The sequence below is a fragment of the Candidatus Paceibacterota bacterium genome, assembly GCA_035452965.1.
Taxonomy (GTDB): domain Bacteria; phylum Verrucomicrobiota; class Verrucomicrobiia; order Limisphaerales; family UBA8199; genus UBA8199.
The window spans coordinates 111,523-169,193 of the sequence record DAOTCE010000005.1 but is presented as its reverse complement, the minus strand read 5'-3'; the positions used below and the strand labels follow the sequence as shown (position 1 = coordinate 169,193).

Annotated in this window: 43 protein-coding genes; 19 read left to right on the top strand and 24 right to left on the bottom strand. The window is 61.1% G+C overall.

The features are described from left to right. Window positions 1-313: 313 nt before the first annotated feature. The 7 genes from P5205_06995 to P5205_06965 all read right to left on the bottom strand — a co-directional run bounded on the left by P5205_06995 (window position 314) and on the right by P5205_06965 (window position 10,717). Complete coding sequence (locus P5205_06995; GenBank protein ID HSA10104.1) at window positions 314-1,060, bottom strand: RNA polymerase sigma factor; 747 nt, start codon at window positions 1,058-1,060, stop codon at window positions 314-316. 26 nt (window positions 1,061-1,086) lie between these two features. Further along, entirely contained in the window at window positions 1,087-4,242 is a 3,156-nt protein-coding gene (locus P5205_06990; GenBank protein HSA10103.1) for an AsmA-like C-terminal region-containing protein, read from the bottom strand. Window positions 4,243-4,244: 2 nt separating this feature from the next. Continuing rightward, window positions 4,245-6,041 carry a DUF4340 domain-containing protein gene (locus P5205_06985; protein HSA10102.1) on the bottom strand — a complete coding sequence of 599 codons (1,797 nt, stop codon included), beginning with the start codon at window positions 6,039-6,041 and terminating at the stop codon, window positions 4,245-4,247. A 9-nt stretch (window positions 6,042-6,050) separates the two neighbouring features. Further along, the gene (locus tag P5205_06980; GenBank protein ID HSA10101.1) at window positions 6,051-7,538 is read right to left on the bottom strand and encodes a Gldg family protein; all 1,488 of its coding nucleotides are present in this window, start codon (window positions 7,536-7,538) and stop codon (window positions 6,051-6,053) included. Window position 7,539: 1 nt separating this feature from the next. Continuing rightward, entirely contained in the window at window positions 7,540-8,289 is a 750-nt protein-coding gene (locus P5205_06975; protein ID HSA10100.1) for an ABC transporter permease, read from the bottom strand. Further along, on the bottom strand, window positions 8,289-9,248 hold the full coding sequence (locus P5205_06970) for an ATP-binding cassette domain-containing protein (GenBank protein ID HSA10099.1): 960 nt from the start codon (window positions 9,246-9,248) through the stop codon (window positions 8,289-8,291). Before P5205_06970 ends, P5205_06975 begins: the two co-directional genes overlap by 1 nt. A gap of 62 nt (window positions 9,249-9,310) precedes the next feature. Further along, complete coding sequence (locus tag P5205_06965; protein HSA10098.1) at window positions 9,311-10,717, bottom strand: trypsin-like peptidase domain-containing protein; 1,407 nt, start codon at window positions 10,715-10,717, stop codon at window positions 9,311-9,313. Between the two features lie 77 nt (window positions 10,718-10,794). Between P5205_06965 and P5205_06960 the strand changes: the two genes are divergently transcribed. The 5 genes from P5205_06960 (at window position 10,795) to P5205_06940 (ending at window position 15,573) form a co-directional block, all read left to right on the top strand. Then, entirely contained in the window at window positions 10,795-12,288 is a 1,494-nt protein-coding gene (locus P5205_06960; GenBank protein HSA10097.1) for a DUF2851 family protein, read from the top strand. 43 nt (window positions 12,289-12,331) lie between these two features. After that, the gene (locus P5205_06955) at window positions 12,332-12,982 is read left to right on the top strand and encodes an HAD family phosphatase (protein ID HSA10096.1); all 651 of its coding nucleotides are present in this window, start codon (window positions 12,332-12,334) and stop codon (window positions 12,980-12,982) included. A 238-nt stretch (window positions 12,983-13,220) separates the two neighbouring features. After that, on the top strand, window positions 13,221-14,129 hold the full coding sequence (locus P5205_06950) for an SEL1-like repeat protein (GenBank protein HSA10095.1): 909 nt from the start codon (window positions 13,221-13,223) through the stop codon (window positions 14,127-14,129). Between the two features lie 391 nt (window positions 14,130-14,520). Next, entirely contained in the window at window positions 14,521-14,982 is a 462-nt protein-coding gene (locus tag P5205_06945; protein ID HSA10094.1) for a hypothetical protein, read from the top strand. A gap of 105 nt (window positions 14,983-15,087) precedes the next feature. Beyond that, window positions 15,088-15,573, top strand: a complete 486-nt coding sequence (locus P5205_06940) for a PTS sugar transporter subunit IIA (GenBank protein ID HSA10093.1) — start codon at window positions 15,088-15,090, stop codon at window positions 15,571-15,573. A gap of 20 nt (window positions 15,574-15,593) precedes the next feature. On the opposite strand, the gene P5205_06935 is transcribed toward P5205_06940, so the two are convergent. Genes P5205_06935 through hemL form a run of 4 tightly spaced genes read right to left on the bottom strand, consistent with a single transcriptional unit; the run spans window position 15,594 to window position 18,645 of the window. Beyond that, the gene (locus tag P5205_06935; protein ID HSA10092.1) at window positions 15,594-16,058 is read right to left on the bottom strand and encodes a tRNA (cytidine(34)-2'-O)-methyltransferase; all 465 of its coding nucleotides are present in this window, start codon (window positions 16,056-16,058) and stop codon (window positions 15,594-15,596) included. A gap of 3 nt (window positions 16,059-16,061) precedes the next feature. Beyond that, on the bottom strand, window positions 16,062-16,907 hold the full coding sequence (truA, locus tag P5205_06930; protein ID HSA10091.1) for a tRNA pseudouridine(38-40) synthase TruA: 846 nt from the start codon (window positions 16,905-16,907) through the stop codon (window positions 16,062-16,064). A 6-nt stretch (window positions 16,908-16,913) separates the two neighbouring features. Then, on the bottom strand, window positions 16,914-17,327 hold the full coding sequence (ruvX, locus tag P5205_06925) for a Holliday junction resolvase RuvX (GenBank protein HSA10090.1): 414 nt from the start codon (window positions 17,325-17,327) through the stop codon (window positions 16,914-16,916). A gap of 31 nt (window positions 17,328-17,358) precedes the next feature. Beyond that, the gene (hemL, locus tag P5205_06920) at window positions 17,359-18,645 is read right to left on the bottom strand and encodes a glutamate-1-semialdehyde 2,1-aminomutase (protein ID HSA10089.1); all 1,287 of its coding nucleotides are present in this window, start codon (window positions 18,643-18,645) and stop codon (window positions 17,359-17,361) included. Window positions 18,646-19,163: 518 nt separating this feature from the next. Between hemL and P5205_06915 the strand changes: the two genes are divergently transcribed. From P5205_06915 to P5205_06890, 6 genes are all read left to right on the top strand, one after another. Further along, the gene (locus tag P5205_06915; GenBank protein ID HSA10088.1) at window positions 19,164-19,715 is read left to right on the top strand and encodes a sigma-70 family RNA polymerase sigma factor; all 552 of its coding nucleotides are present in this window, start codon (window positions 19,164-19,166) and stop codon (window positions 19,713-19,715) included. Further along, the gene (locus P5205_06910) at window positions 19,645-20,019 is read left to right on the top strand and encodes a hypothetical protein (protein ID HSA10087.1); all 375 of its coding nucleotides are present in this window, start codon (window positions 19,645-19,647) and stop codon (window positions 20,017-20,019) included. Before P5205_06915 ends, P5205_06910 begins: the two co-directional genes overlap by 71 nt. Beyond that, window positions 20,016-24,347, top strand: a complete 4,332-nt coding sequence (locus P5205_06905) for a DUF2723 domain-containing protein (GenBank protein ID HSA10086.1) — start codon at window positions 20,016-20,018, stop codon at window positions 24,345-24,347. Before P5205_06910 ends, P5205_06905 begins: the two co-directional genes overlap by 4 nt. 164 nt (window positions 24,348-24,511) lie before the next feature. Further along, window positions 24,512-25,087, top strand: a complete 576-nt coding sequence (grpE, locus tag P5205_06900) for a nucleotide exchange factor GrpE (protein ID HSA10085.1) — start codon at window positions 24,512-24,514, stop codon at window positions 25,085-25,087. A gap of 3 nt (window positions 25,088-25,090) precedes the next feature. Beyond that, complete coding sequence (dnaJ, locus tag P5205_06895) at window positions 25,091-26,215, top strand: molecular chaperone DnaJ (GenBank protein HSA10084.1); 1,125 nt, start codon at window positions 25,091-25,093, stop codon at window positions 26,213-26,215. 64 nt (window positions 26,216-26,279) lie between these two features. After that, a complete protein-coding gene (locus P5205_06890) occupies window positions 26,280-27,035 on the top strand; it encodes an RsmE family RNA methyltransferase (GenBank protein HSA10083.1) in 756 nt (251 codons plus the stop codon). Between the two features lie 54 nt (window positions 27,036-27,089). On the opposite strand, the gene P5205_06885 is transcribed toward P5205_06890, so the two are convergent. Then, the gene (locus tag P5205_06885; GenBank protein ID HSA10082.1) at window positions 27,090-28,028 is read right to left on the bottom strand and encodes an SAM-dependent methyltransferase; all 939 of its coding nucleotides are present in this window, start codon (window positions 28,026-28,028) and stop codon (window positions 27,090-27,092) included. Window positions 28,029-28,338: 310 nt separating this feature from the next. Between P5205_06885 and P5205_06880 the strand changes: the two genes are divergently transcribed. The 7 genes from P5205_06880 to P5205_06850 all read left to right on the top strand — a co-directional run bounded on the left by P5205_06880 (window position 28,339) and on the right by P5205_06850 (window position 34,374). After that, window positions 28,339-29,433 carry a type IV pilus twitching motility protein PilT gene (locus tag P5205_06880; GenBank protein HSA10081.1) on the top strand — a complete coding sequence of 365 codons (1,095 nt, stop codon included), beginning with the start codon at window positions 28,339-28,341 and terminating at the stop codon, window positions 29,431-29,433. A 3-nt stretch (window positions 29,434-29,436) separates the two neighbouring features. Then, complete coding sequence (locus P5205_06875) at window positions 29,437-30,642, top strand: PilT/PilU family type 4a pilus ATPase (protein HSA10080.1); 1,206 nt, start codon at window positions 29,437-29,439, stop codon at window positions 30,640-30,642. A 3-nt stretch (window positions 30,643-30,645) separates the two neighbouring features. Next, window positions 30,646-31,122: a hypothetical protein gene (locus P5205_06870; protein HSA10079.1), complete on the top strand. Its 477-nt coding sequence runs from the start codon at window positions 30,646-30,648 to the stop codon at window positions 31,120-31,122. A 165-nt stretch (window positions 31,123-31,287) separates the two neighbouring features. Further along, entirely contained in the window at window positions 31,288-32,031 is a 744-nt protein-coding gene (locus P5205_06865) for a TlyA family RNA methyltransferase (protein HSA10078.1), read from the top strand. Further along, window positions 32,015-32,899 carry an NAD(+)/NADH kinase gene (locus P5205_06860; protein ID HSA10077.1) on the top strand — a complete coding sequence of 295 codons (885 nt, stop codon included), beginning with the start codon at window positions 32,015-32,017 and terminating at the stop codon, window positions 32,897-32,899. Before P5205_06865 ends, P5205_06860 begins: the two co-directional genes overlap by 17 nt. Further along, the gene (locus P5205_06855; protein ID HSA10076.1) at window positions 32,896-33,930 is read left to right on the top strand and encodes a LacI family DNA-binding transcriptional regulator; all 1,035 of its coding nucleotides are present in this window, start codon (window positions 32,896-32,898) and stop codon (window positions 33,928-33,930) included. The genes P5205_06860 and P5205_06855 overlap by 4 nt, the downstream gene beginning before the upstream one ends. Before the next feature lie 21 nt (window positions 33,931-33,951). Next, window positions 33,952-34,374, top strand: a complete 423-nt coding sequence (locus P5205_06850; protein HSA10075.1) for a hypothetical protein — start codon at window positions 33,952-33,954, stop codon at window positions 34,372-34,374. Between the two features lie 83 nt (window positions 34,375-34,457). Here the strand turns inward: P5205_06850 and acnA are convergent, their stop codons facing one another. From acnA to P5205_06815, 7 genes are all read right to left on the bottom strand, one after another. Then, entirely contained in the window at window positions 34,458-37,178 is a 2,721-nt protein-coding gene (gene acnA, locus P5205_06845) for an aconitate hydratase AcnA (protein HSA10074.1), read from the bottom strand. 133 nt (window positions 37,179-37,311) lie between these two features. Then, window positions 37,312-37,869 (bottom strand): acyloxyacyl hydrolase, encoded by a 558-nt coding sequence (locus P5205_06840; protein HSA10073.1) that lies wholly within the window; start codon window positions 37,867-37,869, stop codon window positions 37,312-37,314. Window positions 37,870-37,986: 117 nt separating this feature from the next. After that, window positions 37,987-38,613: a response regulator transcription factor gene (locus P5205_06835; GenBank protein HSA10072.1), complete on the bottom strand. Its 627-nt coding sequence runs from the start codon at window positions 38,611-38,613 to the stop codon at window positions 37,987-37,989. 23 nt (window positions 38,614-38,636) lie between these two features. Continuing rightward, window positions 38,637-41,669 (bottom strand): two-component regulator propeller domain-containing protein, encoded by a 3,033-nt coding sequence (locus P5205_06830; protein ID HSA10071.1) that lies wholly within the window; start codon window positions 41,667-41,669, stop codon window positions 38,637-38,639. Window positions 41,670-41,701: 32 nt separating this feature from the next. Continuing rightward, entirely contained in the window at window positions 41,702-42,535 is an 834-nt protein-coding gene (locus tag P5205_06825; protein HSA10070.1) for an NIPSNAP family protein, read from the bottom strand. 770 nt (window positions 42,536-43,305) lie between these two features. After that, window positions 43,306-45,426: a tetratricopeptide repeat protein gene (locus tag P5205_06820; protein HSA10069.1), complete on the bottom strand. Its 2,121-nt coding sequence runs from the start codon at window positions 45,424-45,426 to the stop codon at window positions 43,306-43,308. Window positions 45,427-45,661: 235 nt separating this feature from the next. Further along, on the bottom strand, window positions 45,662-47,275 hold the full coding sequence (locus tag P5205_06815; GenBank protein HSA10068.1) for an AMP-binding protein: 1,614 nt from the start codon (window positions 47,273-47,275) through the stop codon (window positions 45,662-45,664). Between the two features lie 133 nt (window positions 47,276-47,408). Between P5205_06815 and P5205_06810 the strand changes: the two genes are divergently transcribed. Next, window positions 47,409-48,800, top strand: coding sequence for a Gfo/Idh/MocA family oxidoreductase (locus P5205_06810; GenBank protein HSA10067.1), 1,392 nt, complete (start codon window positions 47,409-47,411; stop codon window positions 48,798-48,800). Window positions 48,801-48,848: 48 nt separating this feature from the next. Here P5205_06810 and P5205_06805 read toward each other — a convergent pair whose 3' ends face one another. The 5 genes from P5205_06805 to P5205_06785 form a co-directional block, all read right to left on the bottom strand. Then, window positions 48,849-50,177 carry a Gfo/Idh/MocA family oxidoreductase gene (locus P5205_06805; protein HSA10066.1) on the bottom strand — a complete coding sequence of 443 codons (1,329 nt, stop codon included), beginning with the start codon at window positions 50,175-50,177 and terminating at the stop codon, window positions 48,849-48,851. 179 nt (window positions 50,178-50,356) lie between these two features. Beyond that, the gene (locus tag P5205_06800) at window positions 50,357-51,733 is read right to left on the bottom strand and encodes an O-antigen ligase family protein (GenBank protein ID HSA10065.1); all 1,377 of its coding nucleotides are present in this window, start codon (window positions 51,731-51,733) and stop codon (window positions 50,357-50,359) included. A 321-nt stretch (window positions 51,734-52,054) separates the two neighbouring features. Next, window positions 52,055-52,777: a PEP-CTERM sorting domain-containing protein gene (locus tag P5205_06795; protein ID HSA10064.1), complete on the bottom strand. Its 723-nt coding sequence runs from the start codon at window positions 52,775-52,777 to the stop codon at window positions 52,055-52,057. A 246-nt stretch (window positions 52,778-53,023) separates the two neighbouring features. Then, window positions 53,024-54,310: a nucleotide sugar dehydrogenase gene (locus P5205_06790; GenBank protein ID HSA10063.1), complete on the bottom strand. Its 1,287-nt coding sequence runs from the start codon at window positions 54,308-54,310 to the stop codon at window positions 53,024-53,026. A gap of 248 nt (window positions 54,311-54,558) precedes the next feature. Further along, window positions 54,559-57,671: MBG domain-containing protein (locus tag P5205_06785; protein ID HSA10062.1), on the bottom strand; the 3,113-nt coding region annotated here is incomplete at its 5' end.

The window sequence follows — 57,671 nt, the reverse complement described above, 5'->3', positions numbered from 1 at the left end:
CTCAGTTCATTGCAGGAACGCCGACATTCCTGTCGGCCCGGCCCAGGGTTGACCAGGGGGCCGACAGGAATGTCGGCGCTCCACCCCGCCCATGGCGTAAGTGAACCAGCCACAATGGGTTAGGCGAATGAACCTACGGTGTGGATACGGTGTGGATACGGTGTGGATACGGTGTGGATACGGTGCGTATACGGAGCGGGTCCCTATGGATCACGGCTTCCGCGACCGCCGCTGATCAGAAACACCCGGTGCCGTGGTGGAACTGAGATTTAACCGAATGGCCGGGGATTCATTATGCCCCAAAAAGGGCTACTTACGGGCCGAAAGCCGAGAACAAGTGGCGGACTTCCTCTTCGACTTCCTCCCGGGAGGAGACGGTATGGGCGACCTCGTCGCGCAGGATTTCGCGGTAGCGGGCGCGCAGCCGATGGATGGCCATCTTTACGGCGGACTCGGTGAGATTCAAACGGGCCGCTATCTCCCCGTATGGCAGCGCCGACTCGTCGCGGACAAGGCAGCTCTGCAGATACTCGAAGAGCTTCGCCCGGCCGGAAGCAACATACTCCTCCCGCAGTTGTGACATGGCCCTCTCCAGCAAGGTCATGGCCCACTGGCGGTCATACAGCACGTCGGGCTGGACGTTGAGGGAGGGGTCCGCGGCGAAGCGGGACTCGGCGAATTCCTGGTCAATAGGAACCACCGGCGCGAAGCCGCCTCGCTTCTGCGCGTGCTCACGGTCCCATTCGTTGGCGACGAAGCGCTTGAGAGCCATCAGCAGAAATGTGCGGAACTTGCCTTTCTCCCGGGCCGCCGCCTGGAGGTAGTCTTTCTGCAACAGCCGGGCGAAGAACCCTTGGGTCAGGTCTTGCGCGTCGTGCGGCCGCCGGCCCTGCCGCCGCAGATACGCATAAAGTGGATACCAGTAGGTCCGGCAAAGCGTTTCGAGGGCGGCCACCGATTGCGGCGAATCCTTCTCGCGCGCCGAAAGCACCACCGACCAGTGGGTGGTAACGAACCAGGCGTCCGAGGCGGGAGTTGGCGTTGGGGTGGCGAGGCTCATGCCGGCAGGGGGAAGCGGTGCCTGAATCAGTTGTCTTTGGGCGAGTAAAGCGGGAGTGCGTTGGTGCGGCTGGAGCCCAGGTCCTCCGGCAGAAGTCCCCTCAAGGTGCGGAGGGGATGAAACGGGAACTGGAAGGGCAAAAGCACAACTTTGGGAAGGAGATAGACCGGCTCGCCCTTAGGCTCGCCCAATGTGCCCGTAACCTTGTATTCGAACAGCTTGGCTACCGGCCATAGCATGGTACTGAAGGCCGGGCCGACGAGCCACGTGTCACGCAGGAGGTCGGCTTCGGCGCGGGCGCTGATTTGACCCTCGAAGTCCAACGTGCCGCGATATTGCAGGCGCATCCCGGTCGAACGGATTTCCAGGTCGTTGGAGCGGATGATTCCGTTCGTGATGGTGAAAGTGCAGGTGCCCGCGCTGGCCCGGCTGCTGCCCAGGCCCGGGGTTATGCCATTAAGCACGCTCGAAAAGATGCCGAAGAGCGGGACGTCCCAGATCAGGCCGTCCCGCAATGCCAAGTTACCGTGACCATCCCAGGTGCGCAGGGTGGATGTATCGGCGTGTGAGACCGTCAGCCTGCCATTGAGGGTGCCGTCCAGGTGGTTAGTCGTGAGGAACAGATCTGTCACCAGCGGTTGCAGGGAGGTATCTGTCGTGGCGATGTCGAACCGATAGTCCGTTTCATGCCGGGGGTGAAAATCAAAGTGGGCAAAGCCATTAGCGCTGCCGCCGTAGAGCGCCAGGTGGACGTTGGTTAAGGTCAAGTGCTGTCCCAGCCAATGGACGTGCCCCTCGATCTGCGGCACACGGAACCGCCACCACTCAAACTGGTTGCCTTTCAGATTAAAATGCAGATCGGCATCATCCTCTCCGTGCATCGGAATGGTGCCCTGGACATGGGCAAGCGGGGGATCCCGGAACCTGTACGGCTCGATCGCGCGGGCGACGTGAGGACCGATGGCGCGTGCGATGACCATTGGCTCGACCGTGCTGACGCCGTTGGTCAGATACACTTTCTGGGCCACAAAGTCCGCCGCGACACCGTCGGCACTGAGGCGCTGCGCTCCGCGCTGGAGGCGCGCGTCTGCGAATAGCAGGAGGCGATTGGTATATTGGAGGGCGGCCTGGAATCCGTCAGCAGCTTCGCCGCGGAAGGTGAAGTTAGTAAGCGCAACCCGGCCCCGAATGCCCGTCCGTTCAGGTTCGCGCCATCGTCCCCGAATCTCCGCATCAATCACGGGCGGTTGTTCTGAGGCAAAGTAATCGAGGGCGCGCTGCTGGCGCGGCTGCAACAGCGGACGCAGATCGAGCACGTTAATGGTGCTGTGGAGGCGGAAGTAGTAATCCCTGGTGCGATCATCGGCCTCGTGCTCAAGCTCCAGCCGGCCTTCGGGCCGGGTGAGGGTCAAATCTGGCAGCCGCCAGACCATGTTGGAATACAAGAGGTGCGATTGGGCAGTGGAGACTGGGACGTTGCGGTAGGCGCCACCGTGCTTGACTGTGAATTCGCCCTGCAACCATAGTGTGGGCTGCACTTCGCCGCGCCAGTCAGGTGCGCGGTTCGTCCATGCGGGGACGACCAGCGACACCTCCCCTTTCAGCTCGGGCGGACTCTTCCAGTAATAGGGCGCCAGCCAGCGGCGGGCGCCTTCAGTGAGCACTGGAGACAACTTGTGCGGATCAATGTCCGAGGAAAGGTCTAGGTGCAACTTGCGCGTTGCGACATCCAGTTTGGCGCGGGCATCCAATTGTCGCCCAGCTAATGCCGTGTGCAAATTGGTTATGGTCAGTGTGGGCGCGCGCCACTGCCCGCCGCAGGCCACCTCGTCCACTTCAACTCCGGACGCCTCGAGCCCGGCAAGATGCCAACGCCAATCCAGCGCGTAGGGCTGGAGGTTTGCCCACCAGGCCCAGGAATCATCGGCGCGAGGTGGCACGTCGTACACGGGCTCAGCGAGGCGGGCTTCGATCCGCAAATCCCGCGCGGAGCCCCACTTGCTGCTCGGCTGGGCACACTTCAGCGTTCCTGCACCCGAAAGCGGTATGGGATTGGTCAGAGAGTGAATCCACGTCGCGTGGAGCTGTGCGTTGGTAGCGCTGCCCCAGCGAGTTTGGGTGTGGCTTGTCGAGAGCGTCAGGTCAGCGTTCACCAGGTTCGTCTGCCCCTCCATGGAAGCCATCTGAACAGCGAGCTGCACGTTGACGGCGCTCCCCCACTGGCTGCCAACTTGCTCGGCGCAGAGGCTCAGTTCCGCATTCCCCAGGTTGGTCAAGGCTTCGAACGAAGCGAGGTGCGCCGTAAGCTGCAGGTTCGTTGCCGCCCCCCAGCGTGTTTGAGCCTCCCCAGCCGCCAGGTTCAGCTCCGCGGCAGACAGGCCGTTGGTGTTGGCAGGGAAGAGCCGCGCATTGAGCTGGCCCCGGTTAAGGGAGCACCAAGGCGTTTCAGCACTGGTGCTGCTCAGCACCACGTGGACGGCAAAACTGGTCAGGTCACGCGCGTCCCCCTGGACATTGAGCCTTAAGTCCGGTGGGGTGGAAAAGTGGATTTGCTCCAAGGCATCCGCGACCTGTCGCAAACGGTCCCGCCACATCGTAACGGGCGCCGCCTGCTTCGCTTCGAACAACTTCCATTCGCCAACCGCCGAAGCGTTGGAAACCGTGCCTGACAACTGAATATGAGCACCGGCAAAGGTCGCCGTGAAATGGTCGAGTGCCCATTCATCGCCAGGAAGAAGACGCAGGCCGGACTGGATATTGTCCACGGTCAAGTGTCGAGGCGACTGATTGGTGTCCGCGATGGGCCACACTAACCGGCCCCGATGCAGCATGAGTGAATCAACCTGCAATTGAAGCCGCATGAGGGCCATGTAACTAAGGCGCACCTGCACCTCCGCGAGCATGAGTTGGGGACTTAAGGACTCGCCCGTTTGCCCGAAGCGGACATTCTCCGCAACAATGCCCTGATACCAACGCAGACGCAGTCGGGAGAACTGGAGATCAACACCACGCCCGCGCAGTTCCTCGAGCAGCGGGCGCTTGGCAAATTCAGGCAGCCCCACCTGGTTCAGGTAAACCAAGACGCTGAGCAGGGCGAGGACGATCAGCCAAACAGTGATGCGGAAGCGTCGAAAACAAACTCGACACGTCCGCCAAAAGCGGCCTTTCTGGCGGGTCGCCATACTTATGGATTGGGCGGCACCGACAGGTAACGCTGCACGTAAGCGTAAAGCCACGCGGGAAGTTCAAATATCCAAAGTTCGCCATCCAGCGTGGTGGCAGCGCAGGGCGCGTTAGCATTAGCCTCGTTGCCGAATGTAACGAGGGCCTTCTGGCCGTTCTTGAGTTCGAGCGTGATCTGGTGGCTCTTGTCTGCAAGGCCGAAGCGGACCCGGTCCTGCTCCCCTCGGGCCAGCCAAGCCGCCGCGGTCAACTGGCATAGCCCGCTCACGGTTTCCTCTACCGCCAGGTCGTTGATGGTTCCCTGGGAATTGCTGGCCAGCGACCAGCTATGCGGGCCGTTCCTGACGAGTTGGCGGGTCCGGCCTTGCTGTGTAATGAGAAGGCCGCTCACGTCGTTCGTGGAGAAGCTCCAAATCCGGCGTTCGCGCATCTGCCATCCGGCCGCAGGCAAGCGCTGGAAGTCGGAGAGCTTTACGGCATAAACGAAGCTCTCATCCGCGCGGCGCGCGAAGACTTTGTCGGCCTGGTTGGTCCCGAAACCCAACTCGGCCAGCAACGCGTTGGCTGGACCATCCGGTGTGTTGGTCGCCGCCGCCCTCAAGAAGTACTGCCGCGCCGGTGACGCCAGCCCGTAGGCAGGCAAGTCCGGAGCAATCACCACATCCTTGGTGAATTCCACGATTCGCATCGCACCCAAGCCCGAGAGCAACTCCTTCACCAAGCCGGCATCGGCGGGAAGGCCTTGGGGCAGCACCTGCCACTGGCCGTTGGTCTGCTGCCGCAAGGAAAAAGCTTCCTGCCCGCGCACATCAACGGCCGCCACCGGCACAGTCAGCGTGATCAGGAACGGATCGCGAAAGTCGTTGACCGACGCGTACCACGGTGCCAGCAGGTCTTTGGGGACGGCGACTATGGCATTAAGGCCAAACCGGCGCCCATAAACCAGTCGGGTATCGTTGGTGGGGCTCTTGCCGAACTGAAGCCGGGCAACAGTGTGGGTGCCCTGCCCAAGCGCCACCTCAAGTCCGGGCGGTTGCAGCCCATACGTCTCTGGATCAGTCTTGGGATCGTCGGAAATGAACTGGCGCACCCGGACGCTCTCGATCATCTGCAGGGCCTCCTCGACTTTGGCGTTGTTGGCACGCGCCTGGAGGGGATACGTCATGCGCCATACCCCGTTCGTAGTATCACGCCGCATTTCCAAAACCTTCAATCCGTTGGTTACCGCCAGCCAATCCAACGCAAGACCATGCAATTCAACCAACGCGGTATTCCGCCAGTCGTCGGCGGTGCGGGGCAGGTTCTTGAGGAATGTAGCGTCCACCACGTAAATCCCTTCCACTCCGAGAACCTGCAGGAACACCTGATCACCCGGAGCTGTCTTCGCCCCCACTCGCAGCCGGTAGGTGTAACCGGGCTGTTCAATAACGACGAAGGCCTGCGGAGCGGCGAAGCCATACTCCTCGTCAGTGTTGGGTCGGCCTTGAAGTTCGCGCGCGGTGATGTAGGCGACCGGTGCCAATCGCCCAAGCTCCATCAGAAGCTGTTCGATGCTGACTCCCTGAGCTGGATATACCAAAGGGGCGGTGAGCTGCCAGGTCCCGTTGGTGCGCTCGGCCCGAAGTTCCAGGCTGGCAGCGGGCCGCACCTGCACGCTGCGGACCGCTGCGACTTGCAGCCTTGGCAGGACTTTTTCGGGCCCGCCACCCGCCTCTTGCAGAAACTTCTGGTGGACGAGGATGAAAGCAAACAGCGCCACCGCCACGAGAATCCATCGCCAAGTGTTTCGGGGATTCATGCGCGGTGATTATCTGCGGCGCCGCAGCCAGACCAAACCGCCCAGCGCGAGCGCTGAGCCCGGCAATACACCGAGCAGCACCCACTGGGCCTGACGCAATTGCGCCTTGGTCATGACAATCTTATACTGCGTGATAGGACGCGGCCCCAGACCCGCGAGCAACTGCGTGCGCTCCAGCAGCCAGTTGACAGCGTTGCCGGCGAAATCGCGATTGGCCGCCGATTCGATTTGCAGGTTTCCCAGGAACACGGAATCGCCAACGATGACCATGCGGGTTGAGCCATGCTCGGTGATGACGTCCCTGAGCGTCTCCTTCTCAACGGCAACCAGCAACGGAAAAGGAGCTTTGTGGATCGAGTCGCCGGATGCCAGAGCCCGGGGACCCGTAAAAGCAACCTCGTCCACGCGCGGCGCATCGGCAGCGTCGGCCTGCAGCTTCAACCGGCCTACGGCACGGGGCCAGCTCAGATGCAGCCGTGAGTGCTGGAGGGAATTCACGAGGGGATGCTCGCCAAACCGGCTGACGATGACATCTGTTCCCCTAATGGTGTTATCCGGATCAGTAACGACATTGTGGCCCACATCCACACCCCACTTCGCCAGGACCTGTTCAAGACCAGTGTCCTTGCGGACCGCGCCGAAATTGAACAGGGCCAGCAATCGGCCTCCCTGATTGAGGTAGCGCTCAATTTTCACCAACTCAGCATCGGGAATCCCATCTCTTGGACCGGCGATCACCAGCAGATTGCAGTCCCCCGGCACGGCGTTGGTTCCGAGCAACGATAGCGCCACAGGCTTGATGCAGTTCTGCTCCAGGATAGACGCGAATTTCAGATATCCGCTCACTTCATCACCGCTGTCCATTTGATGTTCGCCATGGCCCTGGAGGAAATAGGCCTTGAGCGGCTTGGGACTCGTCACATCGAGCAGGGCGGCAGTGAAAGCAACCTCGCCCATGAAGGCCGCTGGTTTGCGGCGAAACTTCAGCTCCTTTGCACGGGACTCCTGATCCTCCACTCGCTCGATCACATAACGGGCCAATCCATTGCCGTCCACCACTTTCACCTTCCCCCCGCAATCGAAGATGACAAGGTTCTTGTCCGTCGGCGCCGCCAGGCTGTAATTCAACTTGGTCTTCTGCGCCAGGCCCGGGTCACGCACATAATCCACCGTTTGGACGGTGAGCTTCGGATTCACCAGCCGATATTCGGCGAGCAGTTCAGCCACCGTGCTGTAAAGCGCGTCGTCGTCCTCAGTGTCGTAATAGAGGGTCACCTTTACCTGGTTGGTGAGCGAGCGCAGCAGGCTGACTGTGCGCGGGGAGAGCTCGATTTTCGTGCGGGTGCTCAAGTGGAAACGGAGAAAATATTCCTGGCTGATATAGTTTATCATTACCACCACCGCGAGGACGACCAGCGCCAGGACGAGAACGTGGAGGCCGATGCCCCACTTCAGATAGGGCGAGAAGCTGGGCCGTGGATGAAGGTCGGTCGCCATGCTATTTCCAGCGACGGCTTTCAACGACCCGCAACGTCAGGAAAAGGAAGAAGACTGTCAGGCTCGCCAGCAGCATTACCGGCCGGGTATCCACGATGCCCCGCGCAAAGTCATGCATCTGTTCAAACAGCGCGAAGCACCCCAGTACCTGCCCCTGCCAACTCTCCGACGCCGGGAGCTGGCTGGCCAGGTAGCCCAGCAGAAACAGGCTCGCGCCGAATACCAGACTGAGCATCGCCGCGATGCCCTGGCTACGGGTTAGCGCCGAGGCAAAGCAGCCCAGCGAGATGAACACCCCTCCAAGCAACAGCAAGCCCAGGAACATCCCCGAGGCCACCCCAGCATCCAGCGCTGCCGCATCGCTGGTATAATGCCGCACCAGCAGCAGGCAGCCCAGCAACGGCAACCACATCACCGCGTAGAAAAGCAACGCCGCGGTGAATTTGGCCATCACCACCTGGAAATCGCTGACCGGCGCGGTCATTAGCGTTTCGTAAGTGCCGGAGAACTTCTCCAGCGCAAACAGCCGCATGGTGATGACCGGCGTCGTCAGCAGCAGGATCAGCCAGAAAAACGGAGTGATGTAGAACAGCTCGGTCACCGGCATCGGCGACGGCTTCTGCAGCTTGGCGAAGATAACAATAAAGCTATAGCCCATCATGAACAGCGCCGCGGCGATGATGACATAGCCCCCCAGGGACAGAAAGAAGCCTGCCAGCTCCCGCCGGACGAGGGTTCCATAGGCCCGCATTAGACCTCCTCCTCTTCGGGCCGCGTCACGCTCACATAGATGTCTTCCAGGGAGTGCCGGTTGCGAGTCAGCTCGCGCAACGGCCAGCCGCGACCGCGCACCAGCGCGAAGATCTGCGGGCGCAAGTCCATGCCGTCCCGCGGCGTCAACGCACAGCGAAAATACTCGCCTTCGGCCGGTGAGACGTCGAACTGCTCCACCTCGGCCATTTGCGCCCAACACTCCCGCAACTCGGCCGGCGGCGCGGCGATCTCCGCGATCACCTGGCTGCGGCTGCTCATAAGTTTCTGCAGATTCTCCGGCGTGTCGGCCGCCAGGATTCTCCCGTCGTACATAATCACCACCCGATGGCAGGTCATTTCCACCTCAGGCAGGATATGGGTGGAAATCAGCACTGTGTGGGTGCCCCCCAGCCCCTTGATGAGCTGGCGCACGGTACGAATTTGGTTTGGGTCCAGGCCCAGCGTGGGCTCGTCGAGGATAATCAACTCCGGTTCGTGCACCAGGGCATCCGCCAGGCCGACGCGCTGACGGAATCCCTTGGAGAGCTGGCCGATGATCCGGCGGCTCACTTCGGCGAGGCCGCATTGCTCCATGACCTCATCCACGCGCTCACGCGATCTTCTGCGGCTAAGGCCTTTCAGCCGGGCCCGAAATTTCAGGTATTCCCGCACGCGCATGTCCTGGTGCAGCGGGTTATTCTCCGGCATGTAACCGATCCTGCGGCGCACTTCGTCCGATTGCTCGAAGACATCCAGCCCCGCCACCCGCACGGTGCCCGAGGTCGCCGGCAGATAGCAGGAGAGTATGCGCATGGTCGTGCTCTTCCCTGCCCCGTTCGGACCCAACAACCCGACAATCTCGCCCCGGCTGACCGTGAAAGATATATCCGATACTGCGGTATTGCCCGCGTAGCGTTTGGTCAGGTTGGCAACTTCGATCATCAGATCATCGCTCATTCTATTCAGCGCGCCAAAAAGTCTAGTTGAAGGGCGCCTGCCGGGGCCAATAAATTCTCAGCCTAGCGCCTTGCCAATTCCACCGCCCCCTGGCGCAGGATGTTGAAATTGCCCATGCGCTGCGGCACCGCGATTTCGACCTGGACCCGATCGCCTTTCTTCTTGGCGTAAAGCAGCTTCGCGGCGGCGCAAAGATCTGCCGGCGATTGCCCGTCCAAGGCCGTCACCAGAATGCCCCGCTGCAGTCCGGCCGCCGCGGCCGGGCTGTCCTCCTGCACCCCCGCGATGAAGTACGCATCAGATGCTCCCACGCCGTAGCGGGCCTCCTGCTGCGGGGTCAATTCCACGAGATCCAGCCCTGTCAGGTCGCGGATCAGCTCTGCGTTGAACACGGACTTCTCCGTCACCAACTGCACCGCAATCTCCTTGGGCGCCCCACCACGACGAATGGCCAGGGTTACCTTGGACCCCGGCCCGGCAGCCAGCAGGTCGGCGAAATCAATGAAGCTCTTGGGCGTCTTGCCGTTTACCTGCAAGATGGCATCACCCACTCTCAAGCCGGCCTTGCCGGCCGGGCTCTGCGACTGCACGCTGGTGATCACCAATGGCGTCGTTCCCACCTTCACCCGAGCGCCAAACCAATACGCCTTCACGAACTCGGTCGGAAAGATGTCGGACAGCGCCTCCAGCACGCGCCGGATGGGAATGGCAAAACCGATTCCCTGCGCCCGCTGGCCATGGACTTCGCCCAGGACGGCAACGTTGATGCCAATCAATTCGCCGCGCAGATTGACGAGCGGCCCGCCGCTGTTGCCTACATTGATCGGGGCGTCAGTCTGCAGCCAGTTCGGGATGTCTAACGGCTGGCCCTCCTTGGGCAGCACGCGGCTCTTCGAGCTGAGTATGCCCCGGCTGACCGAACCGCCGAGCCCGAAGGGGTTGCCCAGCGCCAGCACTGTTTCCCCCAGCAGTAAGTCATCCTCGCGTGCGAACTGGATCGCTCTGAACTTCTCTCCCGCCTGGCCGTTTAACCGGAGCAATGCCACGTCGGTCTTCGGATCGCTCGCGACCACCGTGGCGGTGTAGGCGTTGGTGCCGGTGCAGAACTTCACGGTGATCTTGTCCGCTCGCCGCACGACGTGATCATTGGTCAGCAAATAGCCCTCCTCATCAATGATGACCCCCGAGCCAAGACTGTACATGGAATTGGGCGGCTGGCGCCGGTGATACGGGTCCCAGAACTGGCGGAAGAACTCCTCGAATGGGTCGCGGACATGGATGATCGTCTCCGTGGCGATGTTCACCACGCTAGGCAACACCTTCTCGACCGCGGCCACGACGGCATCGCGACGGACATCCGTCAGCGCTGTTTGCCCCTGGGCGCCCGTCGCCCATCCCAACAGGCACCCTGCCAGCAACCACATCGGCATCTGGCTTCGTCGTTCGTGTCTATCCACTATCATCATCATAACAACAGTCAAACCCGGCTTTGGATGCATTCAATCTTCTTTCCGGACGCGGCACGCGCCGTATCCGAGGCTTGACTTTGCATCCGCAACGGCGCAAAAGCAATGCCAAGGTGCCTCCGGTTCAGGCCAGCTTTTACGCCCAGTGGCGCGTGCGATGCGGGGTGATCCCCGTTCTGCGCGACAACCGCGACTCGCCGCCCGAACGCCTCCTGCAAACCATCTGGCAGCACCAGCGCCTGGTCCGCGAGCAACTCAAAACACTAGACGACGAACCTGTTCAAATCCTTCATCCCGGCTTCCGCAGCGTCGAAGGCGGGCCGGATTTCCGCGGCGCGCTCGTGCAGATAGGCGCCGCGCCGCCGCAAACCGGCGACGTGGAGGTCGACCTCCGCTCCAGCGGCTGGCGCGCTCACGGGCATGACCGCAACCCTGCCTTTCGGAATGTGATCCTGCATGTGGTTTGGGAAAGCGAACAGTCAGCCGCCGGCGCACCCCCCACGCTGGCCCTGCGGCAGGCCCTCGACGCGCCGCTCGGTGAGCTGAGCTTGTGGCTCGGCGGCGAAGCGGCGCAGGAACTGCCGGAGGAGTTGCGCGGTGAATGTTGCGCCCCGTTGCGCACCCTGCAGCAGCCACAATTGCTGGACCTGCTCCACCAGGCGGCACACGTCCGCTTGCAGAGCAAGGCCGCCCAGTTCCAGGCCCGCGCCCGGTGCGCCGGTTGGGAGCAAGCGCTCTGGGAAGGACTTTTCCGCGGCCTGGGTTACAAACACAACGTCTGGGCGATGCAGCGCCTGGCCGAACTCCGCCCGCGCTGGCATACGCCGGGCATTCAACTGCCTGCCTTGCAGGCGCGCCTGCTCGGCATCAGCGGACTGTTGCCCACCGAACTGACCCGCTCGCAAACGGGCACCGACCACTTCATCCGTGGGGTCTGGGACCAGTGGTGGCGCGAGCGCGACGAATTTGCCGACTGCATCCTGCCGCGCTCGCTCTGGCGCTTGTACGGCTCGCGCCCCACCAATCATCCGCAACGCCGCGTCGCCCTGGCCGCGCGCTGGTCAATGGACGCCAATCTCGCGGCGAAGCTGGAAAGCTGGTGCGCACGCGAGGTGCCGGATTCGGCCCTGGCCGGCTCGCTGCTCGACACTTTGCAGGTCGAGCCGAACGACTTCTGGTCCTGGCATTACACACTCCGTTCACCCAGGCTCAAGAAGGCTCAGCCGCTGCTGGGCGCTGCGCGCGTAACGGATTTGGCGGTCAACGTCGTCCTGCCCTGGCTTTGGATTCGCGCCGCTGAGGGGAAGAATACCGTGGTACAGCGCACGCTCGAACACCGCTATCTCGCCTGGCCGCCGGCCGAGGACAACTCCACCCTTCGCCTCGCCCGCCAACGCCTGCTCGGCACCACCTCCCCGCGCGCCCTGCCCGGCGCCGCCGCGCAGCAGGGCCTGATCCAAATGGTGCGCGACTTCTGCGATCACTCCAACGCCATCTGCGATCGCTGCAAGCTCCCCGACCTGGTGCGCGATTGGACCATCCAGCTCGGCCCAGGCCCCACACCCATGCTTTGAGCGTGCCTTGCCCGCGGGCGTCCAGTATCGTCCGCGACCTCGTATGCAACAAGTCCAGGCTGTTATCTTCGACATGGACGGCGTAATCGTGGACAGCGAGCCGCTCCACGAACGCGCGTTCCTCGACGTGGCGCGGGAAATCGGCTACGGCGACAAGCTCGCTATCAACTTTGCCGACTACATCGGGCGGTCCGACCAGGAGTTTTGGGTGGACTTCGTCGCCCGGCAAAAGGCACCGCAGTCGCCGGAAGACCTGCTCGTTCGGAAACGGCAAGTCATGATCGAGATTATCCGCCGCGAGCAGCCGGTGTTTGACGGCGTAACGAAGCTGCTCGAACAACTCGCCGCCCGGTACACGCTGGCGTTGGCATCTGGCTCCGAAGGGCCGGTAGTTGAGGAGGTCCTGAAACTCAAGCAACTGGGCCGCTTCTTCTCCGCGGTTGTTACCTGCCTGGATGTCCTGGTCGGCAAACCGGCTCCGGACATTTTCCTCCGCGCAGCCGAGCTACTCAAAATGCCGCCACAAGCCTGCTGCGTCATCGAGGACTCCAAGCCCGGGATTGCCGCAGGCCTCGCCGCGGGCATGACGGTGATTGCCATCGCCAATACCCACCCAGCCGGCGAATTACGCCACGCTACCCACGTCGTTAACACTTATGCGGAAATCGAGCGCCTGTTGCTCAATTCCCAGTGAACTGAGACGAAGTCAGCGGTTTCACAAGACCGGGGCCCCCCAACCCACACATTCGCGGTGGTTCCGCGCCGCCAGGCTGAATATGAGCGGAACACAAGCGGGTGTTTCCCTGTTTATACACGCTTCCTCCGCGCCGGCCGCGGGCCCAACGGAAGCCCGGGTTGCCGGAGCTGCGAATGCTGCCCAAGACGCCCGGCGGCATTGACAGCGCCAACCTCATGCCTAACTTACGGGCAGGATGAAGAAGCAAGTGCTCGCGGTCGCCGGCTGCCTGGTCCTGAACCTCGGGATCGCGGCCCAGGCCACCAACGGCGGTCCCGCGGCAAACGGCTTGAACAGCCAGATGCTTCGCGAGCAGAAGCACTTTGTGGAGTGCCTTGCCTCGGTTTACAGTCCAGCCTGGTGGTTCAGCTATAATGGCGCGCTCTACTTCCAGCCCAGGAATGAGACCCAAGCCCAGCACTTGGAAGCCATGAAAGCAGCCAGGTCACAGTATGTGGCCCTGACCAATCAGGAAACAAGGCATGCCCTCGCTGCCAGGCTCATCGCCGCGTGCGGCATTGGCGAGACCTGGCAGAAAAAGCTGCTCCTGCCTTTCTCCACCACGAACCAGAATTTCACCCCGACTCTGAACAGGCCCCTGCGCGTCGTCCCCGCTTACAAGGTGCTACGGTGCGACACCAACGGCGACGCGCTAATCCAGGACAATCAATCCACCATGTTCGTGATGAACTTCGGCCGCGGGGCATCCGATGGCTCGGGCACGAATGCCCTCTTGGTCAGGGAAGGCCTCAAAACCTTCTCGTCGGGCGGCGTGTTTGAGACCGTCAACGCTTACGAAAACGTGTCTCTCAACAAGGAGGAAACGACCGTGCTGGAGCGCGTCGCGGCGGCCTGTCGGAACCTGGTCACGTCGCTAAGTCAGCCACCGGCGGACTCCGCAGCCAAAGCCGAATTCGAGGCGCGCAAAGCCCGGGCCACTGACAGCAACCCGTACATGCAATATCTCCTGGCCAAGGCGTATTTGGAGGGCAAAGGCACCGGCAAGGACGAAAAGCTGGGCATGGAATGGATGCGCCGCGCGGCCAGCAGCGGCTCAGGCGATGCGATCGCCTTCCTAAAGGCGCTCGAACACCGGGCGCCGTAGACTTCGCCTCCCTTTCGACCTGCGGGAAACAACCCGACACCCGCGTCCGCACTACTGCGGATTGACGGTCCCAGCGGATGGTTCGACACTGTAAGAGCGCGGGTTGGGCACGGTTAATCGCGGCCTTTCGGTGCGCGACTGGCCCCCAAAGGCAGACATGAAGATACCGAAATCGAACCAAGCAGTCATCTCGAGGCGGCGAGGAGCCGCTAAACTCAATATGAGCCGAGACATTCCCCTGGCCCTGGCGGCTTTTTGCAGTCCTATGGTGTGCACATTTCTGCTCTGCAGCCCGCCAGCTGCCCGAGCAGCCGAGGCTCTCCCTACTGACCAATCGAATGGCGAACCGGCACAAGTCCGGACACACTCCAATGAGCCTCAAGGCCACCAGATGCGGCGTTACCAGGCATTTGCCCGCCAGGCACAACTGGCCCCCATCACCGTGACGAGCGAAACCACACTTGAGGTAGGCGGCACCGTTAAGACTGACATCACTCGTTTCCCTCAGCTCTCCGCCCGGGAAACAGAGATCCTGGCCGGCAAGTTCGAAGTGCCCGCAGGTGTCATTGCCGAGGTGGCGCGGAGTCTTTCCGACAACCCACAGCCACGCGCAGCGCAACTCGCGCACGAGCTTCGCACCGCTGTAGTGGACTACAGGTTCCTGCAAAGCGAGTGGGGCCGATACCGCCCGCCGCTCGAGGGACAGCAGGTCAAAACCGCGGCGCTCGACGCTCTGGAAAGCGGCGACATCGCCAAAGCCTGGACCCTGTATGACGCGCTTGACAAACCGCAAGCGCCCGCCGTCTCCCGACCGGCGCCACCGGGCAATCTCCGCATCGTCACCGGCCCATAAACAAGCCCGGACCCTCTCAACCGACCGCGGTCAACGCGTCACCACCGCAGTGCGAGCGAACATTTGCTTCTGTTTCCGCACTGGCCGACGTAATATTGGCCGCTTATGACAAGTCCCAATTCGGTCGTCCTTAGCAATTTGCTGTCGCCGGCCACCATTAACCTGGACCTGCAAAGTCCGGACCGTGACTCCGTGCTCAGCGAGTTGGTGGACCAGATTCCGCAGCTCGCCAAACGGCCCGAGGCCCGCCAGACACTGTTGCGCGCCCTCCGCGAGCGCGAGCAACTGCACAGTACCGGCATAGGCGATGGTATCGCCCTCCCCCACGCGCGCAACGCGCTGGTAGGCCTGACGGATCAGCCGATGGTGGCCTTTGGCCGGCACCCGCGGGGTATCCCCTACGACGCCATTGACAGCGTTCCCGCGCGGCTGTTCTTCTTGCTGGTCGCCCCCACGGTCACCCAGCACCTGACAATCCTAGCCCGCCTTACCCGCCTGCTTCGCGATGCCAGACTGCGGCAAGCCCTGTTAGCTGCCGACCAGCCAGAACAAGTGATGGCGCTGATCCGGGATGCTGAAGCGAAGCTCTGAGGAGGCAGCCTGAGCCCCAGTCAGACCTCACCCTTGAATCCCTGCTGGCGCAAGGCCTCAAACAACACCAGCGCCACGCAATTGGAGAGGTTCAGCGACCGGGCCTGGGTGTGAAACATGGGAATGCGCAACCAGCCGCTGAGGTTTTCCTGCAGGAGTCTCTTCGGCAGACCGGCGGTCTCCCGACCGAAGACGAGGTAGTCATCCGACGCGAAGCTGGCTTCCGTGTAGAGCCGCGGCCCGTCTGACTCAATAAACCACAGCCGCGCCCCCTGTGGTAGTGTCTGTTGAAAGGCCGCCCAGCTCTGCCATCGCCGCCACTGGACTTGCCGCCAGTAATCCATGCCGGCGCGCCGAAGTTGCGCGTCGTCCAGCTTGAATCCGAACGGCTCGATCAGATGCAGCGCGCTTCTGGTGGCCGCGCACAGCCGCGCCACATTGCCCGTGTTAGGCGGGATTTCCGGTTCGAGCAGAACGATCTGCATGGATCAAGTGGCAGCCGACCCAACGAGGCTCTGGCCACCTGCTTGTTCGGAGCCCGGTGCCCTGGACTTGCCGGCCGCCCCTCTCCCCTGTCCTTTCCGATACAACACCTTCCAAAGCACCAGCCCATGCGCCGGTGCGGTCATGCCCGCCACCCGCCGATCCCGCCTGGCAAGCATCCGGCGCACCTCATCCGCCGCGAATTTGCCCAATCCCGCTTGCACCAGCGTTCCGACGATGCCGCGGCACATTTTGTAAAGAAATCCGTCGCCCTCGATGACAATGGTCAGGCGCTGCCCCTGCCGTTTGAGTTCGCACCGCGTCAGGGTGCGGACGGTGGAGGCCTTCTTGTAACCAGGATTTGCGGCGAAAGACTGAAAGTCGTGGCGGCCCACAAACACCGCCGCCGCGGCTCGGATCGCCCGCAAGTTGAGGGGACGGGGCACGTGCCAAGCCGTATGTCGCAGGAGGGGATTCATCGCCGGGTGGTTCCACACAAAGTAGCGATACTGCTTGCCCGACGCGTCGAAGCGCGCGTGAAAGCCGCGCCGCGAGCGGGCCGCGACAACCACGCGAATATCTTCGGGCAGCCAGGCATTGAGCGCCAACGCCAGCTTGCGCGGGGACATCCGGCACTCCGCGCGCGGAGCCTCGAAATGCGCCACCATGCCCAGTGCATGCACTCCCGTATCGGTGCGGCTGGAACTGTGCACGCGCGGGCGGCTTGGAAACAGCCGGGCCAGCGCCGCCTCAATCTTCTCCTGCACCCCCGTGCCGATCTTCTGCACCTGCCAACCTGCGTAGGCGGTGCCGTCGTAGGCAATGGTCAGCTTGAACTTCAGCGTATCCACAAACGGTCAGGCGGCCCGGCCATCCAGGTAACTTTGCAGCAGGATCGCCGCGGCCATCTTGTCCACCTTCTCCTTGCGCTTGTCGCGCCGCACGTTGCCCTGGATCAGGATGCGGTTAGCCTGGACCGAAGTCAGCCGCTCATCCCACGTCTTGATCGGCACAGTGACGCTGCCCTTTAGAGCGGCGACAAACTCTTGCACCTTCTGCGCGGCCGGCCCGAAGCTGCCGTCCATGTTGCGCGGCAGGCCGACGAGGATCAGCTCCACCTCCTTTTCCCGCAGCAACTCCTGGAGCCGCCCCAGAAAACCGGCAAACGGCTCCGCGGGGATAAACTCCAGCGGCTGGGCAATCATCTTCAGCTCGTCGCTGACGGCGATGCCGATACGCCGGCTGCCGTGGTCAATCGCAAGGATGCGCATGTGTTCAATGTAGTCTGAGCCGATACGTAAGCTAAAGCGTCTTCATCACCCGGGCCGCCGCGGCCACCGTTCGCTCGATGTCCGCCGCGGTGTGCGCCGTCGAGAGGAAGCCCGCCTCGAACTGCGACGGCGCCAGGTAGATTCCCTCCGCCAGCATTCCGTGAAAGTACTTCGCGAAGCGCGCCCGGTCGCTCTTCATTGCTTCGGCGACGTTATGTACCGGCTCGCTCGCGAAGTAGCCGCAGAACATGGAGCCGCAGCGGCTGAAATGCACTGGCACGCCGGCGGATTTCGCAGCTTCGCCCATTCCGGCTTCGAGCGCGGAGCCGAGCTGTTCCAGCTTTGTGTAGGCGTCGCTCGCGGCCAGCTCTTCCAGCGCCGCGATGCCCGCCGCCATTGCCAGCGGGTTCCCGCTCAACGTTCCCGCCTGATACACCGGCCCCATCGGCGCGAGGCAGTCCATGATCTCAGCGCGCCCGCCGAACGCCCCCACCGGCAGGCCGCCCCCGATCACCTTCCCGAAGCAGCTTAGGTCCGGCGTGATGCCGAAGCGCTCTTGCGCGCCACCCCTGGCCAGCCGAAAGCCTGTCATCACCTCGTCGAAAATTAGCAGCGCGCTGTTCGCTGCCGTGACGTCGCGTAGAAACTCCAAATAGCCCGGCTTCGGCAGATATAATCCGGCGTTGCCCGGCACGGGCTCCACGATGATCCCCGCCACCTGCCCTTTATTAGCCGCAAACGCCGCCTTGACCGCCTCAGGGTCATTAAACGGCAGCACAATCGTGTGCTGCGTGAAGGACGCTGGCACCCCGGCGCTGTCGGGATTGCCGAATGTGAGCGCGCCCGACCCGGCCTTCACCAATAGCGAATCCGCGTGCCCATGATAGCACCCGTCAAACTTGATGATCTTATCCCGTTGGGTAAACCCACGAGCCAGGCGGATGGCTGACATGCAAGCTTCGGTTCCGGAATTGCACATCCGCACCTTCCGCACGCTCGGCACCCACGCGCAGATCATCTTTGCCAACTGCACCTCGAATGGGTTCGGTATCCCGAAGCTCGTCCCGTCCAGCGCCGCCGCCCGCACCGCAACGATAATCCTGGGATGCGAGTGTCCGAGGATCGCCGGCCCCCAGGTGCCGACGTAATCCAAGTATTCGTTACCGTCCACGTCCCACACTCGCGCCCTCTTGGCCCGGTTGACGAAGAACGGCTGGCCGCTCACCGCCCGAAACGCCCGCACTGGCGAGTTCACCCCACCGGGCATATACTTCAGCGCCTCGGCAAACAGCTGCTCGGACCTGACTCGCGAGATCATGCTTGGATTGTCAGGAGAAATCCTCTTACGGTCTAGGGCAATTAAATGGTAATACTGCTCCCCAGCCGGAATTGGATGGGCCCTCCCAATTCCTGGCCCGTGCACTGTCCATTTTTTGGACAGTGATGCTGCCGACCTGCCTTTTCCAGTCCCCGCTGACCCCGGCACCCTGGGCTTGGGGTTACGGTGGCGGCACGCTGCTGCTACGGTGTGTATCCCATGGGGAGCGCTCCCCATGGGATACACACCGTAGCACCACGGCACTAACAAACCATCCACAAGCCAACGCCTGGGTGCGCAGCCGCCGCAACGGCGTTGTCGCCTGTCCGGCGGGGGTACCGGAGGTAAGATTGGGATTGCGAAGCGACGAATCGCCATCGGGATCCTCCGGAAGTCCGCGAAGAGCCAAAAGAAGCCGTTGATTCCTGGCTTTCCACATTCCCCCGCGCCGCATAGCTTTCGCGTCCTAAAGAAATTTATACAGATTTTGGATTCTTATTGTCTATTGGGGTGAACTTGTGAGCGTCGCTGAACCAGCCGGGTGGTGCGAAACGTTATATCGCGCGAAAGCGTCCGAGCTTATTCTGTACGGACGGGCGCTGGGCCTTTCACATGGAGAGGCCGAGGATGTCCTGCAGGAGACCTTCGTCGCCTTGATGCAACGCTCGCAGGCGCCTGAGTTGCCGGAGCGCTATTGCGTGCGGAGTTTCCGCAACCGGGCCATGAACTACCGGCGCGGACTATGGCGGCGGCTGACACGCGAGCTGGAGTCGCGCCGCTGGTTCGAGCGGTCACCTGGGGATAGCCTGGCCGAACGGGCAGCGATGCGAGGGCTGTCCATGCTGCCACAGGAACAGCGGGAAGTCATCGTCCTGAAGGTTTGGCACGCGCACACCTTTGAAGAGATCGGCGAGCTGCTGGAGATCTCGCCCAATACAGCGGCAGGCCGCTACCGCTATGGCCTGCAGAAGTTGAGACAGCATTTGAAAGGAGCACTTGATGAACGAGATGGACGAATTGGAGACACGATTGTTCTCGTGGACGCCGCGCCCCCCCTCAGCGGGGCTTGAGCGGCGGCTGTTTGCGGCCGGCCCCGCGGCTGATGAGGCGCTGCTTCCATTCCGGTTCAGCTGGCTGGCGCCGGCAACGGCGGGACTGATGCTGTTGTGCGTGGTGTTCAACCAGCGCTACGGGCCGACTCTATCTGGTTCGGCCAGCCCCGGGCCCATGGTTGCGATGATCCTAAGCAACCAAAGCGCCGCGGCCTACCTGCCCGGCGGCGTCCAGGCCGAACGGAACAACCTGCCCGCCAACGCCTTCTCACGAAGCAAGAAAGCCGGTGCCTGGCTGCGGAATGTTGACTGCCGACCTTGAGCGCCTCCACATCACTATCTGCGGCCTCCGGGAGTCCAGCCACCCCACCGCCACTCTTCCGCCGCATTGATTGGCTAACTTGCCTGATCACTTTTGCCGGGGTCTGGATTGGATATTACCTGACGCTGGCTCCCGAGTTGACGCTCGAGGATTCGGGCGAACTGGCCACGGGGTCGTATTACGCCGGGATTCCCCACCCCCCCGGCTATCCTTTCTGGACGCTCTACACCTGGCTGTGGACGGTGTTATTACCGTTCAAGAATATCGCCTGGCGCGTGGCGCTGGCCGAAGCCACCGGCGGCGCTCTCGCTGCGGGGCTGCTCGGCCTGCTGGTGTCGCGGGGCGGCAGTCTCCTGGTGGAAGGCATCGAGGAACTCAAGGCGATGGCGGGGCGTTGGGAGAACGCGATCTGCATGGTCTCGGGCTTCGTGGCCGGCATGCTGATCGGCTACAACGGCTTCATGTGGAGCCAGTCGGTAATCGTGGAAGTCTATGCCTTCAGCGTCGCGTCGCTGATGGTCGTCCTGGTCTGTCTGCTGCGCTGGATCTACGCGCCCCACCAACGGCGTTACCTGTACTACGCCCTCTTCTTCCACGGCCTTTGTTTTACCAACCATCAGACCTTGATCGTCGCCGCTATTGGCATCGAGATCACCGTAGCGGCTGCCGACTTCCGCTTGGGCCGAAGTTTCTTCCTGGGCAACAGCATTGTCTATTTGTGCGGTCTGCTTTTGACCAAGCGACACATTCTGACTGGCCTCGAGCACAACCCCGCGGTGTTCACCATCTTCAATGCCGTCGGGATCTGCTCCATCCTGGCCTATTTGTGGTTTACTTACCTCACCAGCGCCGGCGCCGGCACAACGGCGCGCGAGCGCAGGCTTGAGCTCGGCCGCGACCTGCTGCTTGCGGGGTGTTTGATGGCGGCCGCGGGCGCGCTGGGCGGTCAGGCAATAGGAGTAGCCCTCGCCTTGGCGCTGCTGGCGGTGTTCTTGTGGCTGGCCTGGCTGACGCGCAAGCTGGGACGGGAGTGGTGGGTGGTCATTCTCTGCGGCGTCGCCTGGCTGCTCGGAGCCGCGTTCTACTTCTACATGCCGCTGGCAGGCATGACCAACCCGCCCATGCAATGGGGTTACCCGCGAACAGTGGAGGGCTTCATCCACGCCTTCTCGCGAGGCCAGTACGAAAGAGCCAATCCAAGCGACGTTTTCCATCAGCCCCTGGTCTTCGCCGCGCAGTTGGCCAGCATGGGTCAGGGCATCGTGGACGAATTCAACTGGGTCTATGTATTCCTGGCGCTGGTGCCCTTTTTGTTCTTCCCCAAGATGAGGCGCCGGGAGCGCGCCTGGCTGATCGGCCTGGCCTCCATCTACCTCTGCCTGGGGGTGCTACTGCTTATTCTGCTCAATCCGTCTCCCGACCGCGCCGCCCGCGAGCTTAACCGCACTTTCTTCACTGCTTCACACACGCTGGTGGCCCTGTTCGTCGGCTACGGTCTTACCCTGGTGGCCGCTTTCATGGCGACGCATTACCAGCAATTCCGCCGCTGGGCGCTGACGGGAGGGGGAGTAGCCGTCGCGTTGGCGATCTACTCGCTCGCTGAACTGACAGAGAACACCTACTTCGGCGAAGGATCAAGCATTGGGCTGGCGGCTCTGTTGTCCCTTGTCGGCAGCACATTCACGAACAAGGACCAGTACGGGCTGCCGGTTTACGCGGGTCTAATCCTGATCGGCCTGGCGTTGGCGTATCTGGTTGCGGTTCTATTATATCGCCAGCGGGCGCCGTTGGGCATCACTCTCGCAGTCTTCGCGCTAATGCCCCTCTACCCCATCCTCACCCACTGGTCCGATAACGAACAACGCAATCACTGGTTCGGTTACTGGTTCGGCCACGACATGTTTACCCCGCCGTTTAAAAGCGCCGAAGGCAAGCCGCTTTACCCGGAAATGACCAGGGATGCCGTGCTGTTTGGCGGCACGGATCCCGGCCGTTTCTGCCCCACCTACATGATTTTCTGCGAGAGCTTCATTCCACACGCGTGCCAGCCCAAACAGGACCAGAACTTCGACCGCCGCGATGTCTACATCATCACCCAGAACGCCCTGGCTGACAGCACTTACCAGTGTTACATCCGCGCCCAGTACAACCGCAGCACCCAGATTGATCCCCCCTTCTTCCAGGAACTTCTCCGGCCGGCCGAGGAGCGTAAGCAGAACTACCGGACGAATTGGCTCGCCCGGACAGTGGCACCGCTGGATCGTTTCTTCTCCGACCTGGGCGCCCGGGTGGAGAAGCATCGGCGCGTTTACACTTCTTGGTTCGGGGACAAGGACTTCATTAACCTATCCACTTTGGCGTCGAAGCTGCGCCCCAAACCGCAACAGGACCCGCTATCCAAGTACCTTTACGACAACCTCAGCCCCAAAACCCAGCGCCTGCTGGCAACCCCGGGCGGCGAGGCAAGTTTGCGCTCGAGCCTGGCCCAAGACCTAAACCGTTTGCTGGAGCGGGAATTGAATGTCAGGGAGGTCCTGGATGCCCAACAGCGGGAGAAGACCTCCGTGGAGCAGCAGATCGCGGACGGCAGCAAGTCCGAAAACCTGCACCGGCGGCTGGACCAACTCCGAGCTGCGATCGCCGAGTTGTCCAGGAGCGGCCCGCTCTTCGAGCCGGACCGGTTCAAAGACGTGGCGCTGTCGAAATACCTGACCGACTTCATCAAGGAGAATCCGCAGAGCTGGACGCGAATCCGGCTCAATCGGCTGCTGCTGGAGGCGGCTTACCCCAAAGAGATCGCCCGCAGTATGGGCGGGATCTACCCCGACCGCGAAATCTACATTCCCACACCTGAGGATTCGGATCGCTGTTACACTGACTACCTCTCGGACGCCGCGCGTCGGCTGGAGCTTGATCAGCTCGAACCCGGTGAGGGCGTGAAACGCGTCGGAGACAAGGTGCAGGTTTCCGGCCAGGTCTCAATCATGAGCATCAACGCCCTCCTGGCAAAGGTGATCTTCGACCGGAATCCGAAGCATGAGTTCTTCGTCGAGGAGAGCCTGCCGCTTAAATGGATGTATCGGCACCTGATGCCTTACGGCATCATTATGAAGATCAACCGCCAGCCGCTGCGAGAATTGTCTGAGGAGATAGTCCGGCGAGACCACGAGTTCTGGGCGCAGTATTCGCAGCGCCTGATCGGCAACTGGATCACCTACGACACCAGCGTCGAGGAGATCGCGGCGTTTGTGGAGAAGGTGTATCTGCGCCGCAACTTGCGAGGCTTCAAAGGAGACCGGAAATTCCTCCGCGACGACCAGGCGCAGAAGTCCTTTTCCAAATTGCGCAGCGCAATTGCCGGCGTTTACGCCTGGCGCATTAACGACCCGGAGAATCAGGACCCAACCGTCCGGCAACGAATGATCAAGGAAGCGGATTTCGCCTTTCGGCAGGCGGTCGCCTTCTGTCCGTACAGCCCGGAAGCAGTGTTCCATTACGTGAACCTGCTGCTCGGCCAGCAGCGGGTGGACGACGCGCTGCTGATCGCCATGACCTGCCAGAAGCTCGATCCCTACAACCAGCAGGTTGCTGACGTGGTGAAAAACCTAAAAGAGATCAGCAAGCGGCAGGCGGTGGTCAACCCCAAGCAACTAACCCTGGAGCAGTTGGAGCAGGCAGCGAACGAGAACCCGACCAACTTCCAGGCGGCTTTTAACTTGGCGGCGGCCTACCTCCAGGCGCATCAGCCTGACCGGACGGCTGAGGTGCTGGACCGGGTGCTGAACCATCCCCATGCCGAAACGGACGCGTTCCGCGCCCTGCTCCAGGCCTACGCAAGCTTCGGAAATACCAACGGACTGCGCCGGACAGTCACGCGGCTTGAAGCACAAGTGCGCGCGTCCCCGACTGATTTCGCCGCGGCCATTGGCCTTGCCGAAGGGTATCAGCGCCTGGAGATGCCCGATGCAGCGGTGCAGGCTCTGGACCGAGTGCTCGAGCACCCCAAGGCAACTGCCAACGCCGTGCTGGAGGCAGCCCAGCATTACGCGACCCTCACCAACTACCCAAAGCTGGAAACCGCCCTCGACCGGTTGACAGTATTGTCGCCAGACAAACCGGAGGTGTGGTACGACTCAGCCGCCTTCAAGGCGATTATGGGCAAGCCCCAGCAGGCTATTCCGGCGCTTCGCCATGCCCTGGAACTGAGCGACCGCAGGCTGAAACAGGACCCCAAGGCGCTTGATTTGCGCACCAAAGTCATGGAAGACCCGCGGCTGGCATCGCTCCGCCAACTGCCCGAATTCAAGCGAGTGATCGAGCCCAGATAGCACCGCGATTGGGGCCTCATCCGGAACCCCTTTTCAGCCCGGCCAACCCCCAATCGAGCACCGGTTGACGGGGCGCAAGGCACGCCGGCATAAGCAAGTTGCCCGACGGCACCCTTTCGTCTATTCTGACACCATTGAATTTGGCAATTGAGTAGCCAACTTCTATGAAACGAACCAACATGCACACTGAGAAACAGCCTGGAGCGGACGATCCGCTCCCGGCAACGGAGCCACTCGTGCCGGTTGAGCCGGCCACGGTGACCCCGGAGCAATTGAGCGAACTGAAGGAACGCGCGGCCAAGGCGGATGAGCACTGGGATCGCCTTCTGCGCACCAGTGCGGATTTTGAGAATTTCAAGAAGCGCGCCGCCCGCGACAAGCAGGAGGCGATCAAATATGCCAACGAAGCATTGCTTCAGAAGCTGCTGCCGGTGTTGGAGAATTTCGACATTGCCCTGGCGGCAGCCCAAACGGCCGCACCTGAGGCCGGCCAATCTCTCTACGAGGGGGTCAGCATGATTAACCAACAGTTCAAGACGGTGCTGGCTGAGGCCGGTTTGGAAGAGGTGGACGCATTGGGCAAAGCGTTCGACCCGCATCTGCACGAGGCAATCTCACAAAAGGAAACGTCCGAGGCGCCCGAAGGCCAGGTCGTGCAGCAGCTTCGCAAAGGTTACAGATACCGCGGCCGGCTTTTGCGCCCCGCCAGCGTGGTGGTGTCCAAGCAACCCACCGCCTGAGCCATGGCCAAACGCGATTGCTACGAGGTTCTCGGCGTCGAGCGAACCGCGGACGCCGATGAAATCAAGAAGGCGTACCGCAGGTCCGCAGTTAAGTACCATCCGGACAAGAACCCGGGTGACAAAACAGCCGAGGAGAGGTTTAAGGAACTCGGCGAAGCTTATGAAATCCTGAGTGATCCGCAGAAACGCGCGCTGTACGATCAGCATGGCCACGCAGCGTTCGATCGCCGCGCCGGCGCTTACGGCGGAGGGGGATTCCACGATCCCTTTGAGATCTTCCGCGAGGTGTTTGGCGGCGGCGGGATCTTCGAGGACCTATTTGGCGGCGGACGCCCGGATCCGACACAGCCTCAGCGGGGCAATGACCTCCGCTACGACATGGAGATTGCGTTCGAAGAGGCGGCCCGAGGCTGTGAGAAGGAGATTTCGATCAGCAAGGCCGAGGCTTGCGACGCCTGCCAGGGCTCGGGCGCTGAGGCGGGATCGCGCATCCGGGCGTGCCAGAGTTGCGGCGGTCGCGGCCAGGTCGTCAACGCCCGCGGGTTCCTCAGCATCGCCCAGACCTGCCCGCGTTGCCAGGGCGCCGGCCGGGTTCTGGAGAAGCCCTGCAAAGTTTGCCGCGGCGAGGGACGGCACGAACGCTCTTCCAAGATCAAACTGCGCATTCCGGCCGGTGTGGACACCGGTTCGCGGCTGCGGTCTGCCGGCAACGGCGAGGCCGGCTTTCGCGGGGGACCGCCGGGAGATTTATATGTCGTGCTCCACGTCCAGCCTCACTCCATATTCCAGAGGGACGGCGACGATTTGCTGTGTGAAGTGCCGGTAAGCTTTGTGCAGGCGGCACTTGGGGCGGAGATTGAGGTCCCCACGCTCGACAGCGCGGCTACCATCAGGATTCCACCGGGCACCCAGCCGGGGGCGTTGTTTCGTGTAAAGGGCAGAGGCGTCAAGAATGTGCAGGGCTATGGTTCCGGCGACCTGCACGTCCGGATAACCGTTGAAGTGCCAACTCATTTGTCATCCGCCCAAAAGGCCAAACTCCAGGAATTCGGCGATCTGTGCACCGGCAAAGAAAATCCTCTAAGCCAGAGCTTCTTCGAAAAGGCCAAGAAGATGTTCCGATGAACGCGCCTGGGTGACAGAGCGCTGGAACGCCGACACGCTCGGAGACAGCGCGCCACCAATTCCAATGCATCGTTTTTACCTTCCGCCAGATCAATGCCAGGGCAGGAGCGTTCTGCTGACCGGTGCCGAGGCCCACCACGCGCTTCACGTGTTGCGTGTCCGCCGTGCAGACCAGGTCACGGTGTTGGATGGCGAGGGCCATGAGTTGCTGTGCGAAGTGGAGGCTACTGACCACGACAGAACCCGGCTGACCGTCGTTGAAACACTTGACCATCCCGCTCCGGCCAGCCGGATCACTCTGCTTCAAGCGGTACCTAAAGGCAGAGCTATGGAAACAATCATCCAGAAAGCAACGGAGTTGGGAGTATCGCGTATCGTTCCGTTGCTCTCCGAAAGAGTCGTGGCGCAAATCGGCGAGCAAGACGGGGCACTCAAGGTGGGGAAGTGGCGCCTGATCGCCCGGGAAGCCATCAAGCAATGCGGATTTGCCTGGCTGCCAGAGATCGAGCTGCCGATGACCCCAGACCAGTTCCTCGCTCGGAAAGAGAACATCGAGCTGCCTCTAATTGCCTCTCTGGAAAGCGGAAGTCGCCTGGCGCGAGCGTACTTCCAAGCCTTTCACACTAGGCACAGACGAATGCCCGGGTCAGTTTGTGTCTGGATCGGCCCGGAGGGCGATTTCACCCCCGCCGAATCGCGGACAATCAAGTCTCAGGGCGCCTTGGCGATCACACTTGGCCCGCGGGTTTTGCGCACTGAAACCGCGGCTCTTTGCTGCCTTACTATTGTCAATTACGAGCTGCAGACACTTTTCGCGTGAAATCACATGGTTCAACAGCCGGAAGAAACCCCAATCCGCGACTGCCCGCAACCACTACATCCGTGATTGCACCAACACTCGAAACGACCTGCCCAGATGCTCCGGATGCGTCAGGGTTTGAAATTGACGGGACCTCTCCGAAGACCACTCCTCGGGAGCGTCCCCGGCCTTCCAGACCCGAGCCGCAATGCCAGTCAGGAATTGCGCCTGAGTGAGAAAAGCGTCTGTCTTCAAACCAGCTGCTTCTCCGGCGGCCTGAATGGCCGTGAAGTTAACGTGGGCCGTGATGTCCTGCGCGCCCGGACAGGCAAGCACATCGCTGTTCAGCCCATGGCGATGATACGCCCGCAACGTCCCATCCTTCCTCGCTGGCACAAAGAACTCCTCCGCGGTCAGACCGTAATCAATCGCGAGCAATTTGCCGCATCCCAGAGCATTCGCTGCCTCGCGCCACCAATGCTCCGCTGCCGGGCACACTTCGACGGTAAATCCGTCGGACAGCGTCTTCAATAGTTCATTCTCAATTGCTGATCCCAACCGCGCTGTGAGAGAGGTGGCATGGGATGCCGGATTCTCGCTTCGCACATCCTCACCCAGCATTCGTGTCCAAACGAACCCCCCCGACTGGAGCTTCACACCCCATTCAAACCACATCCGCGTTTTCGCATCCCACGACAGCCGGTGTATGGGCATGGCATCCAGCAGCTCATTGGAGAAGATCACTCCACGGATCCCCTCGGGAGTCCGAAGTCCTTTCGGCCGATTCACCACACCTGCTAACTCAGCGAAATTGGTTGCCCAACGCACTCGGTCACCGAATGCAGCCAGATTTTGCCGTTGCCAGGCACGCCGCCGGTCGGAAGGCTCCAGGATCCAGTACTGTAATTGCCCGCTCAATGCCGGCCTGTTTTGCATTATCCAGGTGAGAATGTCGCCGGCCAGCCTCCCACCGTGCGCGCCTGCCTCTACAATCCGAATGACCTCCCGTGCCATTCCCCAGCCACCACGCCTTGGCCTTGATGGCTGGCAGCCTTCGAGCCAATCGGCAAACTGGTATGCCAGCAATTCACCAAACAGGCTGGCCACACTCACGCTGGTGTAGTAATCGCCTCGGCCTCCAATTATGTCCTCTTCCTTCTCATAATATCCACAATTTGGACAATAGAGAGCGAGTTCCATGAAGCGGGCGAAGGTTATCGCACCCTGCTCCCTTATCTCTTCTGCAATCTTTTTAGCAGCGTTGCTCAATCTTCAGAATATGGTGCGGATTTAGCTAACAGAGGTCCTGACCATACGGACTATTATGGCGAAAATCGATGCATTCTTTAATTTGATGTTCGAGCAAAAAGCTTCGGACCTCCACCTTTCGTCGGGCAACAATCCCATGCTCCGCGTTAATGGCGAGTTGCATCGCGTGGACCATCCGCCGCTCGAGAACGACGAGCTGAAGAAGCTGCTCTATGAAATCGCGCCGGAGTACAAGATCAAAGTATTCGAGGAGACCGGTGACGTAGACTTCGGTTACGAGATTCCCCACATCTCCCGTTTCCGTGCCAATTTCTACAACCAGAAGTACGGCATCGGAGCGGTATTCCGCCAGATTCCGACCAAAGTTCTCTCCTTTGAGGACTTTGAGAAGTTCGACGCGCCACTACCCAGCGTGCTGAAGAAATTCTGCATGCTGCACCGGGGGCTGATCGTGGTTACCGGGCCTACTGGCTCCGGCAAATCCACGACCCTCGCAGCCATGGTTGACTATGCCAACAAAAACCGCCGCGACCACGTCATCACGGTCGAGGATCCGATCGAATTCGTTCACGAGAGCAAGAACTGCCTGGTTAACCACCGCGAGGTTGGTGTCCACACGAGGTCATTCGCGTCTGCCCTCCGTGGTGCGTTACGCGAGGACCCGGACATCATCCTGGTCGGCGAATTGCGCGATCTGGAGACGATCGAGTTGGCGCTGGTGGCAGCCAGCACTGGTCACCTGGTCTTCGGCACCCTCCATACGCCCAGTGCGGCCAAGACAGTAGATCGCATGATCGACGTCTTTCCTGCCGAGCAACAAAACAAGATTCGAGCAACGCTTTCAGAAGCGCTCAAAGGGGTGGTCGCACAGAATCTCTTCAAGCGTATTGACAAGAAGGGCCGGGTGGCGGCGCTCGAGATTCTGGTCTTCACCACGGCCATTGCCAACTTGGTGCGCGAAGGCAAGACCCACCAGATTCCCGGCATGATCCAGGTTGGAAAGAAGATTGGCAACCAGCCACTGGACGATGCGATCATGGAGCACCTCCGGATGAAACGCATTTCGCCTGAGGAGGCCTACGACAAGTCAGTTGACAAGAAGAAGTTCCGGATGTTCTTACCCCATCCGCCCGACGAAGACGAAATTTGATTTATGCGCCGCCCCGAGCTTGACCAAATAATGTCCACGATGCTGGACTCCCAGCCGGAAGTGTCCGACTTGCTCTTCACGGTTGACAAGCCCCTGCAGGTCGAGTCGTTTGGCGAGTTGAAGCCAGTAACTTGCGACCCGCCAATTCAAGGACTCACCCCCTTCCAAACCGAGACGGTCGCGCTGAATTTGATCGGCGACAATATGTGGCACCTCAGCGACTTGCTGCACCGAGGGTCATGCGACACCGCCTATACGCTTACCGACAAAGCGCGGTTCCGTATCAGCATATTCTCCCAGCGCGGCAATTACTCCATCGTGTTGCGCAAGCTCAACACTACCATTCCAACCCTTGAATGGCTCAATTTCCCGGAGATTATCCGGCAGATTCCTCGCGAAAAGACCGGACTCGTGCTGGTGACCGGAGCAACCGGATCCGGCAAATCCACTACGCTGGCCGCAGTGCTTAACGAAATCAGTCACACCCGGCCCGTTCACATCATTACCCTCGAAGACCCGATTGAATTCGTCCACCCCCAAAACGTTGCCACGTTCAATCAGCGCGAGTTGGGGAGCGACTTCGAGAGCTTCTCGCACGGCCTGCGCGCCGCCCTGCGCCAAGCGCCCAAGGTCATCCTGGTTGGGGAAATGCGCGACCGGGAGACCATCAAAATCGCCTTGAGCGCCGCCGAGACAGGCCATCTCGTGTTAAGCACTTTGCACACGGTAGATGCCGGCCAAACCATCAATCGTATTCTTGGCATGTTCGAAACGGAGGAGCAAGAACAACTCCGCGCGCGACTGGCGGACACGTTGCGCTGGGTCGTCAGCCAGCGACTGGTTCCCAAAGTGGGCGGCGGCCGATATGCCCTGCTGGAGATCATGGCCTCCAATCTACGCACGCAAGAAAGCATCCGTCTCGGAGAGAGCGAAGGCAAGAGCTTCTACGAGATCATCGAAGCCAGCCAGCCTTTCGGTTGGCGCACGTTCGATTACTCGGCCCTCGAAGCCTATGAGCAGGGCAAGATCACCGAGGAGACAGCGCTTCTCTACTGCACAAAGCGCGGACCGGTCACGCGCGGAATTGACAACATCAAAAAGAGTCGGGGCGAGGCGACACACAATATGCATTCATTGCGCATGAAGGCGTTTCAGGACGGAGCCAAGTCGGGCGGGTCGCCACTCCCGGCAGCACTCAAACTCAAGTAATTTATGTCCAGCAAATTCGATTTCATTGGCACAAGCGACAAGCCCGCCCTCTTGGCTTTCTCGACCCCGGAATGGCTGGAAGCCGCCAAGACGGCCCTGACCGAACTTGGTTACAAGGTCCACACAGCCGCCACCCATAGCGACTTCCTCATTCGTTTCAACCAGATCCGCTATCAAGTTGTCATCCTTGAGGAACTATTCGCGGCCAACAATCCCTCCGAGAATCTGACCCTGCAGGCGCTGCAGAACATGCCGATGAGCCAGCGCCGCCACGCCACTGTCATTCTATTCGGCGACTCCTTTCAGACATTCACGCCGCTGCAAGCGTTCCAGCACAGCGTTCACGCCGTCATTAACACATCGGAATCGTTCCTGCTCAAGCAGCTGATTGAAAAGGCCGTCGCCGATAATACCCTTTTCCTGCACAGCTTCCGCGAAGCTCAAAGCAAGGCCTACTCCAGCGCTGCTAAGGAAGAATAGTCAATCAAGTATCCCCCTCTCCTAGCGAAGCCCTGCCCTGCCCCCGAGGTTCCAGCAGGAACCAAGACCCCTCTTCGTGACCCAGGATCCTCACGCCCCAGCCATCGCTCATCTGCTGCGGCTTTAATCTCGCTTCCCGAGGGTCTGCTTTAGCATACTCCAGCAATGGATCGTCTGGATCAGGCGCTGGTCGAACGCGGGCTGTGTGAGAGCCGCGAGCGAGCCAAGCGCGCGGTAATGGCGGGCCACGTGAGGATTAACGATCGTGTGGCGCGCAAAGCCAGCGATCCAGTCAAAGCCGGAGACAAGCTCATCGTGCTGGCAGCAGAGAGGTTCGTAAGCCGAGGTGGTTTCAAGCTTGAGCATGCTCTGAATCACTTTGCACTCGATGTTTGCGGCGTGACCGCCGTAGACCTCGGGGCCTCGACCGGAGGCTTCACCGACTGCCTGCTGCAGCGAAGGGCTGCAAAGGTGTACGCAGTGGACGTGGGCCAGGGCCAGCTTGCCTGGAAATTGCGCAACGATGCCCGCGTGGTGGTGATGGAGAAAGTCAACGCGCGCCAGCTCACGCCCAAGAGCTTCCCCGCCCCTTTTGGGGGGGCAGATCTAGTAGTGATAGATTGTTCCTTCATTTCGCTGCAAAAGATTCTGCCGGCCAGCGTTGCATTGCTCCGTTCGGGCGGTAGAATCCTCGCGTTAATCAAACCGCAGTTCGAAGCCGGCAAGGCCGAGACGGGAAGGGGCCGGGGTGTGATTCGGGATCCGGCCATCCACCGGCGCGTGCTGCGCGAGTTGGAGTTGTTCGTAGTCGGCCGGTTGGGCTTACGATGGGCAGGCGTGACGGAATCACCACTGCTAGGGCCAGCCGGCAATAAGGAATTCCTGGCGTTGATTGAAGACGTTGGCTGAAAAGATCAAACGGGTGGGACTCATAGGAAACTCTGAGAAGGCTTCTGCCGGCGAGGCGGTAAGGCGGGCGGCCCGTCTGATTGCCGCCGCCGGCCGGCAAGTGTACAGCAACGCCGCCACCAACCAATTTGCCCGCATGAAGGCTGTGGTGTGCGCCGACACCGCCACACTCACACGCCAAGTGGACCTCCTGATCGTGTTTGGTGGGGATGGGACAATGCTGCGAGTAGCCCATGAAATCGCCGGCTCGCGCACCCCCATTCTCGGTGTCAACCTGGGTGGATTGGGCTTCCTAACGGCTGTCCCCTCCGCGAACCTGCCGGAAGCACTCAAGTGCATTTGGAGCGGCAAGTTCAAGTTCGAGGCCCGCGCCCTGATCCACGCGACTGGGCGCTGCAGCGGAGGCCGAGTGGACCGAACGGCTTTGAACGACATCGTCATCGGTCGCGGTGTTGCCTCCCGCTTGATCGAACTCGATGTGAGCGTAGACGGCGATCCGTTAACGCGGTACCGGTGCGACGGGCTAATTATCAGTTCACCCACGGGTTCCACCGCATATTCGCTAGCCGCCGGCGGGGCGGTGGTGTTTCCCACGGCGGACGTTTTTGCCCTCACCCCGATTTGCCCTCACACCTTGTCGAATCGTTCGCTGATCCTGCCACTAAATGCGGCGATTTCGGTGACAGCCATCAGCCCCAGGCCGGCTACAATTCTGAGCGCGGATGGCGAGGTGATTCAGGAGCTGGCTGCCGGGGACCGGATCATGATTCACCGCAGTCAACGAACCGTGCGCCTGATGCACCTGGCGGGGAGTTCATTTTGTGAGACCTTGCGGTGCAAACTGCATTGGCGAGGAGCCAATCTGTGATACGGCTTAGCGACATCGCCAATCAAGCCGGCGTCGCGGTGATCACCGTGTCCAAGGCCCTGCGGGACAAGCCCGATGTTTCGGCCGCGACTAAAACTCGCATCAAATTGCTGGCCCAGCAAATGGGCTATTTGCCCGACTCGACCGCCCAGGGGCTGCGCACACGGCGAACAAAGTTGTTTGGGCTGATTGTCTCCTCAATGACTAACCCGATATATTCGCGCGTAGTGCTGGCTATCGAGGAGGGAGCCCACGCGCTGGGTTACGATGTCTTGCTCGCACACACACTGAACATCCCGGAACGTGAAGAGGCGTGCATTCGCCGATTTCTGTCCCGGCGGGTGGATGGCCTTTTCATCTCTCCAGTGTATCGGATAGCAACTGAGGCGCGGATTTATCAGGAGTTGTTGATCCGTCAGGTTCCTACCGTGTTACTTGGGCACACCGCGCCTTTCTGCAACCGGTTCGTCAACATCGAGACGGACGACCTGTTGGCCAGCTACGCCGTTACACAGCATTTGCTCAAGCTCGGACACACGCGAATCGCATTTCTCGCCGGCCCCCATACCACGCCGTGGACCCGAGAACGCCTGGAAGGTTATCGTCGTGCCTTGCACGAAGCTGGCATCGACCTGGATGATAGGCTGGTCTTTCAAGCGGGGCGCACGATCGAGGACGGCGCGAAAGCGGCCACGCAAATGATGAGTGAATCCGCCGACGCCACAGCCGTTCAGGCGGTGAACGACGTGGTTGCGGTTGGCTGTGCGGAGGCGCTGTTGAGCCACGGTCTCAGGATTCCCGAGGATATATCGGTCGCCGGCTTCGGGAATATCCTGCTGGGTGCGCATTTTCGCGTGCCATTGACAACGACGCGCCAGCCCAAGTTCCGCCTTGGCCGGGCCGCGGTGAACGCCATGCACGAAATGCTGCAAGGCCGTCGCAGCGAATCGAAGCGGCTGCCCGCCGAGCTTATCGTGCGCGCCAGTACCGGCACTCCTCCTGCTACACCTCACCTCAGCCAGCCTGAATAGTAGGCTGACGACTGAGATTCTATGAAAAAGGCAATTGTTATCGCTCTAGTAGTGCTGGGTGTCGGGGGTGTCTTGTGGGTGGCTAAAGCCTGGACATCGAGACAGGTTGATCCAAAGACTGCCAAGTTCAATTCCGACGCGGATAACCTGATTCTGGGCATTCAGCAATACCGGGAGTTTGTGGGCAGTTACCCTTCGGGCAACAATCCGTCCATTGCCAAGGCGTTACTCGGTCGAAGTGACAGGAAGGTGCTCATCCTGGCCGTGCGCAAGAGCGACATGAACGACAAAGGTGAGATACTCGATCCGTGGGGCACGCCCTTTCGGTTCTACTTCTCCGACAATGAAGTCATGATCCGCTCTGCCGGGCCGAACAAGGTCTGGGAAGACAGCAACGCCGCAACTGAGGACGACCTCTACCGAACCGCACCCGCGCCGAGGTAACCTGCCCGGACGGCGGGCACGATGGGAGACGCGTGGGGGCGCAGAGCGGTTCACGCCAGGAGACCGACTGCCCGGTCACACCCTCAGGGAGACTGCCCCGGCCCCCCAACCAACCGCCGCAGGATGTAGGGCAGAATCCCACCATGCCGATAGTAGTCAACTTCAATTGGCGTTTCAATGCGGCAGGTCACCGGCACTGTCTCGGCCTGGCCGTTCTCTCTCGTCAGACGCAAGTCTAACTGCTGTTGGGGCTCGAGGTTCTCCCCCAGACCCAGCACTGCGAAGGTCTCTGTGCCCTCGAGCTTTAAGGTTTTAGGATTCACACCCTCCTTGAACTGCAAGGGAAGCACCCCCATGCCGACCAGGTTCGAGCGGTGAATGCGCTCAAAACTCTGCGCGACCACAGCTCTGACCCCCAGCAGCGCGGTTCCCTTGGCCGCCCAGTCGCGCGAACTGCCCGTGCCGTATTCCTGTCCGGCCAGCACGATCAGGGGGGTGCCCTGCTCCGCGTACCTCTCCGCAGCTTCGAAGATGCTCAGGACGTCGCCGGTTGGTTGGTGTTTGGTCACCCCGCCTTCGGTCCCCGGCACCATCATGTTCTTCAGACGCAAGTTGGCAAACGTCCCGCGGGTCATCACACGATCATTGCCCCGCCGCGAGCCGTAGCTGTTGAAGTCCTCCACGGCAACGCCACGTTCCATCAGGTAGCGACCCGCCGGGGACCCTTTCTTGATGCTACCGGCAGGAGAAATATGGTCGGTCGTCACGCTATCGCCGAATATTGCCAGCGCGCGCGCAGCTTGAATTCCTCGGATTGGCCCCGGCTGCAACTTGAACTCCGCCAGGAACGGCGGTTCCTGGATATAGGTGCTGTCGCCATCCCATTGATACACCTTGCCGGTAGCCGCGGGAATCTCATTCCACTTGGGGTTCTGCTCGGCAAAGTCCCGGTACAGCCGGCGGAACACTTCAGGTTTGAGCGCCGCATGCATCAGGTCGCGCACCTCCTGTAATGTCGGCCAAACCTCCTTCAGATAGACCTCGCGACCGTCTCCGCCTATACCGAGTGGTTCCCGTGTAAGGTCAATATCCACTCGGCCCGCCACGGCGAACGCTACCACCAGCGGCGGCGACATCAGGAAATTGGCTTTGACGCTCTGATGGATGCGCGCCTCAAAGTTGCGATTGCCGGACAACACGGAGGCCGTAATCCAGTCGTGTTTCGCGATGGCTTCATCTACTGGCTCCGGCAGCGGACCGGAATTGCCAATGCAGGTCGTGCAACCGTAGCCAGCGAGGCCAAAACCCAATTGGTCGAAATACTTCTGCAGGCCGGTCTGGCTGAGATAGTCGCTCACCACTCGCGAGCCGGGTGCCAGTGATGTTTTCACCAAGGGGCTGACGCGCAAGCCGCGTTCCACGACCTTCTTGGCCAGAAGTCCGGCCGCCAGCATCACGGAGGGATTGCTGGTATTCGTGCAGCTCGTGATCGCCGCAATCACTACGCTGCCGTGCCCGATTTGGCCGTTGCCTTGGCCGCTGCTCGCCTCAGGCTCCTTGCCGAAGCCATTCTCCGTGGCCGGGCGGACGAGCGCTGCGGCAAACTCCCGCTTCAAATTCGGAAGCTCAATGCGGTCCTGCGGGCGCTTCGGCCCCGCCACGCTCGGCACCACTGTCCCCAAGTCCAGTTCGAGTTCGACTGAATACCAAATTTGTCCCCGCTTCGGCATGCCGAACATCCCCTGCGCGCGGTAGTAGTTTTCATACGCTCGGCAATGCTCTTCGCTCCGACCGGTAGCGCGCAGGTAATTCACGCACTCCTCATCTATGGGGAAGAACCCCATGGTCGCACCGTACTCGGGCGCCATGTTCGCGATGGTAGCCCGGTCCACCACCGGTAGCGCCGCCGCGCCGGTTCCGAAGTATTCCACAAATTTGCCCACGACTTTGGCTTTCCGCAGCATTTCGGTCACGGTCAAAGCCAGGTCGGTTGCCGTCACGCCTTCGCGCAGTTCGCCTATCAAATGCACGCCCACCACGTCCGGCGTAAGGAAACAGACCGGCTGTCCGAGCATGCCCGCTTCGGCCTCAATTCCGCCGACGCCCCAGCCCACAATGCCGAGGCCATTGATCATGGTAGTGTGGGAGTCGGTGCCCACCAGCGTATCAGGATAGTAGAGTTGGGCTGACTGGCGTTCGATGTTGCACGGACCGGAAAGAACACCCTTGGCGAGGTATTCCAGGTTGACCTGGTGCACGATCCCGATGCCCGGCGGCACCACTTTGAACGTGTCGAAGGCCTGCATGCCCCACTTCAAAAACTGGTAACGCTCGCGGTTCCGTTTGAACTCAAGTTCGAGGTTCCGGGCCAAGGCATCCGGCGTCCCGTAAACATCCACCTGCACCGAGTGATCCACCACCAGGTCCACCGGCACAAGCGGCTCGATCATCCTGGGATCGCGACCCAGCCGCGCCACTGCCGACCGCATAGCCGCCAGATCCACCAGCAACGGCACACCGGTAAAATCCTGCAGCACAATGCGGGCGACCACGAAGGGAATCTCCTCCGTGCGCGGGGCGTTAGGCTTCCAATTCGCCAGCGCTCGCACGTTCTGCGGTGTGACCCTGTTGCCATCGCAATTGCGCAGCACCGACTCCAGCACCATCCGGATGGACACTGGCAGCCGGGACACCGCACCGACACCCGCCCGCTCCAGTGCCGGCAGCGCGTGCAGCCAGCCCTGTTGTCCGTTGCCCATGTCGAAACTCTGCAGCGTGCCGAATGAATTCTGCGTTATACTCATAAGACTCAACTAATTAAGATATAACCACATCCGAACCGCGAACAGGCGAATTTAATCGCTGGAGCTTCCAGCACCCCCTCGCGCGACAGGCTCGAAGCCGGGGCCGGGGAAGGTCAACCGCGCCGCCGCGGATTCAGAACCGGTAGCTGAGTCCGAACACGTGCATATTTAAGCCCGGGTTGTGCTCGGAGAGATTGGCATTGGACATGTGCTCAAACCGGTAGCTCAGATGCCAGTGTGGCGCAAAATCCCAGTTTAACCCGACGTGGCTTGTGAACTGGGCATACGAGCCGAAGTCCTTCGAGCCGAATGCATGCTTGGTCAGAATAGTCGGACTGATCCCGCCATCCAGCGACAGCGGCAAGCGTTGCCGCCCCAGCATCAGGCTGGGTCCGACCGTTCCAATTGCGGCACTCTCTTCATCATCACCCAGCCAGCCAGCCGAAAGATCGAGCCGCGTCTGCAAATACCACTCTTTGCCCAGATCCCAATCCCACGGCAAATTCCAGCTCACAAATCCCTGGGCTTCGTTGAAACCCCAACCGCTCTCGTTTGCGGAGAAGCCGCCCCGCACACCTGCAGACTCCAACCGAAAATCCGCTCCGTAACTTGAATCGCCCCATGCCATAAGGAAGGCGACGACCCATGCCGCTACACCAATCCGCCAACGCGTCTTGCTTGGTACATCCATGCGCGCAAATCATGTCCGACATTCCTCAGCTGCACAAGGCACTATCAACGCCACGATGGATCCAGTCCCGGCGGGATTAGAGATCCACATCATCGCCCCCGGTCGGCGCGTTTGGCGCTAACGGCGCAGGAACTTGGCGACCGCCTCGGTTCGAGTGCGGACCTGGAGCTTCTCGTAGATGCGGCGGATGTAGGTGTGCACAGTCTCGTAGCTGATGCCAAGCTTATCCGCAATTTCCTTGTAGAGAAAGCCCTGGCTCAGGCAATCGAGCACCTCCTGTTCGCGCTGGGACAGGTTCTCGGCCGGCTGAGGGGACGGGCCCACTCTCTGAAACGACTGCGTGACTTTGCGCGCGATGTGCGTGGTCATGGGCGAGCCGCCCCGATGCACCTCGCGGATGGCCTCCAACAGTTCGGCGCTCTTGGTGCGCTTGAGCAGATAACCGGACGCCCCGGCCGCCAGTGCCGCGAAGATGTTATCCGTGTCCTCATAGACCGTCAGCATTACCGACTGGATGTTCGGCGCCAGTTGTTTCAACTGCCGGACGCACTCCACCCCGTTCATGCCTGGCAGATTGATGTCCATCAGCACCACCTCGGGGTTGTCTTTGGGCAAGCCCGCCAGCGCGGCCTCGGCGTTGGGGTATTGGCTGACGCACTTGAAGCCTTCGGCGCGGCCGATCACGCGCGCCAGTGTCCCACGCAACTGGTCGTTGTCTTCTACGATGGAAACTGTGATTGCCATAACATCAGTCGTTGCGATCTATCTCACCCGCGAACGCTCCCGAGCGGCGCGGTCAGCCGCACCAGCGTGCCGCCTTCGGGCGCGGGCCCGATCGAGAAGCTGCCGCCGACATCCTCCATGCGCTTGCGCATATTGCGCAACCCATTCCTGGCCTGCGCCGCCTTTTGATCCATGCCGGCCAGTCCCCGCCCGTTATCCTGGATCTCCAGGCTGAACCGGCTGTCGTCGAATTGCATGCGGATCACGACCGCCGTGGCCTGCGCATGCCGGACAACGTTGGTGATGCTTTCCTTGGAAGCGAGGAACACATTGTGCCGGACCTCCGGGGAAATCGGCGTCCCGGGCAACTGCGACGGCACCTCAAGCCGATAGTGCAAGCCAGCCACGGCCAGGTAATCTTGGGCGTACTTGCAGACGTAGGTGATCAATCCATCCAACGTGTCGTTCGAGGGATTGACCGTCCAGACGATTTCGTCGAGCGCGTGCGTGGTTTCCAGGGCGGCCTGCTCGATTTGGCGCGCATGCGCCTCGACCTCCGCCGGACGGTTCTTGTCGCTTTCCACCAACTCGCCCAGGAGGGAAATCTGTGTCAGGCTGGCGCCGAGCTGGTCGTGAATGTCCCGTGCGATGCGGGCCCGGTCCTTCTCCACGGCTTCCTTTTGCCGCAAGACGGCCAATTGGCGCTGCAACCGTTGGGTGGAAACGTAATGGACTGAGCCAACAATCAGCCCCAGCAGGCACAGCGTCGTCAAGCCGAGGAACCACCATGTCCGCCAAAACGGCGGCAGCACGGTCACCGCCAGCGTGGCGCCTTGCCGACTCCAAACGTCGTCCTCATTGCATGCCTTGACCTGGAAATAGTACTGGCCCGGAGGCAGCTTGGTATATCGCGCCTCGCGGACGCTGCCCGGCTGCTCCTTCCAGGTCGTCTCATAGCCTTCCAGCCGGCACTTGAACCGTCCCCTCTCCGGAGCAGCCAGGTTCAAGCTCGCATACCGGATTTCCAAGCGCTCCTTGCCAGCCGGAACGGTTACCGCGTGGGGCGGCGATGCCCGCAAGGTGTCGGGATTCTGCAGCCGGCCGTCAATGAGCACCGCTTGTATGATCACCGGAGGCGGATTCGTGTTCGGCAGGAGCTGCTTCGGGTTCAAGGACGCAAGGCCCCTGATCGTCGGGAACCAGAGTGTTCCGTCCGCGCCACGCAACGCGCCCGGCTGGGAGCCCGCGGTGCATTCGGTTGCCGGCAGCCCGTCCGCTTCCCCGTATAAGCGACAAGAGATCAGCGTGTTAGTGTCTATGGCAAAGCGGTTCAGCTCCGCTTTCTTCAGGCGCATGAGGCCCGCGTTGGAGCCGATCCACAGGCAGCCTTGTCCATCCTCCAACAGGTAGCCCAAGCTATTGCTGGCCAACCCTTCCTCCTTTGAATACCGGGTCCATTTACCCCCTTGGAATCGGGCCAGTCCGCCAAATGTAGCCACCCACAACACCCCCTCACGATCCACCTCCACGGCCGAGATGCGATTGCCCGGCAAGCCCTCGGCCTTCGTAAAACAAGTGAACTGTCCATCGCGCAATCGGTTCAGGCCACCGCCTTCGGTGCCGACCCACAGGCTCCCGTCGGGGTCCTCGGCGATCGCCCGCACGTCGTTGGCGGATAGGCCGTCGCGCGTGGTAAAGAGCTTCAGGTCGTCGAACCTCAGCAATCCGCCCTGGGTGCCCAGCCAGAGCCGTCCGGCCCGGTCCTGAAAGATGGCCGAGATTCTCGTGTCCAGCGCCGGCGGCAGGGCGAGCGGCACAAACCGGCCGTACTCCAATTGGAACAGGTGCGGTCCCAGCGCGCCCCAGGTGCCGCTTAGAATCCAATTGCCGCCCAGCGCCCCCTGGTTGCGGCCCACGAACACCGATTTCACGTCCAAGAGCGTGTCCGGATTGACATCCACCACCACAGAGCTGGGGATCAGGCGGAACTGCTGCGCGCCGTCCGGGCTCCAATGATCAATCCGGTTGCCGGTGTAGCCGATCCACACCGCGCCCTGGGCGTCTTCGCAGACCGACTGCACCACCGATTCGCGCGACCGTTCCAGCACCTCAAAGAGCTTGCGCTTCACCCGGTTCAGACCGCCGCCGTTGGTGCCGACCCAGAGACAACCCTCCCGATCCACCGTCACCGCCAGAACGGAATCGTGGGACAGCCCCTCTTGCTTGGAAATCCGGGTGGCCTTGCCGTCGGCGTCAAACCAGTAAACACCGTCACCATAAGTGCCCACGACCAGGTTGCCATTCTGGTCTTCACACGCCGCGAAGATGGACAGCGTGCTGGTCCATGGATACGCTCCCAAATCACGCTCCAGCCGGTCCCCCTTCCACTTCTGAATCCGGCCGTTGGCCAGGCGCCAGTATCCGCCCCCCTTGCTGGCGAGCAGGAAGTTCAGCCGGATTGACTTCACTTCATCTGTGACCACTGGAATTGGGTTCAGGGCGACCAGGCTCAAATCCGTGCCTACCCAAAGGCGGCCGGACTCCTCCGCTATCAGCGCCCGGCATGTGCTGCGCGTGCCCGCGCCAGTTTGCCAGACCTCAAATTTCCCGTCCCGATGCCGCGCCAGCGAGCCGCCATCCGTATAAAGCAGCACCGCGCCACTGGCGTCCTCGCAAATCGCCATCAACCGGTCGGCGCGACCGCCCTGCCCCACATTCACGCTGGCAACCTTGTCCGCTTTGACAATCGCAACGCTTCCGTTTTCCGCGCCAACCCAGAGATTCGTCTGCCGATCCTCATACAGCCGGATGATCTGGCTGCTGTTCAGTCCGGGGGTGTTGTTCTCGTCAAATACCGCGAACTGGACCCCGTCAAACCGCGCCAGGCCATTCAATGTCCCCACCCACAGGTAGCTGTCCCGCGTCTGCGCCACCGCCAGCACGACGCTCGACGGCAATCCCTGAGCGGTACCCAGAACGTCCACCGTAAAGCGAGAGTCGGTCGCCGCGCGCGCCGGCCCGCACCAGAACAACAGCAGCAACCCAGCGGCGGCAAACGGCCAACTTTGCTTCGGCATACGCGGTTCCTCCCCGGACCCGGCCCGGCCCATCAGATCTGCGAATACGGTGTCGGCACCAGAAAGCGGTTCGATATTTTCGACACCGTGTCCGCGTATTGCGGATCGTTCTTGAGTTTGTCCCAGATGGGGTGCACGCGGAAGGCGTCCCAATGCTGCTTGTGGGCCTCCTGGTCCTCCGCCGATAGCAGGTAGGCCAAGTGCGGAAGGTTGCTCCCGACGAGCGCCTGGCCGAAAAAGACCGGGCCCAGTCCGACATCGCGCATGAGCTGGGTCTCGCCGGAGTTGAACATCTCGACCTTCTTCAGCGCCTTCACCTCGCTGTGGCTTTCGTATGTGCGCAGCTCGAACATGCGCGGCTTGTGCGCGCGACAATACGCCGGCAGTTCCACCCTCGGCATCCCCGCAAACGCCAGCATCAGCCAACTCTCAATTCGCTCGAAGGCGGGATTGTCCTTGGGCGACTCGAGGTATTCCCCCCCCGCCGCCAGGTATGCCGTAAGCGTATTCAACCGCGCGTTCGACACGGCGTATGCCTCGATACTGGCGTAGGGAATAAGCACCAGCACCGCTAAAGGATCGGTAACCTCCGTGGCTCCGGGCGTGCCGGTTCGCTCCTGCTGGACGAACACCCCCACCGGCTTGCTGCCCAGGCGGTTCAAGCCGGGAATAAGCGTCTTGCTGAGGTAAGCATCCAACCGCCCGCGATCTGCGCCGCTCTTCAAACGATACATGCGCAGCTCGTAATACTCTTGCTGCGTACCTCGATTACCCCCCGAGGAGACCTTGCCTTGTCCGTGGGCGCAGTTCAAACCGGCCAGCGCCGTTACGGCCATGGATGCTGTCAGGAATTCACGTCGTTTCATTCTTGCGTATTGGTTGTGGACGGCCATCGCCGTCGCAGGCTGTTGCCTGTCCAAATTGAAGCCGTTTCCTCCAGTCCGCACCATAAAAATATTACGCTCTTCACTCGCGAACTCCATGGTTGCGAGGCAGAACGTCGCTGATATTCCGCACTTACTTCCTTTTTCCGACCCGTGCACTGTCGACCATTGCGGCTTTCGGATACGCAATATCTGACGACAGTCGGACCACAGAGCGGGCTTGGTCGCCAACTTTTCACCGCTCGCGGCAATTCTCCCGCCCAACCCTCCAACTGAACGCCTTGGTAACGCAACCCATCCATGCAATCCCCTATTCCGGGACTGGATAGCCGCCCCAGCGGAAATCTGCGCACTGTCCATTTTTGAGACAGTGATGGCTCCCAAGCACAGCATCCGCAGCCGGAAATCCCGGTGTGACTACGCTGTGACACGCGACATGCCCCAGTGTGTATCCCATGGGGCCCGACCCCCATGGGAACCACACCGTCTCCCCGCCGGATTGTCGCCGTCCCATGGCCGTATTTGGCTTTGGGGCGGGGTGCCTCAGGCGTGGGGCCTGGACGAAGCCAGTCGGTGAGCGTGGCTGGATATACCCGGCTTGCGAGGCAAGTCTTAAGTCCGTGTGCCCGGGGAAACGATGCTAACCGGTACTGGCCAGGTTGGATTCCGCGCTTTGAGCAGGCAATACGTCAGTGGACCTGCAAAATCACGCACTTGGCCCGCCACGCGACCTTGTCCACACGCAACACGCGTCAGCGTGCCTTTCTTTGCCTATCGCCGGCACTGGGAGCATTATCATGGTACGGTTTCCCGGCACGGTAGAGCTGCAGCAATTGCTGGCCGACGGCGGCCAGCCGGGCGTCGCCCACGGCGCTGGCGGCCGCGATTGACTTCTGGGCCGCCACGACCGCGTCGCTGAAGCGCCCCACCTCGGCATAAGCCGCGGCCAAGGCACTGAGCGGCCGGGCTTCCGTGTAGCTGCTGGCGCGGCACGCGCGCTCGGCAAAGCGCACCGCTTCGGCGCCATTCCGCACGGAGCCGTCGGAGCAGGTGGCCAGTATCCAGGCCACGTTGTTCAGTGATTCCAGGTGGTCCGACTGGACCGCGAGGACCTGCCGATACTCGGCCGCCGCATCCCGAAAGTTGCGTGTTTGATACAGCAGCGTCGCCAACTGCAACCGCGCGTCCACGTTTGGACGCAGCCGCAGCGTTTCCCGAAGCTGCTCCACCGCCTCCGCTATCCTCCCCTGCTCTGCCAACGCCGACGCGTAAGCCCTGCGAATGTCACTATCTGTCGGCTTGATTCGCAGCGCGGTCTGGAAGTGCGGTTCGGCCTGGGCGAAGTGTCCTTGCAGCGACAGAACCCGCCCGAGGTTGCTGTGCGCCTGCGCATTTTCCGGGCGCACGGCGAGCGACGCCTCCAGGTGCGCGCGCGCCTCGTCATACTTCTTTTGCTCGGCCATCATCCAGCCAAGATTTGCATGAGCGCACCACGCGGTGGGATTCTTCGCAAGGGTGTCCCGCCAGAGAGCCTCCTCGCTCACAAACACTCGCGCGCGCAGCATCCCCGTCACAGCCAGGGCCAACACCACCCCACCTCCGGCCAATCCCAATGCCAAGCTGTGGGCGCGGGACGCTGCGCGCCCGGTGGGGCTCATGGACGAGGCGCAGCCGCCGACGTTATTCGGTAACAGCCCCGGTTCGGGATCACTGCCCCGACTGATTTCCGCGGCTACGGGAGTATGAAAAATGCGGGTTGCTGCCCAATTCAGCCCTGCCGCCGCCAGAGCGGCCACTGCGGTCAACGGCAGGTAGGTCAAATGGTCGGACACCCGCGATAGCGCCAGAAAGAACATGTCAAGGAAGCCCAACACCGGAAACAGCATCACCGTGAAACAACCCAGGCCAAACAGCACGTGCCGGCCCCAAGTCCGCCGCAGGCCCCAGCAAACGGCCAAGACACCGCACCAGAGCAGCAGCGGCAGATATGACAATGCGGCACCGGCATCGATTTGCCACCGCGGGTAAATCATGCACTGGTTCAGCGGGAGCAGCGCTTTGCCCAGGTAGAACCAGAGCGCCATCCCGGCCCCCGCCAGCCTTCCCCAGAAGTTCTCGCTCTGCACCGTAGCGCCGCCGATGGCCTCGCGCGCTTGAAGCCCGATGGTCATCAGTCCGAACACCAGCGCCAGCACGAAGAACGGGCCGACAGGCAGCCAGTCCCGCCGCCCAATGCGGCCGCGTTGCCACCAGGCACAACCCAGCAGAACCACCGGCAGCATGACCGTCGAGGTCTTGCTGAGGAGCGCCAGCACGAAGGCCAGCAATGAAAGCCAGTAGCTTGGTGAAACGGCAGGCGCGAGCGGCGCGGAGCGAGCCTCGGAATCGAACCGCAGATACCAGAGGAGGCTTAGCAGGTAGAACGGCAGTGACAGGGTGTTTTTGAGCTCGGATATCCACGCCACGGAGGCCACACACACCGGGTGGACGGTGAAGATCATCGCGGCCAGCCAAGCCGCCGGGATTCTCAGCCGCGCGAGCACCCGCCACAGCAACAGGGCGCCCGCCGCGTGAAGCAGCACGTTCACCACGTGGTAACCCAGCGGGTGTTCTCCCCAAGCCAGCCACTCCAGCCACAACGCCACGTTCGCCAGCGGAAACTGCCTGCGGAACCAGATGGACGCCACTCCCAGTTCTCCCGTGACCAAGGGGTTCCGATGCACCCCCAGGAAGTCATCCCAAAGGAACTGGCCGCGCAGCGCCGGCCAATACACCGCGAACGCCGCCAGCACGAGCAATGCCCCCGCTGCCAGTTCGCGCCAACGCAGGGCGAGCTGCGCAGCCGGCCGCGTGGTTTCGGGACGTGCCGGCACGCGCGCTGAGTGCTCGCTGCTCATCCGTGCTCCGTCCTGATCGTGGGGGCAACCCCGGTCGAATGAGGATGGCCATAGCTACACTCCATCCTCGAAGACGCATGCTTAAAGCGCAGATCGCCAGGGGGATTCGCGCGCCACCGCCGGACCGCGAGCCGACTTTGACTTGCAGCCACTTGGTCCGTGCCGTCAACAGGAGAGTTCACCCATGCCCCCAGTCGTTCTGGAAGCCGCTTCAAGCCGAGGACGGCTCGCGCTCTTCCTCCTTTGTTTGCCTCAGATCAACGCGACGGGTCTTGCCACTGGTAGTCTTGGGCAGTTCCCGCACAAACTCAACCTCGCGTGGGTACTTGTAGGCGGCGACCAGTTTCCTGCAGTGCGTCTGCAGGTCGGTCTTAAGCTCATCGCTGGCCTCGATTCCCGGGCGCAGCACCACACAAGCCTTGACAATTTGCCCGCGGAGCAAGTCCGGCTTGCCAATCACCGCCACCTCCAGCACGGCCGGATGTTCCATCAGCGCGCTCTCCACCTCAAACGGCCCAATCCGGTAACCGGAGCTCTTGATCACGTCGTCCGTGCGGCCCATGAACCAGAAATAACCGTCGGCGTCGCGTGTCGCGCGATCCCCGGTCAGGTACCAGTCGCCTTTGAACTGGGCCGCCATGCCCTCCGGGTTGAGCCAGTATTCGCTGAACAGAGCCAGCGGGCGATCCGGCTTCACCCGCACTGCCACCTCACCTTCCCTGCCCGCGGGCACTTCGCGCAACTGCTCATCCAGGAGCGCGATGGTGAACCCCGGCGTGGGCTTGCCCATCGAACCAGGCCGCACCGGGTGGCCCAACGATCGGAAGTTGCCGATGAGCACCACCGTCTCTGTCTGGCCGTAGGCTTCGTAAATCGTCAGGCCAGTGGCCTCGCGCCAGAGATCCAGCACCTCCGGGTTGAGCGGCTCGCCCGCGCTGACGCAATGCCGCAGATGCGGAAAGCGCCAGGCCGACAAATCCTGCCGCACAATCAGCCGCAGGGCGGTCGGTGGCGCACACCATGTCGTAATCGGAAACGCCGCCAGCGTCTTCAGGGCCAGCACAGGGTCGAACTTGCCCGGCGAGTCCAGCGCGAACACGCACGCGCCCATGTGCCACGGACCGTAGAAACTGGACCACGCCGCTTTGCCCCAACCCAGGTCGGACAGGTTCCAGTGCACGTCATCGGGCCGCAAATCCAGCCAAAGTTCGCCCGTGAGGCGATGGCCAAGCCCATAGCTGGCCTGTGTGTGCACAACCATTTTGGGGTCGCCGGTTGTCGCGCTGGTGAAGTAGAGAATGCCCGGATCATTGCTGCGCGTGCGTTCGCCGCGAAAGCCGGCGCCGGCCTGACGAAGACCCTGATCGAAGTCACACCAGCCCGCTCGCGCGGCGCCAACGAGCAACCGCACGCCCTCGAAGCCGCCCACTTTTGCAGCGCCGTCCTGGTTGGTGATCACGGCGCGGATGCGCGCACTGCCCAGCCGATAAGCCACATCACGCGACGTCAGCAACAGCGTCGCCGGGACCGGCACCGCCCCAAGCCGGATCAGTCCAAGCATCGCAATCCACCACTGCGGAATGCGCGGCAGCATCAGCAGCACGCGGTCGCCGCGGCGAATACCGCTTGCCCGCAGGACTTCCGCCGCCCGGCAGCTCAGGACAACGAGTTCGCGGAAGCTGAACTTCTGCTCCGCCCCGGTCGCGGCGTTGACGCACCACAGTGCCGGAGCATCCGGGCGCTGGCCGGCCCAACAATCAATGACGTCGGTGGTGAAGTTAAAGTGAGACGGGGCCTTTATCGTCTCCTGATTTGCGCTGTGCATTGGGGTAAACAGATATCGAGGGGGATCGGCAATGTAAAGCCGAGGCCGTTGGCGGGAAGGCGGCGCCTGCCCTGGGCTCTACCGAATTTTCTGGCATTGACAGTCGCGCCGCATCCACAAGAAGATGTCGCCCATGAACGAAACGTCAAATTCTCTTACGACACGCCGCGAGTTTATCAAGACCACCAGCCGCATCGCCGCCGCTTCCGCCCTGGCAGGGGTGGCCTTGCCTCATGTCCACGCCGAGGGCAGCGGACTCATCCAGTTGGCTTTGGTCGGCTGCGGTGGACGCGGCACCGGCGCCGCCAACAACGCCCTGGCCAGCAAAGGCGGTCCGCTCAAGCTCGTGGCGATGGCAGACGTATTCGAGAACAAGCTCAAGGACAGCTTTGACGGCGTGACCAGGGAAAAGAAAGACCTGGTGGACGTGCCCCAGGACCGCAAATTCCTCGGATTCGACGGCTACAAGAAGGCGATGGATTGCCTCAAGCCGGGGGACATCGTGATTCTGACTACACCGCCAGCCTTTCGCTGGTTCCAGTTCGCCTATGCGATCGAAAAGGGGCTGAACGTGTTCATGGAGAAGCCGGTCACGGTGGACGGTCCGACGAGCCGCAAGATGCTCAAGCTCGCCGAGGACGCGAAGGCCAAGAACCTCAAGGTTGGGGTGGGCCTGATGTCGCGTCACAGCCGGGCGCTGCAGGAACTGCACCGGCGCATCGAGAACGGCGAAATCGGGGACGTTATCCTCATGCGCGGCTACCGCATGCACGGGCCGGTGGGCCACGCGTTTCAGACCAAGTGGCCGGGGAGCCCCAGTGAATTGCTCTGGCAGGTCAGGCATTTCCACGCTTTCCTGTGGGCCAGCGGCGGCTGCTTCAGCGACTTCTACATCCACCACATTGACCACCTGTGCTGGATGAAAAACGCCTGGCCCGTTAAGGCTCAGGCGCTGGGCGGTCGCCACTACAAGCTAAACCCCGAGGGCCTGCCCTACGTGGATCAGAACTTTGATTCGTATGCTGTGGAATACACCTTTGCGGACGGCAGTAAGTTTTACATGGACGGCAGGTGCGTCAACGGCTGCAACGACATTTACTCCAGCTATGTGCACGGCAGCAAGGGCTTGGCCATCGCCGCCAAGTCGAGCGACTGCGGCGGCCCCTCCAGCATTTTCAAGGGTCAGGCTATGCAGCGCCCGAATATGCTCTGGAGTTCCAAAGTCGCGCCTGAGGAGGCGGACCCTTACCAGAACGAGTGGAACGACCTGATGGACGCCATTCGCAACGACAAGCCTTATAGCGAAGTCGAGTACGGCGTTAAAGCCAGCCTTACCTCAAGCATGGGACGCATGGCCGCTCACACCGGCCAGGAGATCAGCTTCGAGGACATGCTCAACTGCGAACACGAGTTTGCCCCCGAAGTGGACAAGTTAACGATCGACTCCGCCGCCCCGTTGCAGGCCGACAAAGACGGCAAGTACCCGATGCCTATGCCGGGCATCACCAAGAAACGGGAATACTGATTCCCCGCGCACCCGTAATCCTGGCCTCGGCCCTTACGCAATCCAGCTTCACACCACCACGGTTTGGCCGGGCATAGCAACGGGGTAAAAGCCGTCGGCATCCGGCAGCACAGGCGGCGGGACATCCCAACCAAATGTCTTCGGCAGTAACTCGATTTTCGAGTTGAGCGCGGCATCCCATTCAATCTGCTGCCCGGAATAGGTGCACATGCGCCCCAGAATGGCCGTCATCGTGCTGATACCTGCCCACTCAGCTTCGTTAAAAGGCTTGTCGTTCCGAATGGCGTCGAACAGGTCCTCATGCTCCTGCTGGTAGGCGTCCTTGCGGGCATCCTTGGCGTTGTATCGCCACGATTCCGCCCCCTTGATGGCAAACAGGTTCCGGCCGGCAATCAGGTCTGCGCTGCCTTTGGTGCCCAGGACATGCTCGGAGACGCTGGTCCAGCAGCCGGGAATCTGGCGGCATTGGCTGAGCATGCGCACGCCATCGGCGTATTCAAATTCGACAAAGTGGTGGTCAAAGATCTGGCCATGCCTCCTGGCATTCCGCACCTGGCGTCCGCCCATGCCCTGGGCGCGAACCGGGTGGGCGCCTTTGATCCAATTACACACGTCAATGTTGTGGCAATGCTGCTCGACAATGTGGTCGCCTGAAAGCCAGGTGAAGTAATACCAGTTGCGAATCTGGTAATGCATTTCCGTCTCGCCCGGCAGCCGTTCAACGCCGTCCCGCGAGTCCCCGTCCCAATAACACCGCAGCGACATGATGTCACCCAACGCCCCATCGTGCAGGCGCTTGACCGTCTCCAGGTAGCCGCGCTGGTGATGGCGCTGGAACCCAACGCCAACCTTGAGATTCTTCTTCTTCGCCTCCTCGGCCGCGGCCAGCAGTTGCCGAATGCCCGGGGCATCCGTGGCCACGGGCTTCTCCATAAAGACGTGCTTGCTCTGCCGCACCGCCTCCTCAAAGTGGATGGGACGGAATCCGGGCGAAGTTGCCAGAATGACAACGTCGGCCAGTGCAATGGCCTTCTTGTAGCCATCGAAGTCAGTGAACTGTTGGTCAGGAGGGACATTCACTTTATCCGGATGCTGGCCTTGCAGGCTGGCCAGACTCTGCCCAAGTTTCTCCGGCAACAGATCGGCCAGGGCCACCAGCTTTGCGTTGCCGGCGGCCTTGAGGGCTTGGTTGGCTGCGCCACTGCCGCGGCCACCGCAGCCCACGAGGGCAATTTTGATTAAATCGTTGCCAGCAGGGTGAACGCTTGTCGCGGCTGGAAGCGAACCGAGAAGGGTAGCGCCCGCGAGAGCTGAGGAACCGGTTTGGAGAAACCGGCGCCGCGAGATGCTGGACTTGGGGTTCGGAAATGAGTTCATGAGTTAGGTGGATGTTCGCGAATACAAATACTATTCCCTGATAATATGTTCACAGTTGCTCCGCAAGGACGTTTTGGCCATTCCACGCGCTGGCGCTACAAATAGCAGACTGAACCACCCCTGTGAAAAGACCATCAAGCCTCCCGCGAGGCTTTTCGCTATGTGTGGAAAACAACCTGCTATGCCCGGCGGGTAAGATTGAACAGGATGGAACAAAGAACTACAAAGAGGAACACGATCGAGTGAATCTGAAAGGGGAAGTCGTAACGGGCGTGCACCAGGCATCCGGCCAAGGCCAGCCAGATCAGAACTGCGAAGCGCCTGCCGCCGTGAATGCCGCCGCGCGCGAACCAGCGCAACAACACTACCGTTAGGGCCAGGGCAATTAGACCTATGCCAAACCAGCCGAACGTGATCCGGGTTTCCAACCAGTCGTTGTGCAATTGGGCTGGCCAGTAGGTCTCTGTTGTGAACCGGTACAGTTGGAATACGGTTTCAAACGTGCCAGGGCCGGTGCCAAACAGCGGGTAATCCTGCGCCATCGGACGGGCCAAATCATACATTCGTTCGCGATGCTGGAAGCCTTCACCCAGCTGAGCCATGCGAGGTTTCAGCGCCTTCCATCCCAGCGCGAACCCCAGCGCCAGCGCGCCGGTGAAAAACAGCGAAAGGCACACCAGCGTGATCGTTCGAGTCTTTCGGTCCAGCCGCAGGCGGGCGGCCAGCAAGAACTGAATGGCGGTGAGGGAAAAGGCGGCTAGCACCGCGATGCCGATCGTGATCAACGCGCCCCCGCGGCTGGTGGATATGATCGGGCAAGCCGCCATGACGCAGCAGCAAAGGAGGATTGCATGGTGCGTTTTGCGTTTAGGGGCATACGATTGGTTGAGTGTCCACCAAAAGCCAAGGCAGACCGGCCAGAGGAGATTGAAGTATTGCGAAGCATTCGCTCGATAGGCATAGGGACCGAACTGAGTGTCCGCGCCCGGGTTGACGCGCGGTTTCACCAAGAAGAGCAGTCTCCCAGAGCCTTCCAGACGCTGTGCGATCCCCTCCACGGCAAGCAGTCCGCCGTTGACAGCCAATACCCACAGCAAGCGCCGTAAACGAGCTGGAAGCAGCGGAGCCGAGCCGTCGCCGCCGGTCTCCCCTCGGCGGCGTTCGGCCCGTTCTTCGACTGCAGACTTGCCGAGCAGCCAGTCCCAGACAGCCCAAAAGGAACAAGCCAGCCCAAGGTAACCCCAGAAGGCCGGCCAGCTTCGACCGCTGTCCAGGCTGTGGGGCAGCCACTTAAGATAGTCATCATGGTAGGCAAAGCTCAGTGCCTCGGCGTGAAAGGTGGAGCGGGCGTTGGCTGCGCTGATGAGGCAGTAGCCCAGGATGACAACCGTCAGGCCGAAAAGGAATGCGGTGAGGCGCGACACCGCCACTCCGCACCGCCCGCCAACCTCTAATGAACGTTCATCGTTCCAACGAGGCGGTTGATAACCCTTGAGTCGGCGAATAGCCAATTTGGCGGTGAGCAAAAAACCCAATAGATAGCCCGCTGCGTTCATGAGCCAAATGGACCACGATTCGGTCGTGCCGAACGCCCAAGGACTGAAAACTACCGTGGCATAGATCAGCAATTCTGTCAGGTCCTCGCAGACACGGTATAGCTGAACATCGCGGGCGCGCAAGGGATGGCGGCTTCTGGCGCGGGGGAGAAGACTACTGCTCTCAGCAGCGTTCCGCGTGCACTGAACAGGAGTGTCAGACTTCGCAGCGCGATCCATCCCCCGGGATTGAAGTGGAGCAAGCAGCGCTTAACAAGCCTTTAGTGGCTGAGGCAGAAACAGGCGGGCTACAGCGGTCAGAAATCAGCGGTTAGTGCCAAGTCAGACGGCATCAATCCATTGCACGACTGCAGTCCGCCACTGATGAATACGAGTCCTTACCTGCCGGTTTCTGGCGAGCCCCACCGTCAGGAAGACTCCCGCGAAAATACCCAGCGCCACGTTCACCGGCTCCGGCACCCCGTTGATGTTCAGATCCCAACTCACTAACGTGCTCTCCTCGCCCGACGACAAGTCCGCGAAGAAAATCGTCCATGTACCGTTGGGATTCAGGGACTCGAAATTGGCGAAGGTCACCGTCCCTGCGGCATCAAATTTGTCCGGCGTCGATAATGGACTAATCGTGCGCCCGTCAGGATCCCAAGTTCCTGTCAACTGCCCGCTCCCGTTGAAACTCGGGCTGTAGTTCCCATAAAAATGCACATTGTTTGCGCCGGAATCACTCAACGTCACGTTAAATCCGGTGTCACCGTACCCGAAAGCATCGCCGGTGTGGACCCCAACCCGGTTCAATAAGGGCAGTAGCACGCCCCCGTAGCTAAGGTAAGCATATAGGTCGCCGTTGTAGCCGCCTGAGATATTCAGGTTCACACTAATGCTGCCGGGTGTAATCGAGGTGCCGAGCCCGCTGACATCTACCGTGGCGGACCAACCTGCCGGGTTGCCATCGGGAATGGTGCCGTCCCTGTCACTGTAGATGAAGCCGGCATGGGTAGACAAGGTGCACAGCACCACCGCACCGAGGATCAACAATTGTGTTCTCATGGTCCCAGTTATTGCCCGATTATTCAGAGCCCTTACGACTTGTCAAGTCCGCGCGCAAACTATTTCGCAGGCCACCCCAAGGCCTTGCTGACATCGAGATATAAGAGAGGATTGCGCGCCCCTCCTCTCACACCCCACCCGGCGTGCCCGGACGGCACCCCATGTCCAGCGTAGAACAACAAAAGCCGCCCGGTGGGCGGCTATGCAGTCCTCTATGAGGAGGAGGTTAAGTCAGACCAAGTGCTATCAGGCTTTCCAAACGTGGTTGGGTAGTGTGAGCACGGCTGCCATCGCATTCCGCGTGTCCACGACGCATGAGGTCCAATTCGCCAATTCCTGGTAATTGACGCAGGCGTGGTTGGTGGCGATCAAGACCACGTCGAAGGTCGTAATGGTTTCCTTGTTCCAGGCCACCGACTTCGTCCCGACCCAATGGGCATGTTCGCGCGTAGGTTTAATCTGGGGGACGTAGGGGTCGTAATAGGCAACCTTGGCCCCCCGCTCCTTGAGCATATCCATCAAGACATAGCTGGGTGACTCCCGCTCATCGTCCACGTTTGGTTTGTAAGCAAGCCCGAGGACGAGGATGGAACTGCCGTTAATGGACTTCTGTTGATGGTTCAGCGCATCGGCGACCCGGTGCACCACATATAGAGGCATGGAGGTGTTGATCTCGCCGGCCAGTTCGATGAAACGGGTGTTCTGGCCAAACTCGCGCGCCTTCCACGTCAGGTAGAATGGGTCAATCGGGATGCAGTGACCACCCAAACCTGGCCCTGGATAGAACGGCATGAAGCCGAAAGGCTTGGTCTTGGCCGCGTTGATCACCTCCCACACATCTATGCCCATCGCGCTATAAACGATCTTGAGTTCGTTCACGAGAGCGATGTTTACACCGCGAAAGGTGTTTTCGAGCAGCTTCGTTGCCTCGGCGGCGCGGCAGGACGACACCGGCACGACTGTCTTGATGGCCTTGGAGTAGAGCGCTACTGCCTTCTCCAAGCAAGCCGGCGTGTAGCCCCCCACAACCTTCGGAATGAACGCCACTTTGCTGTCGGGATTGCCGGGATCTTCGCGTTCGGGCGAAAACGCCAGATGAAAATCCCGCCCCGCCTCGAGGCCGGAACCGACCTCCAGCACCTTGCGGAGGTCCTCGTCCGTCGTGCCGGGGTAGGTGGTGGATTCCAGCACCACGAGCGCCCCCCTTTTCAGATATCGCGCAATGCTTCTGCCGGTGTCGGTGATGAATGAGATGTCCGGCTCGCGGTTCTTGTTGAGCGGCGTGGGAACACAGATTATAACCGCGTCCACCTCCCGAATGCGGCTGAAGTCGGTGCTGGCCGAGAAGGTCCCCGACTTGACCACCGCGGCCACGTTCTCGGGAGGGATATGCTTTATGTAGCTCCTGCCCTGACTAAGTGCATCCACCTTGTTCGCATCCACATCCAATCCCAAAACCACCACGCCCGACCGGGCGAACTGGAGAGACAAAGGCAATCCGACATAGCCTAATCCAACCACTGCTGTTTTCATCAAATATAGAACGCTGCTATTCTTACGGGACCAAGGTTCGCGAGAAGGTCCCCCTCAATTTTCATCGCTCCCGAATGTAAATACTGCATGAGCCCTTTCGCGTCGGTGCTATTCGCCCGCAAATCCCCCCTGCGACAGACACGTTCTCACCACCGTCACCCAGGCCTGCCCAGGCAGACCTCAACCGCGCACCCCAGACTTTCCTGAAGTCAGAATCCCCAACTCTGTCAGCATCAGCGTCCGCGACATCATGGCGACCACAGTTCGATGCGGTAGAAGCGCTGCGCTGCCGCACCCGGATGGTCGGTAAACGACGCGGTGCCGCCGGTAGCGATCACGAACGGAGCGAGGTTGAGCCAGTTCGTGCTGGCCAGCGTGGTCTTGTATTGCGCTCGATACACGATGTTGCTGGTTGAGGTCCAAGTGATGGTTGTGCCCGTGCCTGCAGTGCGCACGACCGACAAGATTCTCGGCACAGGCGGGGCTGTAACAGTCAGTGTCCCGTTGTTCAAGGTGACGGCATACTTGGAGAGCTTGTTGTCAGGATCCGCCAATGTTGGCAAGATTGGATAAGCTCCGACAGGACTGCTAATCGTGGCAGTAGTGGAAAAAGTGGCTGTGATATTATCCCCAGCTTGCAGCCCGGTGATCGTACCGCTAAACACAGGATTCGCCGCCCCGTAAGGACGGGAAGCGTTGTTGGCCGACACCACTAGTGGCGTCAGGGGCGTCACGGTTGGCATCAACACGGCACGGTAGAAGCGCTGCGGCGAGGTGCCCAACTGATCGGTGAACGAGACGGTACTGCCAGTGGCCGTCACATCGGAGGCGAGGTTAAGCCAGTTCGTGCTCGTCAAGCCAGTCTTGTACTGCAGACGATATAAGAGGTTACTGACTGAAGTCGAGGTGATGGTGATGTTTGTATTGTCGGCAGAGCGAACGATGGACAGAATACTCGGGGCAGTTGGAGCCGTGACAGTCAATAAGCCGTTGTTTGAGGTTACGTTGTAGTTGGAGAGTTTATGATCCGGGTCCGCGAGCGAGGGTACGATCGGGTAAGTTCCTTCCGGGCTGCTGGGTGTGGCGGGACTGGTAAAGGCGGCGGTGATGTTATCGCCGTTGAGCAAGCCGACGACGGTTCCGGTGAACGCCGGGTTGGCTGCGCCGTAGGGCCGGGAGCTATTGTTGGCCGTAACCATCAACGGAGCAGGTGTCACCGTCAGAACGCCGTTGGTGATGCTGACCGTATAGTTGCTCAATCTACCACTCGGATCAGCCAGGGCTGGGATAATCGGATATGTTCCCGGCGGGCTGGTTACAGTGGCGGTCGTGGTGTAGCTAGCAGTAACTTCGTCGTCGTTCCTAAGGCCGGTGAGGGTGCCGGAGAGGACTGGATTCGTGACCCCGTAGATTCGCGAATAGTTGTTGGCGGTGGCGGCCAGCGGAGCGGGCGTTACCGTCAGGGTGCCGTTGCTTAGGTTCACCAGGTAGTTATCCAACTTACCATTCGGATCCACCAACGTCGGCGTGATGGCATACGTGCCCGCCGGGCTGAAGACTGTAGCGGTCGTGCTGTAGGTTGCCGTGATGTTGTTCCCAGCCTGCAATCCGCTGATCGAGCCACCGAATACCGGGTTGGTCGCTCCGTAAACCCGCAAAGCATCGTCAGCCACCACTACTAGCGGCTTCAGAGGCGTCACCGTTGTCAGCAGCACAACGCGGTAGAACCGCTGCGGGCCAGCACCCGGACTGTCCGTGTACGAAGCGGTGCTGCCAGTGGCGGTCACATTTGAGGCCAGATTGAGCCATGTCGTGCCGGCCAGCCCAGCGCTATACTGCACCCGATAAACCTGGTTGCTGACGGCGTTCCAGGTAATCACCCTATTTGAAGTTCCCGCCTTGACGATGGAAGTGATGAGCGGAGCAACTGGTGGCACGCTCGATAGATATCTTACGCGGTAGTAGCGCTGCGGTGTGTTGCCCGGGTGGTCAGTGTACGAAGCGGTGCTGCCGGTGGCGACAACGTCCGGCGCCAAATCTACCCAGTTAGTGTCGGCCAAGTTGGACCTATATTGCAACCGATAGACGCTGTTGCTAATCGAGACCCAGGTAATCACCACGCTCCCACTGCCCGCTGGAGCGATGGATAGGATGACTGGCGTAGTAGTTGCGGTAACAGTCAAGATACCGGCGTTCAAGGTAACTGCGTAATTGTCAAGCTTGCCGCTGGGATCAACTAGGGTTGGAGTGATAGGATAGCTGCCGGCCGGGCTGATCTGGGTGGCGGTGGTAGCGTAAGTGGCAACAATGTTGTCGTTGTTCTGGAGGCCGAGGATTGTACCCGTGAGAACCGGATTAGCCGTGCCGTAAGGACGGGAAACGTTGTTGGCAATCACCATCAGCTCTGCCGGTGTCACCTGCAGTGTACCGTTAGTGCTGCTCAGATTGTAATTGGCCAGCTTGTTGCCCGGATCCACCAGCGTCGGCGTGATCGGATATGTCCCCACCGGGCTGACCGCCGTCGCCACCGTGCCGTAGGTCGCCGTGATGTTGTCCCCGTTCTGGATGCCGCTGATCGCCCCGCTGAACACCGGGTTGGCCGCACCGTAGATGCGATTAGTGCTATTGGCCACCACGCTCAAAGCTGCCGCCGTCACGCTCAGCGTCCCGTTGGTGCTCGAAACGGTGTAGTTAGTTAGCTTGTTGCCCGGATCCACCAGCGTCGGTGTGATTGGATATGTCCCCACCGGGCTGACCGCCGTCGCCACCGTGCCGTAGGTCGCCGTGATGTTGTCCCCGTTCTGGATGCCGCTGATCGCCCCGCTGAACACCGGGTTGGCCGCACCGTAGATGCGATTAGTGCTATTGGCCACCACGCTCAAAGCTGCCGCCGTCACGCTCAGCGTCCCGTTGGTGCTCGAAACGGTGTAGTTAGTTAGCTTGTTGCCCGGATCCACCAGCGTCGGTGTGATTGGATATGTCCCCACCGGGCTGACCGCCGTCGCCACCGTGCCGTAGGTCGCCGTGATGTTGTCCCCGTTCTGGATGCCGCTGATCGCCCCGCTGAACACCGGGTTGGCCGCACCGTAGATGCGATTAGTGCTATTGGCCACCACGCTCAAAGCTGCCGCCGTCACGCTCAGCGTCCCGTTGGTGCTGGCGACCGTGTAGTTAGCTAGCTTGTTGCCCGGATCCACCAGCGTCGGCGTGATCAGATATGTCCCGACCGGGCTGACCGCCGTCGCGGTCGTGGCATAGGTCGCCGTGATGTTGTCCCCGTTCTGGATGCCGCTGATCGTCCCGCTGAATACCGGGTTGGCCGCACCGTAGCTGCGGTTGGCGCTATCGGCCACCACGCTCA

Excerpts from the sequence above, each read along its gene's own strand:
- P5205_06835 (HSA10072.1), bottom strand. The coding sequence starts at position 38,613 with ATGGCAATCACAGTTTCCATCGTAGAAGACAACGACCAGTTGCGTGGG.
- P5205_06965 (HSA10098.1), bottom strand. The coding sequence starts at position 10,717 with ATGATGATGATAGTGGATAGACACGAACGACGAAGCCAGATGCCGATG.
- P5205_06975 (HSA10100.1), bottom strand. The coding sequence starts at position 8,289 with ATGCGGGCCTATGGAACCCTCGTCCGGCGGGAGCTGGCAGGCTTCTTT.
- P5205_06985 (HSA10102.1), bottom strand. The coding sequence starts at position 6,041 with ATGAATCCCCGAAACACTTGGCGATGGATTCTCGTGGCGGTGGCGCTG.
- grpE (HSA10085.1), top strand. The coding sequence starts at position 24,512 with ATGAAACGAACCAACATGCACACTGAGAAACAGCCTGGAGCGGACGAT.
- P5205_06885 (HSA10082.1), bottom strand. The coding sequence starts at position 28,028 with ATGGCACGGGAGGTCATTCGGATTGTAGAGGCAGGCGCGCACGGTGGG.
- P5205_06815 (HSA10068.1), bottom strand. The coding sequence starts at position 47,275 with ATGCACAGCGCAAATCAGGAGACGATAAAGGCCCCGTCTCACTTTAAC.
- P5205_06865 (HSA10078.1), top strand. The coding sequence starts at position 31,288 with ATGGATCGTCTGGATCAGGCGCTGGTCGAACGCGGGCTGTGTGAGAGC.
- P5205_06970 (HSA10099.1), bottom strand. The coding sequence starts at position 9,248 with ATGAGCGATGATCTGATGATCGAAGTTGCCAACCTGACCAAACGCTAC.
- P5205_06870 (HSA10079.1), top strand. The coding sequence starts at position 30,646 with ATGTCCAGCAAATTCGATTTCATTGGCACAAGCGACAAGCCCGCCCTC.
- P5205_06990 (HSA10103.1), bottom strand. The coding sequence starts at position 4,242 with ATGGCGACCCGCCAGAAAGGCCGCTTTTGGCGGACGTGTCGAGTTTGT.
- P5205_06790 (HSA10063.1), bottom strand. The coding sequence starts at position 54,310 with ATGAAAACAGCAGTGGTTGGATTAGGCTATGTCGGATTGCCTTTGTCT.
- P5205_06980 (HSA10101.1), bottom strand. The coding sequence starts at position 7,538 with ATGGCGACCGACCTTCATCCACGGCCCAGCTTCTCGCCCTATCTGAAG.
- acnA (HSA10074.1), bottom strand. The coding sequence starts at position 37,178 with ATGAGTATAACGCAGAATTCATTCGGCACGCTGCAGAGTTTCGACATG.
- P5205_06805 (HSA10066.1), bottom strand. The coding sequence starts at position 50,177 with ATGAACTCATTTCCGAACCCCAAGTCCAGCATCTCGCGGCGCCGGTTT.
- P5205_06850 (HSA10075.1), top strand. The coding sequence starts at position 33,952 with ATGAAAAAGGCAATTGTTATCGCTCTAGTAGTGCTGGGTGTCGGGGGT.
- P5205_06935 (HSA10092.1), bottom strand. The coding sequence starts at position 16,058 with ATGCAGATCGTTCTGCTCGAACCGGAAATCCCGCCTAACACGGGCAAT.
- P5205_06890 (HSA10083.1), top strand. The coding sequence starts at position 26,280 with ATGCATCGTTTTTACCTTCCGCCAGATCAATGCCAGGGCAGGAGCGTT.
- P5205_06940 (HSA10093.1), top strand. The coding sequence starts at position 15,088 with ATGACAAGTCCCAATTCGGTCGTCCTTAGCAATTTGCTGTCGCCGGCC.
- P5205_06955 (HSA10096.1), top strand. The coding sequence starts at position 12,332 with ATGCAACAAGTCCAGGCTGTTATCTTCGACATGGACGGCGTAATCGTG.
- hemL (HSA10089.1), bottom strand. The coding sequence starts at position 18,645 with ATGATCTCGCGAGTCAGGTCCGAGCAGCTGTTTGCCGAGGCGCTGAAG.
- P5205_06880 (HSA10081.1), top strand. The coding sequence starts at position 28,339 with ATGGCGAAAATCGATGCATTCTTTAATTTGATGTTCGAGCAAAAAGCT.
- P5205_06825 (HSA10070.1), bottom strand. The coding sequence starts at position 42,535 with ATGAAACGACGTGAATTCCTGACAGCATCCATGGCCGTAACGGCGCTG.
- dnaJ (HSA10084.1), top strand. The coding sequence starts at position 25,091 with ATGGCCAAACGCGATTGCTACGAGGTTCTCGGCGTCGAGCGAACCGCG.
- P5205_06950 (HSA10095.1), top strand. The coding sequence starts at position 13,221 with ATGAAGAAGCAAGTGCTCGCGGTCGCCGGCTGCCTGGTCCTGAACCTC.
- ruvX (HSA10090.1), bottom strand. The coding sequence starts at position 17,327 with ATGCGCATCCTTGCGATTGACCACGGCAGCCGGCGTATCGGCATCGCC.
- P5205_06945 (HSA10094.1), top strand. The coding sequence starts at position 14,521 with ATGCGGCGTTACCAGGCATTTGCCCGCCAGGCACAACTGGCCCCCATC.
- P5205_06840 (HSA10073.1), bottom strand. The coding sequence starts at position 37,869 with ATGGATGTACCAAGCAAGACGCGTTGGCGGATTGGTGTAGCGGCATGG.
- P5205_06795 (HSA10064.1), bottom strand. The coding sequence starts at position 52,777 with ATGAGAACACAATTGTTGATCCTCGGTGCGGTGGTGCTGTGCACCTTG.
- P5205_06810 (HSA10067.1), top strand. The coding sequence starts at position 47,409 with ATGAACGAAACGTCAAATTCTCTTACGACACGCCGCGAGTTTATCAAG.
- P5205_06830 (HSA10071.1), bottom strand. The coding sequence starts at position 41,669 with ATGCCGAAGCAAAGTTGGCCGTTTGCCGCCGCTGGGTTGCTGCTGTTG.
- P5205_06995 (HSA10104.1), bottom strand. The coding sequence starts at position 1,060 with ATGAGCCTCGCCACCCCAACGCCAACTCCCGCCTCGGACGCCTGGTTC.
- P5205_06875 (HSA10080.1), top strand. The coding sequence starts at position 29,437 with ATGCGCCGCCCCGAGCTTGACCAAATAATGTCCACGATGCTGGACTCC.
- P5205_06910 (HSA10087.1), top strand. The coding sequence starts at position 19,645 with ATGAACGAGATGGACGAATTGGAGACACGATTGTTCTCGTGGACGCCG.
- P5205_06800 (HSA10065.1), bottom strand. The coding sequence starts at position 51,733 with ATGAACGCAGCGGGCTATCTATTGGGTTTTTTGCTCACCGCCAAATTG.